General features: G+C 53.1%; 55 protein-coding genes and 2 tRNA genes (2 of these 57 only partly in view). 24 read left to right on the plus strand and 33 right to left on the minus strand.

Annotated features, from left to right (window positions below; all coding sequences use genetic code 11):
* The 3 genes from ompF to pncB all read right to left on the minus strand — a co-directional run.
* A protein-coding gene (gene ompF, locus RIN69_RS08355; protein ID WP_313856778.1) for a porin OmpF crosses the window boundary here: on the minus strand, positions 1-981 show its 5' portion. 123 nt of this gene lie to the left of the window's left edge; 981 of the gene's 1,104 nt are visible here — the first part of the coding sequence; its start codon is at positions 979-981; its stop codon lies beyond the left edge, outside the window.
* Between the two features lie 301 nt (positions 982-1,282).
* On the minus strand, positions 1,283-2,683 hold the full coding sequence (gene asnS / locus RIN69_RS08360; protein ID WP_313856779.1) for an asparagine--tRNA ligase: 1,401 nt from the start codon (positions 2,681-2,683) through the stop codon (positions 1,283-1,285).
* Between the two features lie 171 nt (positions 2,684-2,854).
* The gene (gene pncB / locus RIN69_RS08365; protein ID WP_313856780.1) at positions 2,855-4,060 is read right to left on the minus strand and encodes a nicotinate phosphoribosyltransferase; all 1,206 of its coding nucleotides are present in this window, start codon (positions 4,058-4,060) and stop codon (positions 2,855-2,857) included.
* A 266-nt stretch (positions 4,061-4,326) separates the two neighbouring features.
* Here pncB and pepN point away from each other — a divergent pair, with 266 nt between their 5' ends.
* Positions 4,327-6,942, plus strand: coding sequence for an aminopeptidase N (gene pepN / locus RIN69_RS08370; RefSeq protein WP_313856782.1), 2,616 nt, complete (start codon positions 4,327-4,329; stop codon positions 6,940-6,942).
* 37 nt (positions 6,943-6,979) lie between these two features.
* On the opposite strand, the gene ssuB is transcribed toward pepN, so the two are convergent.
* From ssuB to ssuE, 5 genes are read right to left on the minus strand one after another with little or no spacing between them, the layout of a single operon-like run.
* Positions 6,980-7,774: an aliphatic sulfonates ABC transporter ATP-binding protein gene (ssuB, locus tag RIN69_RS08375; RefSeq protein WP_313856783.1), complete on the minus strand. Its 795-nt coding sequence runs from the start codon at positions 7,772-7,774 to the stop codon at positions 6,980-6,982.
* Positions 7,771-8,562 carry an aliphatic sulfonate ABC transporter permease SsuC gene (ssuC, locus tag RIN69_RS08380; RefSeq protein ID WP_313856785.1) on the minus strand — a complete coding sequence of 264 codons (792 nt, stop codon included), beginning with the start codon at positions 8,560-8,562 and terminating at the stop codon, positions 7,771-7,773. The genes ssuB and ssuC overlap by 4 nt, the downstream gene beginning before the upstream one ends.
* 9 nt (positions 8,563-8,571) lie before the next feature.
* Positions 8,572-9,717 carry an FMNH2-dependent alkanesulfonate monooxygenase gene (gene ssuD, locus RIN69_RS08385; protein WP_313856786.1) on the minus strand — a complete coding sequence of 382 codons (1,146 nt, stop codon included), beginning with the start codon at positions 9,715-9,717 and terminating at the stop codon, positions 8,572-8,574.
* A 10-nt stretch (positions 9,718-9,727) separates the two neighbouring features.
* Positions 9,728-10,690: a sulfonate ABC transporter substrate-binding protein gene (locus RIN69_RS08390; protein ID WP_313856787.1), complete on the minus strand. Its 963-nt coding sequence runs from the start codon at positions 10,688-10,690 to the stop codon at positions 9,728-9,730.
* 12 nt (positions 10,691-10,702) lie between these two features.
* Positions 10,703-11,254 carry an NADPH-dependent FMN reductase gene (gene ssuE, locus RIN69_RS08395; protein WP_313856788.1) on the minus strand — a complete coding sequence of 184 codons (552 nt, stop codon included), beginning with the start codon at positions 11,252-11,254 and terminating at the stop codon, positions 10,703-10,705.
* A 257-nt stretch (positions 11,255-11,511) separates the two neighbouring features.
* Here ssuE and pyrD point away from each other — a divergent pair, with 257 nt between their 5' ends.
* Positions 11,512-12,522, plus strand: coding sequence for a quinone-dependent dihydroorotate dehydrogenase (pyrD, locus tag RIN69_RS08400; RefSeq protein ID WP_313856789.1), 1,011 nt, complete (start codon positions 11,512-11,514; stop codon positions 12,520-12,522).
* Positions 12,523-12,719: 197 nt separating this feature from the next.
* Entirely contained in the window at positions 12,720-13,265 is a 546-nt protein-coding gene (locus tag RIN69_RS08405; RefSeq protein WP_313856790.1) for a cell division protein ZapC, read from the plus strand.
* A 26-nt stretch (positions 13,266-13,291) separates the two neighbouring features.
* On the opposite strand, the gene RIN69_RS08410 is transcribed toward RIN69_RS08405, so the two are convergent.
* Positions 13,292-14,401 (minus strand): YcbX family protein, encoded by a 1,110-nt coding sequence (locus RIN69_RS08410; RefSeq protein ID WP_313856792.1) that lies wholly within the window; start codon positions 14,399-14,401, stop codon positions 13,292-13,294.
* A 146-nt stretch (positions 14,402-14,547) separates the two neighbouring features.
* Between RIN69_RS08410 and rlmKL the strand changes: the two genes are divergently transcribed.
* The 6 genes from rlmKL to rmf all read left to right on the plus strand — a co-directional run bounded on the left by rlmKL (position 14,548) and on the right by rmf (position 22,526).
* Entirely contained in the window at positions 14,548-16,665 is a 2,118-nt protein-coding gene (gene rlmKL / locus RIN69_RS08415) for a bifunctional 23S rRNA (guanine(2069)-N(7))-methyltransferase RlmK/23S rRNA (guanine(2445)-N(2))-methyltransferase RlmL (RefSeq protein ID WP_313856793.1), read from the plus strand.
* A 6-nt stretch (positions 16,666-16,671) separates the two neighbouring features.
* On the plus strand, positions 16,672-18,585 hold the full coding sequence (locus RIN69_RS08420; protein WP_313856794.1) for an ABC transporter ATP-binding protein: 1,914 nt from the start codon (positions 16,672-16,674) through the stop codon (positions 18,583-18,585).
* A gap of 19 nt (positions 18,586-18,604) precedes the next feature.
* Positions 18,605-19,879: a membrane integrity-associated transporter subunit PqiA gene (gene pqiA, locus RIN69_RS08425; protein WP_313856795.1), complete on the plus strand. Its 1,275-nt coding sequence runs from the start codon at positions 18,605-18,607 to the stop codon at positions 19,877-19,879.
* Positions 19,866-21,512: an intermembrane transport protein PqiB gene (pqiB, locus tag RIN69_RS08430; protein WP_313856797.1), complete on the plus strand. Its 1,647-nt coding sequence runs from the start codon at positions 19,866-19,868 to the stop codon at positions 21,510-21,512. The genes pqiA and pqiB overlap by 14 nt, the downstream gene beginning before the upstream one ends.
* Entirely contained in the window at positions 21,509-22,075 is a 567-nt protein-coding gene (gene pqiC / locus RIN69_RS08435) for a membrane integrity-associated transporter subunit PqiC (protein ID WP_313856798.1), read from the plus strand. The genes pqiB and pqiC overlap by 4 nt, the downstream gene beginning before the upstream one ends.
* Positions 22,076-22,358: 283 nt before the next feature.
* Positions 22,359-22,526, plus strand: coding sequence for a ribosome modulation factor (gene rmf / locus RIN69_RS08440; RefSeq protein WP_313857652.1), 168 nt, complete (start codon positions 22,359-22,361; stop codon positions 22,524-22,526).
* A gap of 59 nt (positions 22,527-22,585) precedes the next feature.
* Here rmf and fabA read toward each other — a convergent pair whose 3' ends face one another.
* Together fabA and RIN69_RS08450 are read right to left on the minus strand one after the other, a co-directional pair.
* Positions 22,586-23,104: a bifunctional 3-hydroxydecanoyl-ACP dehydratase/trans-2-decenoyl-ACP isomerase gene (gene fabA, locus RIN69_RS08445; RefSeq protein ID WP_313856800.1), complete on the minus strand. Its 519-nt coding sequence runs from the start codon at positions 23,102-23,104 to the stop codon at positions 22,586-22,588.
* A gap of 68 nt (positions 23,105-23,172) precedes the next feature.
* Positions 23,173-24,924: a Lon protease family protein gene (locus tag RIN69_RS08450; protein ID WP_313856801.1), complete on the minus strand. Its 1,752-nt coding sequence runs from the start codon at positions 24,922-24,924 to the stop codon at positions 23,173-23,175.
* A 185-nt stretch (positions 24,925-25,109) separates the two neighbouring features.
* Between RIN69_RS08450 and matP the strand changes: the two genes are divergently transcribed.
* Positions 25,110-25,568 (plus strand): macrodomain Ter protein MatP, encoded by a 459-nt coding sequence (gene matP / locus RIN69_RS08455; protein ID WP_313857653.1) that lies wholly within the window; start codon positions 25,110-25,112, stop codon positions 25,566-25,568.
* A gap of 72 nt (positions 25,569-25,640) precedes the next feature.
* Here the strand turns inward: matP and ompA are convergent, their stop codons facing one another.
* Both ompA and sulA read right to left on the minus strand, forming a co-directional pair.
* Positions 25,641-26,708, minus strand: coding sequence for a porin OmpA (gene ompA / locus RIN69_RS08460; RefSeq protein ID WP_313856803.1), 1,068 nt, complete (start codon positions 26,706-26,708; stop codon positions 25,641-25,643).
* Between the two features lie 349 nt (positions 26,709-27,057).
* On the minus strand, positions 27,058-27,564 hold the full coding sequence (gene sulA / locus RIN69_RS08465; protein ID WP_313856805.1) for an SOS-induced cell division inhibitor SulA: 507 nt from the start codon (positions 27,562-27,564) through the stop codon (positions 27,058-27,060).
* Positions 27,565-27,778: 214 nt separating this feature from the next.
* Here sulA and RIN69_RS08470 point away from each other — a divergent pair, with 214 nt between their 5' ends.
* Entirely contained in the window at positions 27,779-28,396 is a 618-nt protein-coding gene (locus tag RIN69_RS08470) for a TfoX/Sxy family DNA transformation protein (RefSeq protein WP_313856806.1), read from the plus strand.
* 2 nt (positions 28,397-28,398) lie between these two features.
* Here the strand turns inward: RIN69_RS08470 and yccS are convergent, their stop codons facing one another.
* Positions 28,399-30,537: a YccS family putative transporter gene (gene yccS / locus RIN69_RS08475; RefSeq protein WP_313857656.1), complete on the minus strand. Its 2,139-nt coding sequence runs from the start codon at positions 30,535-30,537 to the stop codon at positions 28,399-28,401.
* A 14-nt stretch (positions 30,538-30,551) separates the two neighbouring features.
* Entirely contained in the window at positions 30,552-30,998 is a 447-nt protein-coding gene (locus RIN69_RS08480; protein WP_313856807.1) for a YccF domain-containing protein, read from the minus strand.
* 138 nt (positions 30,999-31,136) lie between these two features.
* Here RIN69_RS08480 and helD point away from each other — a divergent pair, with 138 nt between their 5' ends.
* Positions 31,137-33,191, plus strand: a complete 2,055-nt coding sequence (helD, locus tag RIN69_RS08485) for a DNA helicase IV (protein WP_313856808.1) — start codon at positions 31,137-31,139, stop codon at positions 33,189-33,191.
* A gap of 28 nt (positions 33,192-33,219) precedes the next feature.
* Here the strand turns inward: helD and mgsA are convergent, their stop codons facing one another.
* Both mgsA and RIN69_RS08495 read right to left on the minus strand, forming a co-directional pair.
* Complete coding sequence (gene mgsA, locus RIN69_RS08490) at positions 33,220-33,678, minus strand: methylglyoxal synthase (protein ID WP_313856809.1); 459 nt, start codon at positions 33,676-33,678, stop codon at positions 33,220-33,222.
* A gap of 93 nt (positions 33,679-33,771) precedes the next feature.
* Positions 33,772-34,416, minus strand: coding sequence for a DUF2057 family protein (locus RIN69_RS08495; protein ID WP_313856810.1), 645 nt, complete (start codon positions 34,414-34,416; stop codon positions 33,772-33,774).
* A gap of 192 nt (positions 34,417-34,608) precedes the next feature.
* Here RIN69_RS08495 and RIN69_RS08500 point away from each other — a divergent pair, with 192 nt between their 5' ends.
* Complete coding sequence (locus tag RIN69_RS08500; protein ID WP_313856812.1) at positions 34,609-35,025, plus strand: CoA-binding protein; 417 nt, start codon at positions 34,609-34,611, stop codon at positions 35,023-35,025.
* A gap of 27 nt (positions 35,026-35,052) precedes the next feature.
* Here RIN69_RS08500 and hspQ read toward each other — a convergent pair whose 3' ends face one another.
* Entirely contained in the window at positions 35,053-35,370 is a 318-nt protein-coding gene (hspQ, locus tag RIN69_RS08505) for a heat shock protein HspQ (RefSeq protein WP_313856814.1), read from the minus strand.
* A gap of 60 nt (positions 35,371-35,430) precedes the next feature.
* Positions 35,431-36,621, minus strand: a complete 1,191-nt coding sequence (gene rlmI / locus RIN69_RS08510; protein WP_313856815.1) for a 23S rRNA (cytosine(1962)-C(5))-methyltransferase RlmI — start codon at positions 36,619-36,621, stop codon at positions 35,431-35,433.
* Between the two features lie 89 nt (positions 36,622-36,710).
* On the opposite strand from rlmI, the gene yccX reads away from it, so the two are divergent.
* On the plus strand, positions 36,711-36,989 hold the full coding sequence (yccX, locus tag RIN69_RS08515; RefSeq protein ID WP_313856816.1) for an acylphosphatase: 279 nt from the start codon (positions 36,711-36,713) through the stop codon (positions 36,987-36,989).
* 1 nt (position 36,990) lies between these two features.
* Here yccX and tusE read toward each other — a convergent pair whose 3' ends face one another.
* Together tusE and yccA are read right to left on the minus strand one after the other, a co-directional pair.
* Entirely contained in the window at positions 36,991-37,317 is a 327-nt protein-coding gene (tusE, locus tag RIN69_RS08520) for a sulfurtransferase TusE (RefSeq protein ID WP_313856817.1), read from the minus strand.
* Between the two features lie 102 nt (positions 37,318-37,419).
* The gene (gene yccA / locus RIN69_RS08525) at positions 37,420-38,076 is read right to left on the minus strand and encodes an FtsH protease modulator YccA (RefSeq protein ID WP_313856819.1); all 657 of its coding nucleotides are present in this window, start codon (positions 38,074-38,076) and stop codon (positions 37,420-37,422) included.
* A 217-nt stretch (positions 38,077-38,293) separates the two neighbouring features.
* On the opposite strand from yccA, the gene RIN69_RS08530 reads away from it, so the two are divergent.
* A tRNA-Ser gene (locus tag RIN69_RS08530) sits at positions 38,294-38,381 on the plus strand.
* A gap of 97 nt (positions 38,382-38,478) precedes the next feature.
* Here the strand turns inward: RIN69_RS08530 and RIN69_RS08535 are convergent.
* A complete protein-coding gene (locus RIN69_RS08535) occupies positions 38,479-38,718 on the minus strand; it encodes a hypothetical protein (protein ID WP_313856821.1) in 240 nt (79 codons plus the stop codon).
* A 78-nt stretch (positions 38,719-38,796) separates the two neighbouring features.
* Here RIN69_RS08535 and RIN69_RS08540 point away from each other — a divergent pair.
* Both RIN69_RS08540 and agp read left to right on the plus strand, forming a co-directional pair.
* Positions 38,797-38,884: transfer RNA gene (locus tag RIN69_RS08540), tRNA-Ser, on the plus strand.
* 440 nt (positions 38,885-39,324) lie between these two features.
* Complete coding sequence (agp, locus tag RIN69_RS08545; protein ID WP_313856822.1) at positions 39,325-40,980, plus strand: bifunctional glucose-1-phosphatase/inositol phosphatase; 1,656 nt, start codon at positions 39,325-39,327, stop codon at positions 40,978-40,980.
* Positions 40,981-41,079: 99 nt separating this feature from the next.
* On the opposite strand, the gene RIN69_RS08550 is transcribed toward agp, so the two are convergent.
* The 3 genes from RIN69_RS08550 to wrbA form a co-directional block, all read right to left on the minus strand.
* Positions 41,080-42,456: an NAD-dependent succinate-semialdehyde dehydrogenase gene (locus tag RIN69_RS08550; RefSeq protein ID WP_313856823.1), complete on the minus strand. Its 1,377-nt coding sequence runs from the start codon at positions 42,454-42,456 to the stop codon at positions 41,080-41,082.
* A 68-nt stretch (positions 42,457-42,524) separates the two neighbouring features.
* On the minus strand, positions 42,525-42,755 hold the full coding sequence (locus RIN69_RS08555; protein WP_313856824.1) for a YccJ family protein: 231 nt from the start codon (positions 42,753-42,755) through the stop codon (positions 42,525-42,527).
* 21 nt (positions 42,756-42,776) lie between these two features.
* Positions 42,777-43,376: an NAD(P)H:quinone oxidoreductase gene (wrbA, locus tag RIN69_RS08560; protein ID WP_313856825.1), complete on the minus strand. Its 600-nt coding sequence runs from the start codon at positions 43,374-43,376 to the stop codon at positions 42,777-42,779.
* A gap of 349 nt (positions 43,377-43,725) precedes the next feature.
* On the opposite strand from wrbA, the gene RIN69_RS08565 reads away from it, so the two are divergent.
* Positions 43,726-43,890, plus strand: a complete 165-nt coding sequence (locus tag RIN69_RS08565; RefSeq protein WP_313856827.1) for a con-10 family general stress protein — start codon at positions 43,726-43,728, stop codon at positions 43,888-43,890.
* A 138-nt stretch (positions 43,891-44,028) separates the two neighbouring features.
* Positions 44,029-44,958 (plus strand): DMT family transporter, encoded by a 930-nt coding sequence (locus RIN69_RS08570; protein WP_313856829.1) that lies wholly within the window; start codon positions 44,029-44,031, stop codon positions 44,956-44,958.
* Here RIN69_RS08570 and rutG read toward each other — a convergent pair.
* From rutG to rutA, 7 genes are read right to left on the minus strand one after another with little or no spacing between them, the layout of a single operon-like run.
* Positions 44,955-46,286: a pyrimidine utilization transport protein G gene (gene rutG, locus RIN69_RS08575; RefSeq protein ID WP_313856830.1), complete on the minus strand. Its 1,332-nt coding sequence runs from the start codon at positions 46,284-46,286 to the stop codon at positions 44,955-44,957. The genes RIN69_RS08570 and rutG overlap by 4 nt on opposite strands.
* A 47-nt stretch (positions 46,287-46,333) precedes the next feature.
* Positions 46,334-46,858, minus strand: a complete 525-nt coding sequence (gene rutF / locus RIN69_RS08580) for an NADH-dependent FMN reductase RutF (protein ID WP_313856832.1) — start codon at positions 46,856-46,858, stop codon at positions 46,334-46,336.
* Positions 46,859-46,868: 10 nt separating this feature from the next.
* Positions 46,869-47,459, minus strand: a complete 591-nt coding sequence (locus RIN69_RS08585) for a malonic semialdehyde reductase (RefSeq protein ID WP_313856833.1) — start codon at positions 47,457-47,459, stop codon at positions 46,869-46,871.
* Positions 47,444-48,271, minus strand: a complete 828-nt coding sequence (rutD, locus tag RIN69_RS08590; RefSeq protein WP_313856834.1) for a pyrimidine utilization protein D — start codon at positions 48,269-48,271, stop codon at positions 47,444-47,446. Before rutD ends, RIN69_RS08585 begins: the two co-directional genes overlap by 16 nt.
* 12 nt (positions 48,272-48,283) lie before the next feature.
* Positions 48,284-48,670: a pyrimidine utilization protein C gene (gene rutC / locus RIN69_RS08595; protein WP_313856835.1), complete on the minus strand. Its 387-nt coding sequence runs from the start codon at positions 48,668-48,670 to the stop codon at positions 48,284-48,286.
* 21 nt (positions 48,671-48,691) lie between these two features.
* On the minus strand, positions 48,692-49,438 hold the full coding sequence (gene rutB / locus RIN69_RS08600; RefSeq protein ID WP_313856836.1) for a pyrimidine utilization protein B: 747 nt from the start codon (positions 49,436-49,438) through the stop codon (positions 48,692-48,694).
* Positions 49,438-50,529, minus strand: a complete 1,092-nt coding sequence (gene rutA / locus RIN69_RS08605) for a pyrimidine utilization protein A (protein WP_313856839.1) — start codon at positions 50,527-50,529, stop codon at positions 49,438-49,440. The genes rutB and rutA overlap by 1 nt, the downstream gene beginning before the upstream one ends.
* Before the next feature lie 283 nt (positions 50,530-50,812).
* Here rutA and rutR point away from each other — a divergent pair, with 283 nt between their 5' ends.
* On the plus strand, positions 50,813-51,469 hold the full coding sequence (gene rutR, locus RIN69_RS08610) for an HTH-type transcriptional regulator RutR (protein WP_313856840.1): 657 nt from the start codon (positions 50,813-50,815) through the stop codon (positions 51,467-51,469).
* 90 nt (positions 51,470-51,559) lie between these two features.
* Complete coding sequence (locus RIN69_RS08615; protein WP_313856841.1) at positions 51,560-52,543, plus strand: metal-dependent hydrolase; 984 nt, start codon at positions 51,560-51,562, stop codon at positions 52,541-52,543.
* Positions 52,544-52,624: 81 nt separating this feature from the next.
* On the opposite strand, the gene cycA is transcribed toward RIN69_RS08615, so the two are convergent.
* Positions 52,625-54,019 (minus strand): D-serine/D-alanine/glycine transporter, encoded by a 1,395-nt coding sequence (gene cycA, locus RIN69_RS08620; protein ID WP_313856842.1) that lies wholly within the window; start codon positions 54,017-54,019, stop codon positions 52,625-52,627.
* A 332-nt stretch (positions 54,020-54,351) separates the two neighbouring features.
* Between cycA and RIN69_RS08625 the strand changes: the two genes are divergently transcribed.
* The 3 genes from RIN69_RS08625 to RIN69_RS08635 all read left to right on the plus strand — a co-directional run.
* Entirely contained in the window at positions 54,352-55,050 is a 699-nt protein-coding gene (locus RIN69_RS08625; protein WP_313856843.1) for an extensin-like domain-containing protein, read from the plus strand.
* 536 nt (positions 55,051-55,586) lie between these two features.
* Positions 55,587-56,309 carry a transcriptional regulator SdiA gene (gene sdiA / locus RIN69_RS08630; RefSeq protein ID WP_313856844.1) on the plus strand — a complete coding sequence of 241 codons (723 nt, stop codon included), beginning with the start codon at positions 55,587-55,589 and terminating at the stop codon, positions 56,307-56,309.
* A gap of 127 nt (positions 56,310-56,436) precedes the next feature.
* A protein-coding gene (locus RIN69_RS08635; protein WP_313856845.1) for an autoinducer synthase crosses the window boundary here: on the plus strand, positions 56,437-56,606 show its start. The gene runs 439 nt beyond the window's last position; 170 of the gene's 609 nt are visible here — the first part of the coding sequence; it begins with the start codon at positions 56,437-56,439; its stop codon lies off the right edge, out of view.

Consider the following 56,606-nt stretch of genomic DNA (forward strand, 5'->3'; position numbering starts at 1 on the left):
GGTGCTGCCCACAGAAACATATTTGGTGGTGTCAACATCGCCAATACCTTCTACGTCTTTAGCTTTGGTCTGAATATAGGCCAAGGATGGACGCAGGCCGAAGTCGAACTGGTACTGAGCAACCAATTCGATGTCCTGAGTTTTGTTAGCAAAACCAGAAACGTCGGTACGGCCAATGCCATTAGCGTTAGCACGTGAACCAGAAATTGGCGTTGCGTTACGGCCCTGAGCGTAGGTTGCTGCCAGGTATACGCTGTTTGCGTCATATTTCAGGCCAGTTGCCCAAACTTCAGCACGGTCGCCACGACCCAGAGTGTTTGCACCGGTGTTCTGACGCGCAGTACGGTCCTGGCTTGCGTATGCAGCTACGATGCCGACACCGATTGGAGAAACGTAAGAAGAGGACAGACCCCAGCCATCGCCATTCGCACGACGGATGTCTTCACGATCGTTTTTACCCTGATACTGTACGGCGAAATCCCAGCCATCAACCAGGCCGAAGAAGTTGTTGTTACGGTAAGTTGCCACGCCGGTAGTACGGCTGGTCATGGTGTCGGAGAAGCCGAAGTCACCACCGAATTCTGGCAGCATATCAGTCCATGCCAGTGCATCATAAGCCACGCCGTAGTTACGACCGTAGTCGAAAGAACCTGCGTCGCCGAATTTCAGACCAGCAAAGCCCAGACGGGTTTTGTTGCCGTCTTGCGCGTCAGAACCTTCAGAGTTATTCGCCTGAACGTTATATTCCCACTGGCCGTAACCGGTCAGTTGGTCAGAGATCTGAGTTTCACCTTTGAAGCCGAAACGCACATAAGATTGGTCGCCGTCACTACCGTCATCTTTAGAGAAGTAATGCAGGCCAACGGCTTTACCGTACAGGTCCAGTTTGTTGCCGTCTTTATTATAGATTTCTGCCGCGTTTGCTGCACCAGCAGCTAACAGAGCTGGAATTACTACTGCAAGAATGTTGCGCTTCATCATTTATTATTACCCTCATTGGAGTTTATTCGGACACCTGCCACTGCCGTCAATAATTCTTTACAGAACCACGATGAGAGTTTGGTGTCTTCCTGTGTCTGCAGGCATCTTTCCATTCAAAGCACGGTTAATCCACCTCGAAAATGCTACTAATATCCTAATCTGGTTGCAAAAGGAAAATATGTGTAACTGGATGTAAAAAATGCGGAACTTTGTGAGACAACTCTAAATTTACAAAAATAAAAAAAGGTCAGCGAGGCTGACCTTTTTATATATATGAATTTCTTATATTTAATGCTGAAAATCAGAAGCTGGCGTTACGTGGCGTACGTGGGAACGGGATAACATCTCTTACATTTTGTACGCCGGTGACATAGGCGATTAATCGTTCGAAACCTAAACCAAAACCTGAGTGAGGCACGGTGCCATAGCGACGCAGATCGCGATACCACCAATAATCTTCTTTATTCAGGCCCATTTCTTCGAGGCGAGCATCCAGCACATCAAGGCGTTCTTCACGCTGTGAACCCCCAATAATTTCACCGATACCCGGAGCCAGAACGTCCATCGCGGCCACGGTTTTACCGTCTTCGTTCAGGCGCATATAGAAAGCTTTGATATCTTTCGGATAGTTTTTCACTACCACAGGCGCTTTAAAGTGCTGCTCGGCGAGATAACGCTCATGCTCAGAGGAGAGATCGATACCCCAGGAAACGTCGTTCTCAAACTTCTTGCCGGATGCCAGCAGGATATTTACCGCGTCGGTGTAATCTACCTGAGCGAAGTCGGTGGTGACAAAACGTTCAAGACGAGCTACCGCATCTTTATCAACACGTTCAGCAAAGAACGCCATATCGTCGGCGCGCTCTTCCAGTACCGCTTTAAACACATATTTCAGCATCGCTTCAGCCAGCGCCGCTGCATCGTCCAGGTCGGCAAAAGCAATTTCCGGCTCCAGCATCCAGAATTCAGCCAGGTGACGGCTGGTATTGGAGTTTTCTGCGCGGAAGGTTGGGCCAAAGGTGTAGATTTTAGACAGTGCGCTGGCGTAGGTCTCACCGTTCAGCTGGCCAGAAACCGTCAGGAAGGCTTCCTTACCAAAGAAGTCTTCATTGAAATCTACTTTACCCTGCGGGTCACGCGGCAGGTTTTCCAGGTCCAGCGTCGACACGCGGAACATCTCACCGGCACCTTCGGTATCGGAGGCGGTAATCAGCGGAGTGGAAACCCAGAAATAGCCGTTCTCGTGGAAAAAGCGATGCAGCGCCTGGGCCAGCGTATGACGAACGCGCGCGACGGCACCGATCAGGTTGGTGCGCGGACGCAGGTGAGCAACTTCACGCAGATACTCAATGCTGTGACGTTTTGCCGCCATTGGATAGGTGTCCGGATCGTCAACCCAACCAACCACTTCTACCGCACTGGCCTGAATTTCAAAGCTCTGGCCTTCACCCGGCGAGGCCACCACTTTGCCGGTGATAATCACCGAACAGCCGGTGGTCAGGCGTAATACTTCTTCCTGATAATTATTCAGAGAATTATTTACGACAGCCTGAACGGGATTAAAGCAGGAACCGTCATAAACGGCGACAAAGGAAATACCGGCTTTCGAATCTCTTCGGGTACGCACCCAACCACGTACGGTGACTTCGCTGTCAACCGCAGCCCGGCCGTGCAGTACATCCGCTACAGGCACTACGCTCATAAATTTCTCTCTTTATTAGTTTCTGATTTGAAAATTAATAACCCCCGGAACTGAGGGTCTTGCTATGTTACTTGCCGTCGGGCAGGACACAAGCAGAATTCGCGGCAGCAGACGAGATTTATTCTGAAAATCGGGGAGTTCGGGGACGAAGCGGCTCGTCCCCGTGAGGTATCAGCTGGCTTTTTTAACCAGCGGCAGGTCAAAAGCTTTGCGTAATGCGCGGACAAATGCCGGATCCTGACAGATGGTTTTACCCGGGCTGTCGGAGAGTTTAGCCACCGGCTTGCCGTTACACTCAACCAGTTTGATCACGATATTCAGCGGTTTTACCTGTGGAATATCGCAGGTAAGCCGCGTACCGATACCGAAATTAAGGTTAACGCGCTGATCAAAGTGGCGATAAAGGTTGACCGCTTTTTCCAGATCGAGATTATCGGAAAACACCAGCGTTTTACTCAGTGGGTCAATGCCCAGCCGCTGATAATGCGCGATGGCTTTTTCACCCCATTCAACCGGATCGCCCGAATCATGGCGCAGACCCTGATAGCGGCTGGCAAAGGCCGGGCCGAAATCACGCAGGAAAGCGTCCATCGTGATGCAGTCGGTTAACGCAATACCCAGCCGGTCATCATACTCGTCCAGCCACGCCTGAAGTGCCGCACGCTGGCTGTTGGCCAGCACCGGGCTGATTTGCTGATGTGCCTGGAACCACTCATGAGCCTGTGTGCCCACCGGTGTGATATCGAGTTTGCGGGCAATTTCATAATTGCTCGAACCCACCAGCCACGGGAACTGCTGCTTCAGGGTGCTGACAATCGCCAGTTGCACCTCGCCAGAGAAGCGGCGACGGCTGCCGAAGTCCATTAGCCTGAAGCGCGACAGATCAATATCCGCCGTCAGGCGGTTAAACGCTGCCAGCTTACTGTGCAGATGTTCCACTGCCATTTCCGTGGTCACCTGCGGTGAGCGGTGGCGATGCACCACTTCACTGATCAGTGCCAGCAGCGGAACCTCCCACATAATCACTTCGCGCCACGGGCCGGTGATGCGGATATCCAGTTTGCCATGATGATTGCGCACCTGTACTTGCGCCGGATCATAACGGAAGTCGCGCAGCCAGTTGAGATAGTCTGCGGTGAAAAACGGCAGTGACGCGAGGTAGTTGTACTCCTCGTCGTTCAGTGCCAGCGCGGACATCATCGCGATCTGTTGAGAAATTTCATCTGCATAAATACCCAGCAGGTCGTCACCACGGCAACGAAACTCTGCGGCAACGACAACGTCGTTATAGCGATGAAACACGGCTTGCTGCATATGAAGCTTGTAGGCATCAGTGTCAAGCAGCGTAGTCAATATCGGGGAAGCGTGTCGTGTCATGGTGCGTTTCAGCATCCTCTCGCGCGCGGAGCGTTTCCTTGGTGTAAGTAAAGTGTCTCAGTCAAGAGCCAGAAGTATAACCGGATTACTTATTTATTGAACCCGATCACAGCATAATTCAGACCGTCAGGTCGAGGGTAAAAAGTGCCATTGTTAATAGAATGTGTGATTTGCTGCTGCTAAGGGTGATTCCACGTGGCAACCTTTGCGCAACAGGAATAGACTTGAAGCGATTAACTTTTTTCTGAAGACGTGAGAAGAATTCTATGACGCAACAGCCTCAAGCTAAGAATCGCCATGATTATCGTGCGCCTGATTACACCATTACCGATATTGATCTGACTTTTAATCTTGATGCCAGCGTGACTCGCGTAACGGCGGTAAGCCGCATCAAACGCTTGGGTGCCAGCAATGCGGCTTTGCGCCTTGATGGCGAAGATTTGACGCTGATCTCGCTGGAAGTTGATGACCAGCCCTGGAGTCATTACCAATTACAGGAAGGTGCGCTGATCGTCGAACAGCTGCCGGAAAACTTTACGCTGAAGATTGTTAACGATATCCACCCGGACCAAAATACCGCGCTGGAAGGCCTGTATAAATCCGGTGAAGCATTATGTACCCAGTGTGAAGCGGAAGGATTCCGTCATATTACCTGGTATCTCGATCGCCCGGACGTGCTGGCGCGCTTTACCACCACGATTATCGCTGACCAGGCGCGTTATCCTTTCCTGCTCTCCAACGGTAACCGCCTTGATAGCGGCAAAATGGAAGACGGTCGCCACTGGATGAAGTGGGAAGATCCGTTCCCGAAACCGTGCTACCTGTTTGCGCTGGTGGCCGGCGATTTTGATGTGCTGCGCGACAGTTTTACCACGCGATCAAACCGCGATGTGGCGTTAGAAATCTATGTCGATCGCGGCAATCTCGATCGTGCTGACTGGGCGATGACCTCGCTGAAAAACAGCATGAAGTGGGATGAAGAGCGCTTCGGCCTTGAATACGATCTTGATATCTTTATGATCGTCGCCGTCGATTTCTTTAATATGGGCGCGATGGAGAATAAAGGCCTCAACGTCTTTAACTCCAAATATGTGCTGGCGAAAGCAGAAACCGCTACCGATAAAGACTACCTCGGTATTGAAGCGGTGATCGGCCATGAATACTTCCATAACTGGACCGGTAACCGTGTAACCTGTCGCGACTGGTTCCAGCTCAGCCTGAAAGAGGGGCTGACGGTTTTCCGCGATCAGGAATTCAGTTCGGATCTCGGCTCCCGTGCGGTAAACCGCATTGATAATGTGCGTGTAATGCGAGGCTCACAGTTTGCCGAAGACGCCAGCCCGATGGCGCATCCGATTCGTCCCGAGCAGGTTATCGAGATGAATAACTTTTATACCCTGACGGTATATGAGAAAGGTTCGGAAGTGATTCGTATGCTGCACACGCTACTGGGCGAAGAGAATTTCCAGAAAGGCATGCAGCTCTATTTTGAACGCCATGATGGCAGCGCAGCGACCTGTGATGATTTTGTGCAGGCAATGGAAGATGCGTCCAATGTCGATCTGTCGCAGTTCCGTCGCTGGTACAGCCAGTCCGGTACGCCGGTGGTGTCGGTGCGTGATGACTACAATCCGGAACTGGAGCAGTACACGCTCCATGTTACCCAGATGACGCCGCCAACTGCCGATCAAAAAGAGAAGTTGCCGCTGCATATTCCGTTGAACATCGAACTGTACGATGAACAAGGAAAAGTGATCCCGCTGCAGCATAACGGCCATCCGGTGCACAACGTGCTGAATGTCACCGAAGAGTTCCAGACTTTTATCTTTGATAACGTTCACTTCCAGCCGGTTCCGTCACTGCTGCGAGAATTCTCCGCGCCGGTAAAACTGGATTACAACTGGAGTGATGCGCAGCTGACTTTCCTGATGCGTCACGCCAGCAATGACTTCTCCCGTTGGGACGCTGCGCAAAGCCTGCTGGCAACTTACATCAAGCTGAATGTCGCGCGTCATCAGCAGGGCCAGCCACTGTCGCTGCCTCAGCATGTTGCGGATGCCTTCCGGGCAGTGCTGCTGGAAGAGAACAGCGATCCGGCACTGACGGCGCTGATTCTGACGCTGCCGGGTGAGAACGAAATCGCTGAACTGTTTGAAACCATCGATCCGGAAGCTATCTCTTCGGTACGTGATGCGCTGATGCGCACGCTGGCGACGGAGCTGGCTGACGAACTGCTGGCGGTTTATTACGCGAACCAGAGCAGTGAATATCGCGTGGAACATGCGGAAATTGGCAAACGCTCATTGAAAAACATCTGCCTGAGCTATCTGGCGCTGGGTGATGAAACGCTGGCCGAGAAGTTGGTTACCGCGCAGTATCAGCACGCCAACAATATGACTGATGCATTAGCGGCGATGTCGGCGGCAGTTGCCGCGCAGCTGCCATGCCGTGAAGCTCTGCTGGCGAGCTTTGACGAGCGCTGGCATCAGGATGGGCTGGTGATGGATAAGTGGTTTATCCTGCAGGCTACCAGCCCGGCGGCAGATGTGTTGTCGCGGGTGCGTGAACTGCTGCATCACCGTTCGTTTAGCCTGAGCAATCCTAACCGCACGCGCTCGCTGATTGGCGCTTTTGCTTCAGCCAATCCATCAGCATTTCATGCTATCGATGGCAGTGGTTATCAGTTCCTGGTGGAGATTCTGTCCGATCTCAACACGCGGAACCCACAGGTTGCTGCGCGTATGATTGAGCCGCTGATTCGTCTGAAACGTTACGATGCGACGCGTCAGGGATTAATGCGTCAGGCGCTGGAACAGCTGAAGGGGCTGGATAAACTCTCTGGCGATCTCTACGAGAAAATTACTAAAGCGTTAAACGCGTAATGGTTTTACGGGCGGCTTTGCGCCGCCCGTCTTAATTTTAACGCTGCGCGTAGCGTTTTTCTGTTGCCGGTTCTGCCGGCGCACGTTTCATCACTCGATCCAGCACTTCTGCCTCCAGCTCAGCCAGCTTCGCCGAGCCGCGACGGCGCGGACGCGGCAAATCAACGATTAAATCCAGCCCGACATTGCCTTCCTCAATTAACAGTACCCGATCGGCCATTGCCACCGCTTCGCTGACGTCATGCGTGACCAGTAACACGGTAAAATGATGCTGTTGCCAGAGTGATTCGATCAGATCCTGCATCTCAATGCGGGTTAACGCGTCCAGCGCACCCAGTGGCTCATCCAGCAGTAACAGGCCCGGACGATGAATCAGTGCTCTCGCCAGCGCCACACGCTGTTTTTGTCCGCCGGAAAGGGCCGCTGGCCATTCACTGGCACGATCGGCCAGCCCGACGGCATCCAGCGCTTCCAGCGCCGCCTTGCGCCACGACTTACCGCGTAATCCCAGCCCGACATTATCAATCACGCTTTTCCAGGGCAGCAGCCGCGCATCCTGAAACATCAGGCGGGTATCATCACGCGACTCGCTTAGCGGCGTACTGCCTGCCAGTAACTCGCCGGAGCTGGTGGTTTCCAGCCCGGCCAGCAAGCGCAACAGGGTACTTTTGCCGCAGCCGCTGCGGCCGACCACCGCGACAAACTGTCCGGAGGGAATATGCAGGTTGATGTCATTCAGGATGGTACGGCCGCCGTACTGTTTGCTGACACCATTGATCACCAGCGGCGTGCCGGCATTGAGACGCGCCGGCGAAGAAGTTAGCTCGCTCATGCGTTTTCCTCTTTCAGTTGATAGGCCGGATGCCAGCGCAGCCAGACGCGTTCAAGTAACAGCGCACTGACGTCTGCCAGTTTGCCGAGCAGGGCATAAAGAATAATCGCCACCACCACGATATCGGTTTGCAGAAACTCGCGGGCGTTCATCGCCAGATAGCCAATACCGGAGTTGGCTGAAATGGTTTCCGCGACAATCAGCGTCAGCCACATCAGGCCGAGCCCAAAGCGTACGCCAACCATAATCGATGGCAGCGCTCCCGGCAGGATCACCTGCACAAACAGGCTCCAGCCGGATAAACCATAGCTGCGTGCCATCTCCACCAGCCCGCGATCGACATTGCGAATACCGTGATAAGTATTCAGGTAGATCGGGAATAGCGTGCCGAGCGCCACCAGAAAGATTTTCGCTGACTCATCAATACCAAACCACAGGATGACCAGCGGGATCAGCGCCAGGTGCGGGACGTTACGCAGCATCTGTACTGAAGTATCCAGCAGGCGTTCACCCCAGCGAGACATACCGGTAATCAGCCCCAGCAACAGGCCAATCGAGCCACCGATGCTGAAACCCACTATCGCACGCCAGCTACTGATTGCCAGATGCTGCCACAGCTCACCGCTGGCAGACAGCCGCCAGAAAGTGATAACAATATTTTCTGGTGACGGCAGAATCCGCGTCGACAGCAGCCCGGTTTGTGAAGCAATCTGCCACACCACAACCAGCAGTATCGGCAGTGCCCAGGGAGCCAGCTGATTGGCCAGTCGATTCCGTAGTTTGCTCATCGTGACCTCTTAACTCTGTGACACTTTCTGCGGAGCAAAATCGTTCGCCACCGCTTCACCATGCGCCGCAATTTTGCGCGGTTGCGGAATTTCCGGCACATTCAGGTCGAGGTGCGGGAACAGCAGTTCGCCAACGCGGTAGGCTTCTTCCAGATGCGGGTAACCGGAAAGAATAAACGTCTCGATACCGAGATCGGCATATTCCTGCATCCGCGCCGCAACGGTTGCACCATCGCCAACCAGCGCGGTTCCGGCACCGCCACGGACCAGACCGACGCCTGCCCACAGATTGGGGCTGATCTCCAGCTTGTCGCGGCGACCACCGTGCAGTGCCGCCATACGCTGTTGGCCGACAGAGTCGGTACGGGCCAGCGCCTGCTGCGCTTTGGCGATGGTGGCATCATCAAGGTGTGAAATCAGTCGGTCCGCCGCCTGCCATGCTTCTTCATTGGTTTCACGCACGATAACGTGCAGGCGAATGCCAAAACGAACCGTACGGCCCTGTGCAGCCGCTTTGGCGCGCACCGTTTCAATTTTCTCTTTGACCTGTGCCGGTGGTTCACCCCAGGTGAGATAAACATCCACCTGCTCGGCGGCCAGATCCTGAGCCACCGCCGATGAGCCGCCAAACCACAACGGTGGACGCGGCTGCTGTACCGGTTTAAACATCAGGCGCGCACCGCGTACGTGCACGTGTTTACCTTCATAATCAACCGTTTCGCCTTCCAGCACTCGTCGCCAGACGCGGGTAAATTCAGCAGACTCTTCATACCGTTCACGATGGTCGAGAAACACACCATCACCGGCCAGTTCTTCCGGATCGCCGCCGGTCACCAGGTTAAACAAGGTGCGACCATTGGAAAGGCGATCGAGGGTTGCGGCCTGACGAGCGGCCTGAGTAGGGGAAATGACTCCCGGACGCAGCGCCACGAGGAAACGCAGGCGCTGAGTAACCGGAATCAGTGAGGCTGCCACCAGCCAGGCATCCTCGCAGGAGCGGCCGGTAGGGATCAGTACGCCGCCAAAGCCAAGGCGGTCCGCCGCCTGCGCGACCTGTTGCAGATAGCCATGATCGACCGGACGAGCGCCTTCTCCGGTACCAAGATAATGGCCGTCACCGTGAGTAGGCAGAAACCAGAAAACGGAAAGACTCATGATGTGCTCCTTATTGATGTGCGGGTGCGTCGTGCCAGATGCGATCGGTAATATCGACTTTCACCGGCATTAAACGATTCTGATAAAACAGGTCTGCGGTGTGTTGCTGCGCTTTGGCCGTTTGCTCACTTACCGGCGTAATCACGGTAGGCGGGCGGTGGCTGAGGTAGGTAGCAACAACCGGTTTGGGTAAGCCAATGGCTTTAGCCAGCAGATCGATACTTTGTTCTTTATCGGTGCGGGTCAGAGCATCGGCCTGGCTGAAGGTATCCAGTACCTGACGAATAAAGCCGCCATTGGCTTCAGCAAAGCTACGGCCAGCCAGATAGAACGAGCCGGTCAGGTTCATGTCGGTGCCATCCTTTAATACCCGGACATCGCCCTGCAATAACGCGGCAGAGTAGTAAGGGTCCCAAATTGCCCAGGCATCGACATCACCCTGTTGAAACGCAGCGCGCGCATCCGCTGGCGTCAGATAAGTGGCTTTGATATCGCTAAAGTTCAGGCCCGCCTGTTGCAATGAACGCAGCAGCAAATTGTGCGAGCTGGAGCCTTTCTGGAAGGCAACTTTGTGCCCTTTAAGATCGGCGACGCTTTTCAGCGGGCTGTCTTTCGGCACCAGAATCACTTCGGCCAGCGGTTTTGCTGGTTCGGAACCGACGTAAAGCAGATCGGCTCCGGCTGCCTGCGCAAACAGTGGTGGAATATCGCCGGTGCCGCCGAGATCGATGCTGCCCACGTTCAGCGCTTCCAGCAGTTGTGGCCCGGCCGGAAATTCAACCCATTTGATGGTGGTGTGAGGAAACTGCTTCTCCAGCAGCTGATGCGATTTTGCCAGCACCATACTCACCGAGCCTTTCTGATAACCAATACGAAACTGCTGCGGGGCCGATGCATCGGCACTGGCGCTGCTGGTAAAGACCAGCAGGGCGCTCAGGGCGCAGCCGGATAACCAATGGCGTAATCGTTTCATTATTTGTTGTCCTTATACCGCAGCGGCGAGGGGGTAATGACGACGCGACAGCGCATGGAAGAAGGTCTCCAGCGCATCATCAATGCGGGAAGCCAGTACCGCACTTAACTCCGGCTGACGGTCGTAGTGGGTGATTTGCGTATCATCGGCAAACACGCCGTGCAGAACTTCCTGCGCTTTTAGCGCGTTAAGCACCGGCTTCAGGGCGTAATCTACCGCCAGCATATGCGCAATGGTGCCGCCGGTTGCCAGCGGCAAAACCACTTTATGTTCGAGGGCGCGTTCAGGTAGCAGATCGAGCAGGGTTTTCAGTGCGCCGGAGAAAGAGGCTTTATACACCGGCGTGGCAACGATTAAGCCATCGGCGCCTTCAAGGTCTTCCTTTAATGCCAGCAGCGCCGGGGAGTCAAAACGCGCATAAAGTAGATCTTCTGGCTGGAAGTTATGCAGATTCCATGGAATCACTTCAACGCCGCGTTTTTCCAGTGCTGCCTGGCAAAGGGTTAACAGCGCCGTGGAGCGTGAAGGATAGCGAGGGCTTCCCGCCAGACTAATAACGCGCATAAACACTCCTTATAACTAAAAGTTATTGATTAAACTTATTTCAGAACAGATGAAGCTATCCTGACAGAGCAGGGAGGGGCGTTTAAATGATTTATCCGGCAAATCTAAGCCAGTTTTCAGATAAGGAGAGCAATCCACGGTAAGAACAGAGAAAACGTTTGCCTTTATTCGGCGAGATTTGTTTTAGATCCTGTTTTTTCTTTTGTTTATCCCGGATAATACCGCCCCGTTTGGCCACCGGGAATCCAGGAGAGTGTATGTACTATCCCATCGTTCGTAAGGCGCTGTTTCAGCTCGATCCAGAGCGGGCGCATGAACTGACTTTTCAGCAGCTGCGCCGACTATCCGGCACCCCCTTTTCCGCCCTAATCCGACAGAAACTACCGAACAAACCGGTGAAGTGTATGGGGCTGACATTTAAGAACCCGCTGGGGCTGGCCGCAGGGCTGGATAAAAACGGCGAATGTATCGATGCTTTTGCCGCGATGGGCTTTGGGTTTGTCGAAATTGGCACCGTCACCCCGCGCCCACAGGCCGGTAACGACAAGCCGCGCATGTTTCGTATTGTCGAAGCTGAAGGGATTATTAACCGCATGGGTTTTAATAACCTCGGGGTGGATCATCTGGTCGAGAACGTTAAAAAAGCTCATTTCGACGGTATTCTCGGCATTAATATCGGCAAGAATAAAGACACGCCGGTAGAGCAGGGCAAAGACGATTATTTAATCTGCATGGAGAAGGTCTATCCCTACGCCGGTTATATTGCCATCAATATATCCTCACCGAACACGCCAGGTTTACGCACCCTGCAATATGGTGAAGCGCTGGACGAATTGCTGGCTGCGATCAAAATTAAGCAGCAGGAACTGGAAAAAATTCACCACAAATATGTTCCTGTGGCGGTGAAGATCGCGCCGGATCTCTCTGAAGAAGAGTTGATCCAAATAGCGGAGAGTTTGCTGCGTCATAATATTGATGGCGTGATCGCCACCAATACCACCCTCGACCGTTCGCTAGTGGCCGGATTAAAACATTGCGACGAAGCGGGTGGACTCAGCGGGCGCCCGGTACAGTTACGCAGCACCGAAGTGATTCGCCGCCTGGCACAGGAGCTGCAGGGGCGCATCCCAATTATCGGCGTGGGCGGCATTGATTCTCTGGTTGCGGCGCGGGAAAAAATCGCTGCCGGAGCCACACTGGTGCAAATATATTCTGGTTTTATCTATAAAGGACCGCCACTGATTAAGGAAATAGTGTCACAACTGTGATGCGGCTCTGATACTGTTCTACGCTAAATTAGCCAGGGGCTTTATTTCTGCCGCTGGCTCGTTTATATTTTATCCCGATTCATCAATATTTAGTCTATATTCATTTTTGCCGCTACGTTTCATCTTCGGCTTATGCAGAGGTTTTGAATACAAAACTCCAGGCAAGAGTAACAATTTATTTCTTTAAAGGGCGTACCATGAGAATTAAACCTGACGACAACTGGCGCTGGTTTTTTGACGCAGAGCATGATCGCATGATGCTCGATCTGGCAGATGGTATGCTGTTCCGTTCCCGTTTCCCGCGCAAAATGTTAACCCCGGATGCTTTCAGCGTCTCTGGCTTTTGCGTCGACGATGCCGCACTGTTCTTCAACTTTGACGAAAAATGCCGACAGGCCGGGCTGAAAGCCGAACAACGCGCTGAGCTGGTGCTGAATGCACTGGTGGCAACCCGCTTTCTCAAGCCGTTAATGCCGAAAAGCTGGCATTTTGAAAGTTATCATCACGTTGAATGGCGTCCGGGTGAGGGCGACATGGTCAAGGTGCAGCTGTGCGAGAATGGCGAGCAGGCACGTCTGCTGGTGGTAGAAACCGGTGAGAGTGCGGCGCTCTGTTTGTTAGCCCAGAGCCAGTTGACATTGGCCGGGCGCAGTATGGTGCTGGGCGATGCGATTAAAATTATGCACGACCGCCTGGTTCCGCACGTGAAGAAAGAGTCGGTGAGTTACGATCAGGCGGTTTAACGCCGGGTCTGTTCGGCGTTCCAGTATTAAGCCAGCTCAATATCGCCCGCAGGAATACAGCTACACGCCAGAATAGTGCCGTCATCACGAATCGCACTCTGTTTCATGGCTTTCACTTCTCCGGAAACCAGCGTCATTTTGCAACTGCCACATATTCCGGCGCGACAGGAGTAAGGAATACGATGGCCCTGCATCTCTAACTGTTCCAGCAGCACTTGCTGATTGTTACCGCTGAACTGCCCGCCCTGATAAGCAATGGTCACCGCCGTTTCTGCCTGTTGTTCGACCGCCAGCGTTTCTACCACCTGACCAGCGCCATAAATACGCGGTGTTTTGGTTTGCAGAATCTCCAGCCGATCGCCAACGCGGATCACGCCGCTGTTGCGGGCAATAAGATTAAGGCCAAAATCGACATCGCCGCTGTCATCGCCCGCGCTGCGGAATTTTTGCAAGCTGGCCAGCGGTTCACCGCTGGGATGTTTGCGTCCGCGATCCGGGCTGATGGTGGTAAATACGCAGCGGCTGCAAGGTTTGGGGACATCAAAGGTAATATCACCAATGCGCACCACTGACCAGCCGTCTTCGGCCCAGGCGCTGGCCCCGCTGACCACCAGGTTAGGGCGGAACTGCTCCAGTTTAACGCTGGCCGGGCAGCGCTGTTGCAGATCGAACAGTGAGGCATCATTGACTAACAGATAGGGAAAGCCGTCGGCAAATCCAAGTGGAGTCTGCGGATGTTTTTTCACCCGGCGAGTCATTTCCGGCCCGACCCAGCGCAGCTGTACCGGACGCGGAAAAAAACCGCTCAGCCAGTGATTGATGGTTTCCGGCGCGATCAGTGCGGTAAAATGGTTGCCCCAAACCTGGGTGGCGGCCGATTCAGCGGCAAAGTCGGCAAAACGAATGCTGGCGCTGCTGCCATCCGGCGCTTGCAGATACAGGCCATCAATCGTCAGCGCCGGGGTGAACAGCACGATTTCCGGAAACTGGCGCGCGGTAATAAAGGTGCCATCCGGCTCGGTAATCATAAAAATGCGGTCAAATGCCAGACCGCTCTCCAGCGCCTGGGCGTGCGACAGCTGCAAGCCGCGCATCGACTTGACCGGGTGAATAAACAGGCGCGACAAGGTAATCATGGGGCTCTCCATGCTTGAGCGGGTAGTCTGAAGCGAAAATCGGCTAAAAGCGGATAAATCGTCGGACGAAAAGAAGCTAACTTTATGACATGCGTCTGTGATTAGCTATAATGCGCAACAATTTTCTCAGGACAGTAAGTGACGATATGAATTCTCTGTTTGCCAGTACGGCGCGTGGGCTCGAAGAGCTATTGAAAAGTGAACTGGAAGCGCTGGGTGCGCAAGACTGCCAGGTCGTCCAGGGCGGCGTACATTTTCAGGGAGACGATCGTTTACTCTATCAAAGCCTGATGTGGAGTCGACTGGCGTCGCGTATTCTGCTGCCATTAACCGAGTGCGGTGTTTACAGCGATCTGGACCTGTATATTGGCGCGCAGGTGATCGACTGGACCGCAATGTTCGACAGCGACAGGACTTTTGCCGTCCACTTCAGCGGCACCAATGAAGTGATCCGCAACAGCCAGTTCGGTGCGCTGAAAGTGAAAGATGCCATCGTTGACAGCTTCACGCGTAAAAATTTGCCGCGTCCGAATGTCGATCGCGAACAGCCCGATATTCGCGTAAACGTCTGGTTGAATAAAGACACTGCCAGCATTGCCCTCGATTTGAGTGGCGATGGCCTGCATCAGCGCGGCTACCGTCAGCAGGCCGGTCAGGCACCGTTAAAAGAGAACCTGGCGGCCTCAATCGTGCTGCGCTCCGGCTGGCAGCCGGGTACGCCGCTGCTCGATCCAATGTGTGGTTCAGGTACGCTGTTGATTGAAGCGGCGATGATCGCCAGCGATCGTGCACCAGGTCTGCATCGTACCCACTGGGGATTCCTCGGCTGGAACAAGCATAATGAAGAATTGTGGCGTGAAGTCACCAGTGAAGCTCAGGTGCGCGCGCGTCGCGGCCTGCAGGAAACCACTTCCCGCTTCTATGGTTACGATAATGATTCACGCGTAATGGAGCGCGCGCGCGCGAATGCCCGTCGTGCCGGTCTGGCCGATGTGATCAGCTTTAACGTGCAGGATGTGTTGCAACTGACCAATCCATTGCCGGAAGGGCCAACCGGCACCGTGCTGAGTAACCCGCCATACGGCGAGCGTCTCGAGAGCGAGCCGGCGTTGATTGCACTGCACTCCCAGCTGGGTCGCATTATGAAAAGCCACTTTGGTGGCTGGAATCTGTCGCTGTTCAGCGCATCACCGGAGCTGTTAAGCTGCCTGCAACTGCGTGCCGATCGCCAGTTCAAAGCGAAAAACGGCCCGCTGGACTGCGTACAGAAAAACTATCAGCTGGCGGTCAACAGCTCGCCAAACGCGGTAGGGCAGATCGCGGAAGATTATGCCAACCGCCTGCGTAAAAATCTGAAGAAACTGGAAAAGTGGGCGAAGCAGGAAGGCATCGAATGCTACCGTATTTACGACGCCGATCTGCCAGACTACAACGTGGCGGTCGACCGCTACGGTGACTGGGTCGTGGTGCAGGAGTATGCGCCGCCGAAAACTATCGATCCAAATAAAGCTCGTCAGCGCCTGTTCGACGTCATTTCTGCCACCCTGAGCGTGCTTAATCTGCCAGCTAACAAGCTGGTGATGAAAACGCGTGAAAAGCAGAAGGGTAAAAGCCAGTATCAGAAACTGGGTGAGAAGGGCGATTTCTTTGAAGTTTCGGAATTTAATGCAAAATTATGGGTCAACCTGACCGACTATCTCGATACCGGCCTGTTCCTTGACCACCGCGTGGCGCGTAAAATGCTTGGCCAGATGAGCAAAGGTAAGGATTTCCTTAACCTGTTTGCTTACACCGGCAGCGCCAGCGTACATGCCGGGCTGGGCGGTGCGCGCAGCACCACTACCGTGGATATGTCACGGACTTATCTGGAGTGGGCAGAGCGCAACCTGCGCCTGAATGGCCTGACCGGCCGTCAGCATCGTCTGATGCAGGCAGATTGCCTCAGCTGGCTGCGCGAAAGTCAGGAGCAGTTCGATCTGATCTTTATCGATCCACCGACTTTCTCCAACTCAAAACGTATGGAAGAGAGTTTTGATGTTCAGCGCGATCATCTGGCGCTGATGACCGACCTGAAGCGTCTGTTACGTAAGGGCGGCACCATCATGTTCTCCAACAATAAACGCGGATTCAAAATGGACCAACAGGGACTGGCGTCACTGGGTCTGAATGCGCAGGAAATTACGGCCAAAACCCAGTCGCAGGATTTTGCCCGCAACCGTCAAATTCATAACTGCTGGCTGATTACTCATGCTGGTAAGGAATAAGTTTTTATGTCACTGATCAGTATTCATGGTGCTTACCTGTCATTCAGCGATGCGCCGCTGTTGGATAACACTGAGCTTCATATCGAAGAGAATGAACGCGTCTGTCTGGTAGGCCGTAATGGCGCCGGTAAATCGACGCTGATGAAAATTATCAACGGCGAACAGCCTCTGGACGATGGCCGTATCATTTACGAACAGGATCTGATTGTTGCCCGCCTGCAGCAGGATCCACCGCGTAACGTCGAGGGTTCGGTGTATGACTTTGTCGCTGAAGGTGTCGCCGAGCAGGCTGAGCATCTGAAGGCCTATCACGCAATTTCCCATGTGGTGATGGAAGATCCGAGCGATAAAAACCTTAACGAGATGGCGCGTCTGCAAACGATTCTCGATCACCAGAATCTGTGGCAGCTCGAGAGCCGCATTAATGATGTGCTTGAGCAGATTGGCCTGCAGGCCGATGTGCCACTCTCTTCACTGTCCGGAGGCTGGCTGCGTAAAGCGGCGCTGGGTCGTGCGCTGGTCAGTAATCCGCGCGTGCTGATGCTCGATGAGCCAACGAACCACCTCGATATTGAAACTATCGACTGGCTGGAAGGATTCCTGAAAACCTTCCAGGGCAGCATCGTATTTATTTCCCACGACCGTTCCTTTATTCGCAATATGGCAACCCGCATTGTCGATCTCGATCGCGGCAAGCTGGTTTCCTGGCCGGGTGATTACGACCAGTATCTGCTGGGTAAAGAAGAAGCGCTGCGCGTGGAAGAGATGCAGAATGCCGAATTCGACCGTAAACTGGCGCAGGAAGAGGTCTGGATTCGTCAGGGCATTAAGGCGCGTCGTACCCGTAATGAAGGCCGCGTGCGCGCATTAAAAGCCTTACGTCGCGAGCGTTCTGAGCGCCGCGAAGTAATGGGCAAAGCCAATATGTCGGTGGGCGAAGCCAGCCGTTCAGGCAAAATCGTCTTTGAGCTGGAAAATGTCGATTACGGCATCTCGGGTAAACAGCTGGTTAAAGATTTCTCGGTACAGGTGCAGCGCGGCGACAAGATTGCACTGGTTGGCCCGAACGGCTGTGGTAAAACCACCTTACTGAAGCTGATGCTCGATCAGCTGAAAGCCGACAGCGGCCGTGTGCATATTGGCACCAAACTGGAAGTGGCTTATTTCGATCAGCACCGTGCTGAACTCGATCCGGACCGCACCGTGATGGATAACCTTGCCGAAGGTAAGCAAGAAGTGCTGGTAAATGGTAAGCCGCGCCACGTACTGGGTTATTTGCAGGACTTCCTGTTCCACCCGAAACGCGCAATGACTCCGGTACGTGCGCTGTCCGGTGGTGAGCGTAACCGTCTGCTGCTGGCGCGCCTGTTCCTGAAACCCAGCAACCTGATGATTCTCGATGAACCGACCAACGACCTCGATGTGGAAACGCTGGAGCTGCTGGAAGAGCTGATTGATGGCTATCAGGGTACCGTGCTGCTGGTCAGCCACGATCGTCAGTTTGTCGACAATACCGTTACCGACTGCTGGATCTTTGAAGGCAATGGTGAGATTGGCAGCTTTGTTGGTGGCTACCACGATGCGCAGTTGCAGCGTGCGGCTTACAAACAAACTCGCGCCGCCAGCAAACCGGCCGCCAACACGCCAAAGCAGGAAAGTGCTAAAAGCGAAACTGTTAAACGGCCGGTAACCAAACTAAGCTATAACCTGCAACGTGAACTGGAACAGCTGCCGCAAAAGCTGGAGCAGCTGGAGAACAAGATTGTCGATCTGCAGGCGCAGATGGCCGATGCCAATTTCTTCAACCAGCCGCACGATAAAACCCAACCGGTGCTGGATGCGCTGGCGCAAACCGAGCAGGAGCTTGAAGTGGCTTTCGAGCGCTGGGAATACCTTGAATCCCTGAAAAACGGTGCCTGATATAACGGGAGTGTAAGGTATGTGTTCGTCGGACCACGCGCATCACTGGATGCTCTGTCCCCAATGTGACCTGATGACACAGCTGCCGGAGATTAAACCCGGCAGCAAAGCGAGTTGTCCACGCTGTCACACCACATTAATTGCCAACTGGGTTGAGCCGCGCAAGCGGCCAACCGGCTACGCGATTGCTGCACTGTTTATGCTGTTGCTCGCCAACCTTTTTCCTTTTGTTAATATGCAGGTCGCCGGTCTGAGCAGCCAGATCACCCTGATGCAGATTCCGCAGGTGATGGTTTCTGAGAATTACAGCAGTCTCGCGACACTGTTTATGCTGTTTGTGCAGGGCGTTCCGGCTTTTTGCATGGTGGCGATTTTGCTGCTGGTGAATAAGGTGCGCATGGCCGAACCGCTGCGGCGCTGGATGGCTCGTATACTGTTTCAGCTGAAAAGCTGGAGTATGGCGGAGATCTTCCTCGCCGGCGTGCTGGTCAGTTTCGTCAAACTGATGGCCTATGGCGATATCGGTATCGGCAGCAGCTTTGTTCCCTGGTGTCTGTTTTGTGTGTTACAGCTGCGCGCGTTTCAGTGTGTCGATCGCCGCTGGCTATGGCAGCAAGTCGATCCGATGCCAGCACTGCCGCATAAACCGATTGCCGGTATTAGCGGCCTGCGCCAGGGCGTGCGCTCCTGTCGTTGCTGTACCGCGATTCTTCCCGTCGATCAGCTGGTCTGTCCGCGTTGCGGAACCACCGGGCATGCCAGACGCAGGCACAGCCTGCAATGGACCATCGCGCTGCTGATCACTTCAATTGTGCTGTATGTTCCGGCCAACCTGATGCCGATCATGGTCACTGAAGCGCTCGGCAACAAAATGGATTCAACCATTATGGCCGGGGTTATTCTGTTGTGGAGCGACGGTTCTTATCCGGTCGCGCTGGTGATTTTTATCGCCAGCATAATGGTGCCGTCGTTGAAGATGATTGCCATTGGCTGGCTCTGCTGGGATGCGCATGGGCGTGGCCGTGGTCGTCACGACAGCGAAAAGATGCATCTTATCTATGAAGTGGTGGAGTTTGTCGGACGTTGGTCGATGATTGACGTTTTTGTTATTGCCGTGCTCTCTGCGCTGGTGCGTATGGGGCGATTAATGAGTATTTATCCTGCTACAGGTGCGCTGTTGTTTGCGGTGGTGGTGATTCTCACCATGTTCGCGGCAATCACTTTTGATCCGCGCCTGACCTGGGATCGAGTACGAGAAAAAAGTTTGAAGGAGCCGAGCGTTGACGGAAAATAATCACGGCGTTGCCAAAGTCGAGCAGATCAAACGCTGGTCGCCGGTCTGGATCATCCCGATCGTAACCATTCTGATCGGTGCGTGGATACTGTTTTATCATTTCAGCCATCAGGGGCCTGAAGTCACCCTGATCACCACCAATGCCGAAGGGATTGAAGGCGGTAAGACCACAATTAAAAGTCGTAGCGTTAACGTCGGTATCGTTGAAAGCGCGGTGCTGAGCGACGATTTGCATCATGTGGAAATCAAAGCGCGCATGAACTCCGGTATGGAGAAGCTACTGAAAAGTGATACCGCGTTTTGGGTAGTAAAACCGCAAATTGGTAAGGAAGGCGTGACCGGGCTCGGAACGCTACTTTCCGGTGCCTATATTGAACTGCAGCCGGGCAGTACTGACGGAGCTAAGCCGGAAAGCTACGAGCTGTTGGATTCGCCACCGCTGGCACCGCCTGATGCGAAAGGGGTGCGTATTACCCTTTACAGCAATAAAGCCGGGCAACTGAATGCCGGCGATCCGGTATTGTTCCGTGGCTATCGCGTTGGCTCAGTCGAGACCAGCCAGTTCGATACCGACAAGCGCTCAATGCGTTATCAGCTGTTTGTTACCGCGCCTTACGATCGTCTGATCACCACCAACGTGCGCTTCTGGAAAGACAGCGGCATCGCCGTGGATATGTCGGCTTCCGGCATGCGCGTGGAAATGGGCTCACTGACGACCCTGTTTAGCGGTGGCGTCAGCTTCGACGTGCCAGAGGGGCGCGACCTCGGCGAGCCAGCGGAAAATAATGCTGAGTATCAGCTGTTTGACGATCAGCGCAGCATCCAGAATTCGCTGTACACCGAGCATAAAGACTTCGTTATGTTCTTTGACGATTCGATTCGTGGTCTGCAGCCGGGCGCACCGGTCGAGTTCCGCGGCATCCGTCTGGGAACCGTAGCGCAGGTACCTTTCCTTGTTCCGGGTACTAATCAGCAGCTGAATAACGATTATCGTATTCCGGTGCTGGTGCGTATTGAGCCGCAACGCTTCGTTAAAATGATGGGCAGCAACTTCGATCTGGAACGTCGCTTGCAGGAAGGCAGAAAGCAGGGGCTGCGCGCCTCACTGAAATCGGCCAATTTACTGACCGGGTCTCTGTATGTTGATCTCGACTTCTATAACTCAGTGAAACCTTACACCGGGCCAAATGAGATTGGCGGTTACGAGATTATTCCAACCACCAGTAGCGGTCTGAGCCAGATTCAGCAGAAACTGATGACGGCGCTGGATAAGGTTAATGCGTTGCCACTGAATCCGATGGTGAACGAGGCAACCAATACTCTGGCAGAAAGCCAGCGTACGCTGCGTGAGTTGCAGAAGACGCTGGATAATATCAACCAGATCACCTCCAGCCAGTCGATGAAAGAGCTGCCGCAGGATATGCAACAAACCCTGCGTGAACTGAATCGCAGTATGAAAGGCTTCCAGCCAGGTTCGCCAGCTTACAGCAAAATGGTTGGCGATATGCAGCGTCTCGACCAGGTACTACGTGAACTGCAGCCAGTATTGAGAACGCTGAATAATAAGAGTAACGCGCTGGTCTTCGAAGCAAAACCAGGCCAGGACCCACAGCCAAAGAGGGCTAAACAATGATGAAATGGATCCCTGTGGCAATGGCGCTGGCACTGAGCGCCTGTAGCAGTACAACGGAAACCACTTACTATCAACTACCGGCTGCGGCCGGCAGTGCCAGCACCATCAACAGCAACGCGCCTGACAAGCCGATTCTGTGGATTGAGCACGTATCAGTGCCTGATTACCTTGCCGGCAGCGGCGTGGTCTATCAGACCAGCGATGTGCAATATGTCATTGCCGCCAACAATCTGTGGGCCAGCCCGTTGGACCAGCAGCTGCAACAGACGCTGGTAAGTAACCTTAGCGCTGTGCTGCCAGGCTGGATTGTCTCGGCGACGCCGCTGGGTGATAAGCACGATACGCTTAACGTCAATGTGACTGGTTTCCATGGCCGCTATGACGGTAAAGTGATTATTAGCGGTCAATGGATTCTGCAACACGACAGCCAGCTGATTAAGCGACCGTTCCTGATGGCATTACCGCAGGATGAGGATGGATACGATGCGTTGGTCAGAACGCTGGCGAAGGGTTGGCAGCAGGAAGCTCAGCGAATGGCTAATGAGCTTTCGCGCTTAAATTAGACAAATTTTTACTAAACCGCTAAGTCCTTGATTGTCTGAGAGCGTGTTGCTCTCAGCTTCAGGGACTTTTTATTTGATATTTCAGAAAGATAATCCACTTTTATCGGGTCTGCTGCCGCCAGCAGGCTGCATATCATATCCAACGTTTATGACATTGGCGTGAATTTTGCGCATTGATCTTTCCAATATTAGGCTGTAGAACTTAATTGTGGCTGCACATTCTGTGACCACTGTTTTCTTTACACCACATTCCAGCAGACCTAAATGAGGGAACCGAGGCATGATGAAGAGACAGAAACGTGATCGTCTGGAACGGGCGCATTCACGGGGTTATCAAGCGGGAATTACCGGACGCTCTAAAGAGATGTGTCCCTATCAGGTGATTGATGCAAGGTCTCACTGGTTGGGAGGTTGGCGACAAGCCATGGAGGACAGGGCAGTTAACGCATAACTGACTGTTAATTTAGGGAAGATAACCTCCGCTCAGCGCGGAGGTTTTCACATCAGTGCTTAGAAAGCCGTGGTGTCTTTAAACAAGCCCACTTTCAGGTCAGTCGCGTTATAAATAACATGACCGTCGACCAGCACTTCGCCATCCGCCACACCCATCACCAGTTTACGGTTAATGACGCGCTTAAAGTGAATGCGATAGGTCACTTTCTTCGCGGTTGGCAGAACCTGGCCGGTGAATTTAACTTCGCCCACGCCCAGTGCGCGGCCTTTGCCTTCCGCACCCAGCCAGCCGAGATAAAATCCAACCAGCTGCCACATGGCATCCAGACCGAGGCAGCCGGGCATTACCGGGTCACCAATAAAGTGACAGTCGAAGAACCACAGCTCCGGATTGATATCCAGCTCGGCTTCAACGTAACCTTTACCGTAGTTACCGCCGTCTTCGGTCATTTTAACCACGCGGTCCATCATCAACATATTACCTGATGGCAACGGTGGGCCTCCCGCGCCAAACAGTTCGCCGCGTCCAGAAGCAATCAGGTCTTCTTTCGTATAGGATTCGCGTTTATCTACCATGTTCTTAATAAGCCTTATTTTAGTGAATCACGAAGGTTAGCTAACAGGTGTAAGCTGAACAAGTCCGATCAGCTGTGGTTAAACCAGTTAAGCCAACGCAGCGGCCAGGGACGCTGGCGAGCATCCTGCTGGTTAATTTGTGCAATACGCTCCTGAATTGAGCGTAGCAGACAAGGGGCATTTTCTTTATCCCATTCTACGCCGGTCAGCAGAGATAATGCTTCATCAGCACTGTTGACCGCCCATATATGGAACTGGCCATCACGTACCGCATCAACCACATCCTGCTGCAAACTCAGATGACGTATGTTACTGACGGGAATAATCACGCCCTGTTTACCGTTAAGATTACGCTGACGACAGACCTCAAAGAAGCCTTCGATCTTTTCATTCAGCCCGCCTACCGGCTGCACATTGCCGAACTGATCAACGGAACCGGTGACGGCAATCTGCTGATTTATTGGCTGGACAGCCAGAGCACTGACCAAAGCACACAGTTCAGCCAGCGATGCGCTGTCGCCATCGACTTCCGAGTAAGACTGCTCAAACACCAGTGATGCTGAGAACGGCAGTGGCTGATCGAGCTGCATTTCGGCAATCAGATAGGCTTGCATTATCATCATGCCTTTCGCATGAATATTACCGCCTAATTCAGCTTTACGCTCAACATCAGTGAATTCGCCGTCGCCTGGATGTACGACACAGCTGATACGGGAAGGTTCACCAAAGGGACGCGGATGGCCGGGAAACTCGATGACTGACAGTCCGTTAATCTGACCGATGGCTTCGCCTTCGGTTTCAATCAGAATCTGATCCAGTAAGATTTCATCACGCACGCGCTCAGAGAGATAATTTTCGCGCCATTCACGGGCGCTGAGGGCGGCGATCAGGCTTTCACCGGTCAGCAGCGGTTGCTCGCTGTATAATGCCGCTTCACGCAGCTGGCGGCCAAGCCATGCCGGACAAAGCGGTACGTTTTCCTGGTCGCCAGTGTAACGTGCCGCTTCGCGCAGTAAAACCGGCCAGAAATCAGCATTGATAGCGGGAAGCGCTAACTGTCTGGCCAGCTGGCTGGTCCACTGGCACCACAGGCTGAGATCGCCTTCATCAGCAATCTGCAAGTTTTCTTCAAACTCACTGTAGATGCACAGCGACGCCAGTTCTGGCTCCATTTCCTGAAAGTCAGCCAGCGCGTCGCGCTCGCCACTCAGTACCAGCCTGAACTGCATTGGCATGGAAGGAATGGAGACCGGCAGTGGACGAGTGTCATCAGGTGATAACCAGTCAAAGCGCTGACGCGTAATAATTTGCTTCAGCCGTAGCCACATTAGCGGTTGAGCCAGCAGGCTGCGCAGCGACAGCACCAGCGTGCCGCCGTTAACGCGGTGTAGCAGTCCTGGCTCTAACGTAATGCTGTTATGATGAATGCGTACGCAACCGAAGAGCTGTTCTGGCTCAATCCAGTCGGCATAGCTGATTTCGCCACAGGTGGCAAAGCGGTCGTCCGCAATGCGGGCGGCCTGCCAGCTGATCTTTTGTTCATTGACCTGATACACGCCACCGAAAACCTGCTGCTCGTCATCCGTCAGGCTTTGCAATGCCGAGGTCAGTAACGGTAAGTAGTCTGGATTTTCCGCACATTTCACCAGCATCAACGGGAAGGCTGCCGAAGACTGCTGCAGTAAACCTAACGCATTGATTAGACGAGGCTGTACCGCAGACAGGCTGTCAGTATCGTCATCAAATGCCTGGGAAAAAAGAGGCTGGTAGCTGTCTGTATCGGGCTGTAGGGCGCGCCATTCTAGTCGGTTACTGGTCAAAGTTATCGATTTTATCTGAATTGAGGAAAAGCGCGATTATACAAGATTTCAGCCGGTTAAGCACAGAAGAGATGCATTTTGCCCCTGCGAGAAACCTCACCCTGTTCAATCGTATGGTTTTCTCTGCCGCAATGCGGAAAAAAGCTGTTATTCTTAACTTGTTACGTGGTCACGATGAGATCCCGATGAAATATCAGCAACTCGAAAACCTTGAAAGCGGATGGAAATGGACTTACCTGGTAAAGAAACACCGGGAGGGGGAGTTGATCACGCGTTATATCGAAATTAGCGCGGCGCAAGAAGCGGTGGACGCGTTACTGGCGATGGAAAACCGGCCGGTGGAAGTACTGAAGTGGATTGAGTTACATATCAATCCGGCGCTGGATAATCGTATGAAGCAGACGATCCGTGCGCGACGCAAACGCCACTTTAATGCCGAGCATCAACATACCCGTAAAAAGTCGATCGATCTGGAATATCTGGTCTGGCAGCGGTTGGCGGGACTGGCACAGCGGCGTCACTGCACGCTGTCAGAAACCATTGTTCAGCTGATCGAAGATGCCGAGCGTAAAGAGAAATACGCCGATCAGATGACCTCATTGAAGCAGGGACTGAAAGATATGCTGGGTAAACCGGAAGAGTAAGCCTCATTTTTTTCAGCTTCGACAGAAAATAAAAAACCCCGCCTTGGCGGGGTTTTTAATCACGAAGATAACTTAAGCCTGTGGCTGAGTTACAACGTCTTTGATGCCTTTAACTTCGATTTCTACACGACGGTCTGGCGCCAGGCAGTCGATCAGGGCATTACGGCCTTTCACGCTGTCACAGGTGTTGCCAGTAACTGGGTTAGATTTACCCTCGCCACGTGCAGAGATTTTGTCAGCCGGGATACCTTTAGAGACCAGGTAATCAACCACGGACTGAGCACGTTTCTCAGACAGCTTCTGGTTGTACTGCTCAGAACCGATGCGGTCGGTGTAACCCAGAACCAGTACGGAACCGTCTTTAGGATCCATAGAGCTCAGCTGGGTGTACAGCTGATCCAGAGCCTGCTGACCTTCTGGCTTCAGAGTAGATTTGTTGAAGGTGAACAGAACGTCAGACTTCAGGGTGAAACGCTTGGTTTCTACAACCGGAGCTGGTGCTGGAGCTGGTGCTGGTGCTGGTGCAGCAACATCGTCCTGACCGAAACGGTAAGAAACACCCACGCTCAGCATGGAGTTGTCTGGACGCGCGCCAACGGTGCTTGCGTCACCGATGTTGTTAACCCACTGGTAGTCCAGACGGGTAGCCCAGTTTTTGGTCAGCGCATACTCAACACCAACAGCTGCCAGCGGGGAAACGCCGGTGTCGTGATCGCTGATGCGAACGCCGTTGTTGTTCTGAGTAGAATCAGCACGCCAAACCATACCACCCAGACGGGTGTAGATGTCCAGATCGTCAGCAATTGGGTAGCTTAACTTAGCTGCCAGCTGAACGCCCTGAGCCTTGAAAGCGCCGTTTACTTTGTCGCCTTTGTTAGGCATGCGGCCCAGCCAGTCATAGCCCAGCTCGAAGCCCAGATATGGATTAGCCTGATAACCCACGAATGCACCAGCGCCAAGCTGGTTTTCATGAGATGGACCATCGTTATCTACATAACCGTTACCGTAGTAACCTTTGTCGTGGTACTGAGACCAGCCCAGTTTAGCACCGGTGTACCAGGTGTCATCTTTCGGAGCGGCCTGCGCTACGGTAGCGAAGCCAGCCAGTGCCACTGCAATTGCGATAGCTGTCTTTTTCATTTTTGCGCCTCGTTATCATCCAAATAGGCAATGAGCTTTAAATTAAGCCCTTGGTTTAATCCTTCGCCGGGTTATCAAGCTCGATTATTACTCTACCGAAAAACGGAGGTTATTGAGCACCCTGGCGAGATAAAGTCTACAACGTACCAGCAAACTTACAAGTAGGATGTGATGGCGCGCAGTAAAAAAACAGTGTTTCATACATAAAATTTAACATTTTAAGGGCTATTTTATGCATTAAATCTGGGAACTTTTTGCGGCTAAACCTTTGCGCAGCCGCGCCAGAGCAGAATCAGTGTGTTATGAAGAAGTAATTGTAAAAAAATCCTGGGATAAATCTTATTTTTACTTAATGATACAAAGTAGAGTGAATTTTTAGCCCACTTTCTGGTCTGGCGGAGGACGAAACGCAAAACTGAGGTCGCATAATCAGACCCAAAGCCTGGCCAATTGCTGCTGCTTCATCCAGCCGACGACGATCGTCGCTGTCGATATCTTCCGGTAACCACCCCAACACAACGCTGTAATTTCCCGTCTGCAACGCTTTAATCATCGCGTCTACGGTGCTGATTTGTCCGGCCTGTGGAATCTGCATCACTTTATCCAGTGGTAAACCCGACTGCAGCAACCAGCGACGGCTTAATTTTTGTGGCGGCGTCAGCCACAACTGCCAGCGAGATTGCGTTCCCAGCTGCTGAAGCAGCGGTAATAACAGCATTTGCGTCATGCCTGGTTGATCTTCACTGTAAGTCAGTTCACTGATACATCCACCTGAAACCGACGGCACAGAGGGCGTGTGACGGGAAGGATGAATCACAGCATTAGCAGATTGAGTTTTCAGCAGATGAGTACGCATATTTTGTTCGCTCGCAGTGTTACTGTATGGATATACAGTAACTAGCTTGTGGATAAAGATCAACCTCAATTTCTGAAAACATCTCGCAGATTAAAATGAAAACGAGATGCAAATGGATTTAATGATTGAACCTGTTACGCGAATTGAATATTTTCTAATTTCATGTAAAAGAACGTTTTTTTGCATTCTCACCCGCATGCTAAAGGAGATTTGCATGAATAACTCTAAACAAAGGATTGAGCAGTCCAAACGTTATCTTTCCTCACTGGGCAAAATTGATACGCGTACGCAATTCGGCGGATACAGCCTCGCGGTAGAGAAAATTGTCTTCGCCGTGGTGGCGGAAGGGGAGCTGTATCTGCGCGCTTGTGAGCAGATACAGCCCTATATCGGAGCAGGCCGTATGCCGCCGCTGGTGTTTCAGAAGCGTGGAATGCCAGTGGCACTGAACTATTTTCGCGTCGATGATGCGATGTGGGAACAACCCGAAACGCTGTTGGCACTTTCACGATGGTCTCTGAGGCGGGCACAGCAACAATGTCTCGATAAGATGGCTAATCCACGGGTAAAAGATCTGCCGAATATGGGGCTACGGCTGGAGATGATGCTGCGTGAAGTGGGCATTTGCTCGGTGCAAAGCCTGCGGGCAGAGGGATCGAAGCAGTGCTGGTTAAAACTGAAAGCGGCGCATAAAAATATCGGTTTAAGTATTTTGTTCGCGCTGGAGGGGGCAATATCAGGACGGCATCAGGCAGCGCTGTCTGATGCCGTCACGCAAGAGCTTCGTGACTGGTTCGATTGCCTGAGTCTTTGTTCTCAGGCTGAAAAGTAAGGCTAGAGCGAGTGAGAGATCTGCTTTTTCAATGCAGCGATCTCCGGTAAAAGAGCCACCAGTAAACCCAGTTGTTGTAGAACCAGTGGCTCTTTGGTTTCAGGCGCAGGCTTAATTTCTGCCATTCTTTTGCTCAGATTCTCCAGCATCTCTCTGGCCTGCTGCTCGTCAACCGTATCGACCTGCATTACGCCTTCTGCATAGCAGACGGCATCATCCAGCAGCTGCAGCATAGCGGAACGGGTAATTTTTTCCCGATGCGCGCCCAGTGCAGAAATATAGCTGAGAAACGAGTGATTGAGATAGAGCAGGCGAAATGCCGCCTCCAGCAGTGCCGGATTGCGGTTCGACTCCGTTGACATATTGGAGACCACGGAGGCCAGTTCAGCATCACTGTTATGTGCGTCACGGCGTGCAATACGGTAATCAAGGCGATTATCTTTGCCCTGATGATACTGCACTAAAATCGCGTCGAGATAGCGGCAGTTGGCATTCAGAGTGCGATCGGTTACCGCGGGTAAACGACGAAATTTCCAGTCAGGCCACATATAGCTCACCGCCAGCCAGGCAATACCACAACCGAGTAAGGTATCGACAATGCGGGGTACCGCCACTTCAAAGCCTTCACCGAGCAGGTTAAAGCACAGCAGCACCAGCAGGGTGATAAACAGTGTGGCATGGGCATAACGGATATTACGAAAGGCAAAAAACAGCACGCCGGTCAGCACTATCAGCATCAGCTGTCCGTCTGTTGAAGGAACCAGCCACAGCATTGGCAGGCCGACGGCAATCCCGGCCAGCGTACCAAATATACGTAATGCCAGGCGTCGTCGGGTGGCGTTGTAGTTAGGCTGGCAGACAAACAGACTGGTTAACAGTATCCAGTAACCATGCTGCAGCCCGGTTATCTGGATAAAGGCATAGCCAACACAAAGCACCAGCGACATTCTGACCGCATGCCGAAACAACGCCGATTCAGGCGTCAGATGGCGGCTGATACGCAGGCGAATATCGCTCCAGCCGGTTAGTCCTTCACTCGACAGATTATTATCATGCGTGGCGTGAGCCAGCTCCAGTGCCTGCTCTGACTCAATCGTCGCCAGCTGTGCATCGATGGCCTTTAAGTTATGCAGCAGATAGTGCATCGCTTTAGTGGTGCCGGATTCCGGTTGAGCGGCGCGCAGCCGATCCAGCGCGGCTTGCAGATGAACAAAAGCGGATTCGAAACGGCTATTATGCTGATAGGATTCACGCATCAGAATAGAATGCGCCAGTTGCTGGCATGCCTTTGCCTGCATGTTCAGCAGCCGCTGAAAACGAAACAGGATCTCGCTGTAGCGATACTCTTTACGTAACTGATGATATTGCACGTGTGAAGAGCTGGCGCGCTCGTGAATATCCTGCGCAACAAAATAGTAATGCAGCGTGCGGCGGGTGCTGCGCTGGCCTCGATCGCCACGCAAACGCGTCTGAATCGAACTTTTGGTCTGATTAAGCACCGCCACCAGCTGACTGTTGGCCATCGCCACTTCAATCAGCGGCGCATCGTCGTTCTCTTCAATATCAGGATCAAACAGGTTTGCCTTGGCTTCAAGATAATGTGCCAGCTGGCTGAAGCTGCGCGCCAGGTTTTCCTGCAGCGGCCGGATGGGAAACAGCAGATGTCCGGTCAGCGTTAGCAGATTGTACCAGACCGCCCCAACCAACAGCAGCATCGGCTGCTGATACCACTGAGGGAACAGGCCAATTCCCAGCATGGTATAGATAGCGATCAGCAGCGCACCGAAGGCGATGGTCGCATAGCGTTGACCCAGCGCCCCCAGCAGGATAAAGCCGCAGGCCGACAGCGCCAGCCCGATAATAAACAGCCAGGGGTGAGGAAACAGCAGTTCGACCGATACCGAGGCAATGCAGAAGCAGACCAGCGTTATCAACAGATTTCGTAAGCGCCCGCTCAAACGGTCGTCGAGATCGGCCAAAGCCGCAGCCACCACGCCAAGCGTCAGTGGAATCGTCCAGATGATTTGATCTAACCACCATGGCACCGCGGCTGCACCGGTCAGCGCCAGCAAAATACGAAGGTTATACAGCCATGCACTGCTCAGGGCGTAGCGGCGCAGGCGTGGCTTAAGGGCTGGAATCACACGCTACCTGCTTAGTTAAAACGACGACGGGCATTGGCTTCCCGCGCTGCCTGCGCCACTTCAACCGGCACGACACGGCGACCCACCGGCCACAAAGCGATAGCCGCAATTTTGAAGTTTGCGATGCCCACCGGAATGCCGATAAGGGTAATACACTGGATAATCCCCACCGAGATATGGCACAGGCACAGCCACCAGCCGAAAAAGATAAACCACAGGATATTTAACAGCGTGCCGCCTGAATTCATCAGCGCGTTTTTTTTATCGGGATTCAGCGTATCCACATGTACCGCTTCATTGCCATAAGGCAACAGCGACAGTTTAGTGATTTCCCAGCAGGAGCGGGTTAGCGGCAGGGTGAAAATAAAAATGATGCTCACCACTGTCGCGGTCAGCCAGGACAACGTGGTAAAAAAACCACCTAAAACAAAGTTGAGTATATTGAGTACGGTACGCATAAATAGTCAGCCCTTAAACAGTGCGCGGGTTCACAATCAGATAATTGGCTGATTGTAACGTGTTTTAACGGTGGAGCGGTAAACTCCTGCCAGTTAAACTGCGTAACAGACACGAAAACCGCGACATGGTCAATCTGAATGGAACTTAAATCTACGTCGCTGGGTAAACACCTGGCGCAACATCCTTACAATCGGGTGCGGCTGCTGGCAGCAGGCGTCGAAGTCAGCGGTGAAAAGCATGAATATCTGATCCCTTTTAATCAGTTGCTTGCGATACAGTGCAAGCGCGGTCTGGTGTGGGGAGAGCTGGAATTTAGCCTGCCGGAAAATCAGGTGGTGCGCCTGCACGGCACTGAATGGCAGGAAACGCAGCGCTTTTATCACTATCTGAATAAAGCCTGGCAGAGCTGGAGCGCTGAAATGAGCGAGGTCAGCGCGCAGGTGTTGCAGGAAGTGGTTGATTCGCTGCAACGTTTTGAACAGCAGGATAAGTGGCTTAAACGCAATGAGCTTGGCGAACGGCGTCAGAGCATTGAGAAAGCTTTTGCTGCGCTGCCATTGCCGGTTGAACGGCTGAACGAATTTATTAACTGCCGCGAGCTTTATCAGTATTGTCTGCAGTGGTTGCAGCATGGCGAACAACAGCTGGCAAAACGCAACGCTGACTGGACCCGCCGCATGCTGAAACAGTATGCCGGTTTCTTTGACAGCGTTGAGAGCTCGCCGCTGAATGATTCCCAGGCGCGCGCGGTGGTTAACGGTGAGGATGCTCTGCTGGTGCTGGCCGGTGCCGGCAGTGGCAAAACCTCGGTGCTGGTAGCGCGTGCCGGATGGTTGCTAATGCGTAAGCAGGCGACACCGCAGCAAATCCTGCTGCTGGCCTTTGGTCGTCAGGCCGCGGATGAGATGAACCAACGTATTCAGTCGCGGCTGGAGGTTGACGATATTCAGGCGCGCACTTTCCACGCGCTGGCGCTGCATATTATCCAGCAGGGCAGCAATAAATCACCGGCAATCAGTAAACTGGAGTCGGACAGCAATTACCGACGCAAATTACTGATTGATACCTGGCGTCAGCAGTGCAGCGAGAAAAAAGCCTATGCAAATGGCTGGCGGCAATGGCTCTGTGATGAGCTGGAGTGGGATATTGAAAAAGAGGCGTTCTGGAAAAATGAACGGCTCGCACAGCGGCTGGCCAGTCGACTGGAGCGCTGGCTGGGATTAATGCGGATGCACGGCGGCGCGCAGGCAGCAATGATAGCGTCGGCACCAGAAGAGGTGCGTGAGCTGTTCGGCAAGCGCGTTAAGTTAATGGCACCGCTGCTAAAAGCGTGGAAGAGTGCGCTGAAAGAAGAGGGCGCGGTGGACTTCTCCGGCCTGATTCATCAGGCGGTGAATATTCTGGAGAAAGGGCGTTTTATCAGCCCGTGGAAGCACATTCTGGTTGATGAATTCCAGGATATCTCTCCGCAGCGAGCCGCGCTGCTGGTGGCGTTGCGCAAGCAGAATAAGCAAACCTCGCTGTTTGCCGTCGGCGACGACTGGCAGGCCATTTATCGATTTAGCGGCGCGGAAATGACGCTGACCACCGCCTTCCATCACCATTTTGGTGAGGGCGATCGCTGCGTGCTGGACACGACCTACCGCTTTAACGACCGAATTGGTGAAATTGCCAATCGGTTTGTGCAGGAAAATCCGCATCAGCTGCAAAAGCCTTTAAACAGTCTCAGCAAGGGGAATAAAAAATCGATCTCTTTGTTGCCGGACGATCAGCTGGAAGCGTTACTGAATAAGATCAGCGGTTACGCTAAACCAGAGGAGCGGGTGCTGCTGTTGGCGCGTTATCACCATTTGCGACCTGAGATGCTGGAAAAGGCGAAAACCCGCTGGCCGAAGCTAAAACTGGACTTTATGACCATTCATGCCAGTAAGGGACAACAGGCTGATTTTGTTATTATTCTTGGGCTACAGCAGGGTAAAGATGGTTTTCCGGCGGCGGCGCGTGAATCGGTGATGGAGCAGGGGTTATTACCACAGCCGGAGGATTTTCCGGACGCAGAAGAGCGGCGGCTGGCCTATGTGGCGATTACCCGGGCAAAGCAGCAGGTATGGATGCTATACGACCGTCAGCAACCCTCTGATTTTGTCGAGCAGTTTAAGCGGCTGGGCGTTCCACTCTTACGCAAGCCCTGAACGGCCAGCGAATACTGGCCGCTGAGAATTACTGTAAGCGCTGTTGCAGATAGCGTTGATAATCCGGGATCAGGATCTCCACCGGCTGTGAAAACAGCGGTGAATGGATAATAAAATCAGCGGTCGAGCGGTTGGTCGCAACCGGAATGTTCCAGACGGTGGCAAGGCGCAGTAGCGCCTTCACATCGGGATCGTGTGGTACGGCATTCAGCGGGTCCCAGAAGAAAATCAGCAAATCAATTTTCCCTTCCGAAATTAATGCGCCAACCTGCTGATCGCCGCCCATCGGGCCACTCAGCATGGCGTTAACATCCAGGCCAGTCTCGCGCTGAATAAGATTGCCGGTGGTACCAGTGGCGTAAAGCGTGTGGTTACCTAATACCGCTTTATGGGTGCTGACCCACTGCAGTAGCGACGATTTACAATGGTCGTGTGCAACTAAAGCGATATGTTTAAATTCGGGAAGAGTACGACTGGTTTGCTCCATTAATACATCCTGGTTTGGCGTCGAGTGATGAAAATGAGGGCGTAGAGTTTTCTTGTCAGCGTCAGGAAGTTTAACGCTGCTGCAGGTAAAACATCAACTTGCCCGTAATGCATTCATCCACAGAACCAGACGTTGTCGGGTGGCAGAGTCAACCTGATGAAACCACAGATTAAGCAGGCGCTGCGTCGCGGTGTCGTTAACCGCCAGATCGGCAGGCATAAACTGTGTAATGCTGGTGGTTGCTTGCGGCTGGGCAAAACGCGGAACCGAAGCCACCTGGCCATTGCGATTATAGGTAATCATCGCCTGTTCAAGATCGCTGTTACCGGTGGTAAGCAGGCGATCGCGCCGGCTGGCAATCTCATGGCCCTGTTCATCGACCAGTTGGAAGTCAGCGTTTTTATCGAAACGCCGCCTGTCGTGCAGCGTTTGCAGTGCAGGCAGCCGAATAGTCACGGATTTTGCCTGCGCGTTAAAGCTGACGATCAGCGGAACTGAAACGTACTCTCTGGCGCTATGATGACGATCTTTATCCAGCGTTTTTTGCACGCGGAACAGGAACTGGTGTTCGCCACGTTCCAGTTCTAACCCTTCAGCACCTTTAAGCAGTGAACCGGAGATTTTACGTCCATCCAATACCAGCAGGTCAATTTCGGGTGCCAGCTTCAGCGTGGTTGCATTGCAGGATGCAACAACCAGCAGGGCTATTAAACCTGACAGCACCAGACGCAGTTTCATCTTTACTCCAGAGCACAAGAGGGCCGCAAAAAACGCGATGAATGTATCAAATTCTTACATTATGGCAGCATATTAACATTTAAACATATTTATTCGTGCTATTAATCCTAAAACCGCATCCTGCCATGTGGATCTCTTCTTCCGACCACAAATAACCTAAAATGTTTGCATTCATCGCATAAGGAGTAGGGTATGAACGATCAAACTATTGCTGAAATACTGACCACCACGAAAAGCATTGCGCTGGTGGGCGCCAGCGACAATCCGGCTCGTCCGAGCTATGAAGTGATGGCCTACTTGTTATCTCAGGGCTATCAGGTGATTCCTGTCAGCCCGAAACTGGCGGGCCAGACGTTACTTGGCCAGCAGGTGTACGGTTCTCTGGGGGATATTCCTCATCCGATCGATATGGTCGATGTGTTCCGTAATGCAGAAGCAGCGTGGGGCGTTGCGCAGGAAGCGATTGCCATTGGTGCCAAAACTCTGTGGTTACAAATTGGCGTCATTAACGAGCAGGCGGCGGTGCTGGCGGGTGAAGCGGGGCTGCGGGTGGTGATGGATCGTTGCCCGAGAATTGAAATACCACGATTGGGCCTGGAGAGGGCATAATAAAAACCCCGCGTGAGCGGGGCTATATTAATGGCGCAGATGAGGAGTCTTCAGCCTTAAGCGGAGAGACGCCGCCAGTTCATCCAGCGAGGGATGTTCCGGATGTTCGCCTTGCATTTCCCAACATAAATGCGACTCTGCAAGATAGGTATGTACCGTTTCGCCGTCATCATCTTCCATCACCACATGATACCAGGGTGCTGCACGCAGCTGTTCATTTTCAGCTGCTGCTTCGACATCCGGTTCATCTAATGAGTATTCTGCATCGACATCCACTATCACACCCAGAAAGCCCAGCATCGTATGCCGGACCTGCTGACCGATACCAAATTTACTGGCAATCATCGTGACCTCCTCAGAAACATGCCCTGACTCTGATATGGGGTCAGGGACGTTGTTTTCAAGTCACAGCACGCGGCAGGCAAATCCTTTCAGGTACATTCCTTCCGGATAGCTGGCAATCACGGGATGGTCAGCCGCCTGACGGAACTGCTCAATAAATTGTACATCACGATGTGCATCAAGCGCGGCATCAGCGATAATTTTCTGAAATAAATCAGTCGCCATCAACCCGGAACAGGAGAAGGTCAGCAGCATGCCATTCGGATTTAACAGCTGCATTGCCAGCATATTAATATCTTTATAACCGCGGCAGGCACCCGCCAGCTGATTTTTATTTTCGACGAATTTTGGTGGATCCATAACGATCAGATCGAATTTCTCACCGCTGTCGCGATAGCTGCGCAGCAGCTTGAAGACGTCATCACGCAGGAATTGTGCTTTGGAAACGTCAAGGCCATTCAGTTCGACATTCTGTTTCGCCACATCAAGCGCCGCCTGAGAAGTATCCACGCTGATCACTTCGGTGCAGCCGCCCATCAAGGCGGAAACCGCGAAGCCGCCGGTGTAAGAGAAGCAGTTAAGCACCCGGCGATCTTTGGCATAGCGACGCGTTGCCAGTCGGCTGTCGCGTTGATCAAGATAATAGCCGGTTTTATGGCCAGTCTGAATATCAACCAGCAGCTTCATTCCGTGCTCGGTAATCGGCAGCAGTGGCGGTGGCAGATCGCCGCAGACCACGCCTTGCGTCAGCTCCAGCCCCTCTTTTTTACGCACTGAAACGTCGGAGCGATCGTAGATGGCACACTCCGGATAACACTGCGTCAGGGCTGAAATCAGCGCCGCACGCTGATACTCGGCGCCTGCCGATAACAACTGCAGCACGAGAAAGTTACCGAAACGGTCAATGGTGACACCCGGCATACCGTCAGATTCACCGGCAATCAGGCGGTAGCTGTCGAGATCATCACGCTCTGCCAGCCAGTCACGCAGCGACTGAGCCGCCTGCAAACGACGAACAAAGAAGTCGATATCAATCGACTCATCCTGCTGCCAGCTCCAGACGCGCGCGCGAATCTGTGACTGCGGTGAGTAGGCTGCACGTGCCAGCCATTTGCCCTGGCTGTCACAGACATCAATGGTTTCACCACTGCTGGCTTTGCCTTCCATACGCGCCACGGCGCCGGAAAACACCCATGGATGACGACGTAACAGGGACTTTTCGCGGCCCTTGGCGAGAATCAAACGAACGCTCATATTTTGCTATGCTTATTTACGGAAAAATTTGCGCCATTGTCGGGTGCTGACCGGCAAATTGCAATTATCCTGATTCACAGGGGGAGATAATGGCAGAAGTATGCAGCAAAATTTGGGTGCATGGCAGGGTTCAGGGCGTGGGATTTCGTTACAACACGCAAAGTGAGGCGAAAAAGCTCGGCCTGAATGGCTATGCGCGTAATCTCGATGATGGCAGCGTAGAAGTACTGGCCTGCGGTGAGGCGCAGCAGGTGGAGGCGCTGCTGGCATGGCTGAGAGCCGGCGGGCCTCGAAGTGCGCGGGTGGATAAAGTGCTGGTGGAACCGCATCAGCCTTCAGTGCTGCCAAACGGTTTTACCACCGGCTAACTCAGAGACATTTCACCGGTTTAGGCAGGCCAGCGATTTTGGTTGCCTGCTTTGCCGGTCCATCCGGAAACAGACGGAACAGATAACGGCTGTTGCCTTTCTCTTCCCCGAACTTTTGCGCGACGGCTTTTACCAGCATCCGCACGGCTGGAGAGGTATTAAACTCGAGATAAAACTCGCGGACGAACCGCACCACTTCCCAGTGGGCTTCACTCATCTCAATCGACTCTTCTGTAGCAATATGCAGCGCCAGCGCTTCATTCCAGTCGCTAATCTTTTTCAGATATCCCTGCGCGTCGCGTTCAATCTCTTTGCCTTCAAATAACACGTTTCTGCCTCGTTCTTCGGTTACGGCGCGCAGTTTAGCAAACTTTCCTTCAGCAAAAAATAAAGCCCCGCAAGCGGGGCTTTAAATGTTCATCTGTGAAGCTTAGTTACTGCGGGCGAAGCCGAGAATGCTCAACAGGCTGATAAAGATATTATACAGCGAGACATACAGGGTGACGGTTGCGCGAATGTAATTGGTTTCGCCACCGTGGATGATATTGCTGGTTTCATACAGGATGGCACCTGCAGAGAACAGAATAAACATCGCGCTAATCGCCAGATGCAGCGCCGGAATCTGCAGGAACAGGTTAGCGACTACTGCAACCAGCAGCACCACAAAGCCTGCCATCATCATGCCGCCAAGGAATGACATATCCTTGCGCGTGGTCAGCACGTAAGCTGAGCAGCAGAAGAATACCAATGCCGTACCGCCGAGTGCCAGCGCGATAACGTCGCCCATTCCGGCACTGAGGAAACTGTTAAGAATCGGGCCGAGGCAGTAACCAAGGAAACCGGTAAAAGCAAAGGCGGCCAGTATACCCGCCGGGCTGTTTGCCAGTTTGTGGGTCAAAAACATCAGGCCGTAGAAGCCGACCAGCATCAGGATTAAACCTGGCGAAGGCAGGGCAAACACGGTGCTGGCCGTAGCGGTAATGGCTGAGAAGGTCAGCGTCAGGCCCAGCAGGAAATAGGTATTGCGCAGCACTTTATTGGTGCTGATAAGCGAGCTTTCGCGTGTGGAACTAACGATGCGATCCATAAAGCGCCTCTCCTGAGATCATTATATAGCGACGACAATAAGCAAGCAGGATAAATAAAGGAAGGCGTTTTACCCTTCTTTACGCGTTAAACTGCTGATAATCCGCGCGTGATGGCGATAAATACAACAAAAAAACCAGAGTTGATGATTTTTCAGGCGAACGAATCAAAACGCGCTTTACAAGCATCAGGCAGATGTTTATAGTGCGCCTCATTGCGGAGGGGTGGCCGAGTGGCTGAAGGCACCGGTCTTGAAAACCGGCGACGGGAAACCGTTCGAGAGTTCGAATCTCTCCTCCTCCGCCATCAAATTTAACGGGTCAGCGAAAGCTGGCCCGTTTTGCTTTGTGCCTCAGAATACCTCTACGATTGCTTCTGCCAGCTGCACTGCTGTCTCTCACTATTACAGCGTGAGCCCTTCTGTTTTATTCTTTGTTATTTCATCTTGGCGTGTGTGGCTCACTGCAGATTTGCGCCAACCAATTTCCTGCATGGCGGCGCGATAAAACGCCGGGTCTGCGAACAAACTGCGGGTCAAAAAGGCTTTTTTTTCAGCATAACGACTTAAAAGACAAGCAATTAGCACATATTTTAGGCGGTCAGTAGCGTTAGTGCTAATTGCCTGTTGCTCTCGAACAATCAACCCATTACACTGCTACGCATCCTGAAGAGCTAAGCAGTATTTAACAGCGTTTCAGGTGGCTTTAGAAATAGAGTCTGCGGAGGGGTGGCCGAGTGGCTGAAGGCACCGGTCTTGAAAACCGGCGACGGGAAACCGTTCGAGAGTTCGAATCTCTCCTCCTCCGCCATCTTTATTTCCACTCGGTTTTATCTTCGAACATTCCTGTTCAACTTCCTCCTCAATATTTTACTTTTCACTCCAGCTGTACCGATGTTCTTTTCCGTTCTCTCAGTTATCAATCCTTTGAACAACGTTCTGTTATCAGACCGGTAATCATGCGTTCACCTTCGGCATTAAACATAAGACACTGGCTGGCATGACTCACGGACTGCAACGTTTCAGCGTCTGCTCATCTCTTCTGAAAACATTCTGTTGCTTTTCAGTCTGCTGGTGGCACTAAACCGCAGGTGACAGAGTCTGCTATATTGCTAACACTGTACGCGACTTAAACGTCCGGGGCTTTTCGTCACAGGGCAGGTTATGATGTGTCGATATTTTGCTGTCTGAGTATTGGCAGCGTGTTGGATAGCCAGGATGTTTACCATCTGAATCAATGGAATAAGCACAATGATCAAAAAATACACTCTCTGCGCGTTATCTGTTCTGGCCGCACTTCCGTTAGGATTTTCTGCTCAGGCAGCGGAAGGTGATCTGCAGTTACAACAAGTATTAATGATGAGTCGCCATAACCTGCGCGCCCCGCTGGCGGATAATGGCAGCGTGTTAGAGCAATCGACCAAAAAATCCTGGCCGCAGTGGGATGTGCCTGGCGGTCAGCTCACCACTAAAGGTGGCGTGCTTGAAGTTTATATGGGTCACTATACCCGTGAATGGCTGGCACAGCAGGGGCTGGTAAAAACCGGCGAGTGTCCTTCTTCTGACGATGTATTTGCTTACGCCAACAGTTTACAGCGCACCGTGGCTACCGCGCAGTTCTTTATCAATGGCGCATTCCCGGGTTGTGATATTGCCATCACTCACCAGGATGAGATGGGCAGCATGGATCCGATCTTTAATCCGGTGATCACTGACGGCAGCGAAGAGTTTAATAAGCAAGCGCTGACCGCGATGAACGCGGCGGCTGAAAAACTGAGCCTGAAGCCGGCGTTTCAGCGGCTGGAAAAAATTATCGATTACAAAAATGCTCCGGCTTGTGACGATAAAAAACAGTGCTCGCTGAGCAGTGAAAATCAAAATAAATTCAAAGCCAACAGCGGTGAAGAGCCTGGCGTTTCGGGTCCGCTGAAAGTGGGCAATTCGCTGGTTGATGCGTTTACACTGCAATATTACGAAGGCTTGCCAATGGAGCAGGTGGCCTGGGGCCAGATTAAAACCGCAGAACAGTGGAAAGAGCTGTCAGCGATTAAAAATGGCTATCAGGATGCGCTGTTTACCTCCCCGGAAGTGGCGCGTAATGTCGCTGCGCCGCTGGTGGATTATATCCGTAGCCAGCTAATCGATCAGGATAAAGCCACTGCGCCAAAAGTTACGCTGATGGTGGGCCATGATTCCAATATCGCTTCGCTGCTGACCGCACTGGACTTCAAACCTTACGAATTACCGGGCCAGAATGAGCGCACGCCAATCGGTGGCCAGATTGTCTTTGAGCGCTGGCACGACAGCAAGAACGATAAAGATCTGGTAAAAGTTGAGTACGTTTATCAGAGTTCCGAGCAGTTACGCGACGCTGAACCCCTCACGCTGAAAAATCCGCCGAAGCGCGTCACACTTCAGATGCAGGGTTGTGAAACCGATGCTAACGGTTTCTGCTCATGGGATCAGTTTACTCAGGTGCTGAATACCGCAGTGCAGGGCACGGCATTGCAACAGGCAGCGCCAGCGGCAAAACCGGCTGAACAGCCAGCGGCTGATACTGCTCAAGCGGATGCGGATAAAGCAGCAGCTGAAAAGGCAGCAGCAGAAAAAGCTGCAGCAGAAAAAGCAGCAGCTGAGAAGGTAGCAGCAGCTGAGAAGGCGGCGGCAGAGAAAGCAAAAGCAGAGAAAGCAGCAGCTGAAAAGGCGGCGACAGAGAAAGCCGCTGCCGACAAAGCAGCTGCAGAGAAGATAGCGGCAGAGAAAGCGGCAAAGGCGAAAGCCGCGGCAGAGAAAGAAGCTGCCGACAAAGCCTCTGCTGCACAGGCTGCCACAGATAAGTCTGCGCAGCCAAAGCAGGCTGAACAGCAGGATGATAAAGCGGCTGGCGAAACGCCAAAAGCGCAGTAATGTTGAAAAAACAGGGGAGCCGCTTGCGGCTCCCCTGATGTTAACTGCCGACAGAAGCAGCGAGAACGCCGCTCTTAAGCAATATCGGCTTGAGGTGTATTACGATTTCGCCACCACAACCAGCTTCTGGTTAACAAACTCTTTAATACCCAGATCGGACAGTTCGCGGCCATAACCGGAACGTTTAACCCCACCGAATGGCAGTTCTGCGGCAGTATCCGTCAGAGAATTGATGTAAACCATGCCGGTTTCAATACGCGAAGCCAGCTTTTTACCGCGTTCGATATCAGTGGTAAACACCGATCCGCCCAGCCCATAGTGCGAATCGTTGGCCAGTTCCACCACTTCATCGTCATCCTTCACCACGTAAACCTGCGCCACCGGGCCAAAGAACTCTTCAAAGTAGGCCGGGTTGCTGCGCGCGATATCAGTAAGAATAGTGGGCTGATAGAAGCAGCCATCACCCTCCACCGCGTTACCGCCATAATGCAGTTTGGCACCGTTTTCCACTGCCGCTTTCACCTGCTTGACCAGGCTGTCGCGCGCACCTTCGGAAGAGAGGGGACCAAGGGTAGTGCTCTCATCCAGTGGATCGCCAATTTTCACCGCTTTAAACGCTGCGGTAAATTTCTCCAGGAAGCGATCGGCCACTTTCTGCTGCACAATAAAACGTTTCGCCGCAGTACAGACCTGACCGGCATTGTTCAGTCGCGCTTGTGCACCTTGCTTCACTGCTTCATCAAGATCGCAGTCATCCAGCACCACGAATACGTCGTTACCGCCCAGTTCAAGCGTGGACTTTTTCAGATATTTCGCCGCCTGCGAAGCGACAATGCTACCGGCTTTTTCTGAACCGGTCAGCGCTGCACCCTGAATACGATCATCGGCGATCAGATCGGCAACCTGGTCGTTAGAGATAAACATATTGGTCCACGCGCCTTCTGGTGCACCCGCTTCGCGTACCAACTGTTCAAAAATGCTGGCACAGTGCGGCACGATACTGGCATGCTTCGCCAGCACCGGATTACCGGCCGCCAGATTGGGTGCCAGCACGCGCATCAGCTGGTAGTAAGGGAAGTTCCAGGGTTCGACCGCCATCAGTACGCCAATTGGATGGTTCTCCACCCAGGCTTCACCCAGTTCGGTTGGGTAGCGGGTAGGCTGCAGAAATCGCTCGGCGTTTTCTGCGTAGTAGCGGGCGATTTGCGCGCACAGCTGTACTTCGCCGCGACTCTGGCCAATCAGTTTACCCATTTCAACGCTGGCAATTTTTGCCAGTTCATCGACGCGGCTGTCAATAATTTCGGCAAGTTTTTTCAGCACTTGCAGACGTGGCTGAATATCGCCTTTACACCAGTCGGACTTATACAGTTTCGCTGCGGTATCCAGCGCCTGCTCGACCTGTTGAGGGTTATGTCCCGGCCATGATTTGATCAGTTTATTATTTGCCGGGTTAATGGTCTGATATGAGGACATTATTCTCTCCATGAGTAAGCTGGTGAATGTTGATTCAAAGAGTGGTTTCCCACATAAATAGCTGACTTCTAGACGTTTTTACGCTCGACAACTTTGTTATCCCACGTCAGCTCATTCTGATCGGTTTTTTCAAAGGCGCGCAGTAGCACTTCGTCGCTGCCTTGTTGTTCCCAAATTTGCTCAGCGAGTTTCTCGTCATATTCGGCCAGTTCGAAAATCGCTTCGGCGATCTCCGGAGAAGTACGACGCAAGTTTGCCCACTCACCTACACGGTGTGCTTTAGATTGTTGCGTAGCCATGATTGCCTCCTGAAGCAGATGTTATCCATTAAGTTTAGTTGCCAGCCCGGCAACGTATTCGCCCTGATAGCGGGCGATAGCCAGTTCTTCTTCGCTTGGCTGGCGCGAGCCGTCGCCACCGGCAAGGGTGGTGGCGCCATACGGCGTACCACCGCGTACCTGGCTGATATCAAACAGTTCTTTGGTTCCGTAACCAATAGGCACGATGACCATGCCGTGATGCGCCAGCGTGGTCCAGGTCGAGGTGATGGTGTGTTCCTGGCCGCCGCCAGTGCCGGTAGAGGCAAATACGCTCGCCAGCTTGCCGTAGAGCGCGCCCGAAGCCCAGAGTCCACCGGTGCGGTCAAGAAAGGTACGCATTTGACCGGCCATGTTGCCGAAGCGGGTCGGCGTACCAAAGATAATCGCATCATAGTGTGACAGTTCTTCGGGCGTAGCTTCCGGTGCAGCCTGCTGGGTTTTACCGCCAACCTGGGCGAAGCGTTCCGCCTCCATGGTTTCAGGCACGCGCTTGACCGTTACCTCGGCACCCGTGACGCTGCTGGCCCCTTCGGCTACCGCATTCGCCATGGTTTCGATATGTCCATACATGGAATAATAAAGCACTAAGATCTTCGCCATTCATTAGCTCCGTGGTGGAAAAGTTACGTTGATACATATCGGGCAATCACCCCAGTATAGAAGAGAATAGGCAGCTTGCCGTGACAGGCGTACAGCAAGTAACCCGTAAAGAAATGACATCATTTTATCGGGAAAAATTTCATCATTGCGCAGAGGGGCTTAAGTGGAGCCTGCGGGCTAATTGCACTTTTTTAGAATATTGTTTGTTTCCAAATATAAACACTTGCGGTGCGGCAGGGCTGTTTGTCTAAAATTCAGGGTACGGCGGTAGTTCGCTGCCGTACCCTCTTGTTGCATCAGACAGCAGGGTGTAAGCAAGATGATGTCTTAACTAAATCGGAGGTAAGAAATGGCAGAACACCGTGGTGGCTCTGGTAATTTTGCTGAAGACCGTGAAAGAGCATCAGAGGCTGGCCGTAAAGGAGGCAAATGCAGCGGAGGTAATTTCAAAAATGATCCGCAGCGCGCTTCCAAAGCCGGTGAAAAAGGGGGGCGCAGTAGCGGTAAAAAGTAGTTATTCGCTAACTGCACGGTATGTTTTCCCCTTAGCCGCCGGGTGTTGCCCGGCGGTTTAGCTTTCCCCCGCACTTTCCATTGACCTCTCTGCCGGCGCAACGCAAACTAGCGGCCCATTTTTCATCCGGACCCGGCTATGTCGTCGTTTCTCTCGCGCTACAAATTCAATATAAAAATCCAGGAAGCGGTGCTGATGCTGATCACCATGCTGTGGGGTGGCACCTTCCTGGTGGTACATCACGCGATGAACGTCAGCGGGCCATTTTTCTTTGTCGGGCTGCGTTTTGCTACTGCGGCATTGCTGCTGGCACTGTTTTCCTGGAAAACCCTGCGCGGATTGAGCTGGCATGAGTTCAAAGCCGGCGCCTGGATTGGTCTTGCCATCGCTTGCGGCTATGGCCTGCAAACCTGGGGAATGCAGACCATCTCCAGCAGTAAATCGGCCTTTATCACCGCAATGTATGTACCGCTGGTCCCGCTGCTGCAATGGTTGTTTCTCGGCAGAATGCCGGGCCTGATGTCATGGATTGGTGTGGTGCTGGCTTTTACTGGACTGTTATTACTGGCAGGACCAGAAGGGGATAGCCTGGCGTTCAGCGCCGGTGAAATCGCTACTCTGCTGAGTACGCTGGCGATTGCGGCGGAGATTATTCTGATTAGCGCCTGTGCCGGTAAGGTAGACGTCAGGCGCGTGACGATTGTTCAGCTGGCTGTCGCTTCCGCCTGTGCTTTTATCTTTATGCTGCCGAATGGCGAGTCGGTTCCGGCTTTTTCGCCGTTTCTGCTCTATAGCGCGGTCGGACTGGGGATCGCCAGCGCAGTGATTCAGGTTACCATGAACTGGGCCCAGCGCAGCGTATCGCCAACCCGCGCGACGGTGATTTACGCCGGTGAGCCGGTATGGGCGGGCATTGTCGGACGTATTGCTGGTGAACGATTGCCGGGTATTGCGCTGTTGGGCGGCGCATTAATTGTATTGGGTGTCTTAATCAGTGAGCTAAAGCTGAAGCGTAAGAAAAAGGCGAAGCCGTCAGCTTCGCCTGAACCCGCTGGCGAAAACCGTTAATTTTTTTGCGCGGCAATCTCTGCATCGGTTAATGCCGCCGCGCGCCGGTGGCTGAGAAGGGCATTCAGGATTATGGCGCCAAACGTGGCGGTGCCGATGCCGCCCAGCGTAAAACCGGCGATATTCAGCGCAAAATCTCCGGCACCCAGTACCAGCGTCACGGCGACCATAATCAGGTTGCGGTTCTGACTGAGATCGACATTGTTCTGCACCCAGATACGCGCGCCGGCTACCGCAATCAGTCCAAATACCACAATCGAAGCACCGCCAATCACCGCCGCTGGGATGGTGTGGATCAGCGCACCAAATTTTGGCGAGAAGCCCAACAGCATGGCAATGATCGCCGCCGCGACAAACACCAGCGTTGAGTAAACTTTGGTGACTGCCATCACGCCAATATTTTCTGCGTAGGTAGTTACGCCGCTGCCGCCAACCGAACCGGACAGCATGGTGGCCAGGCCATCACCGACAAAGGCGCGTCCCATATAAGGATCGAGATTGCGCCCGGTCATCCCGGCCACCGCTTTGAGATGACCGAGGTTTTCAGCTACCAGAATCACCGCCACTGGCGCAATCATCACCATTGCCTGCATGCTGAAGCTGGGCGCGGTAGTTTGCGGCAGGCCAAACCACGGCGCATTCGCCAGCAGGCTCAAGTCCACCGGCTTGCCGAAGCCCATGACATTGGTTAACAGTGCATAGATCGCCCATGCCAGAATCAGGCCCACCAGAATCAGTAAGCGCTGCACCATGCCACGGGTGAATACTGCCACCACGCCAATGCACAGCACCGTCATCACTGCCATCCAGCTGTCGAACATCGAAGCCGAGACGCCACGCACCGCAATCGGTGCCAGATTAAGGCCAATCGCCATCACCACCGCACCGGTCACCACTGGCGGCATCAGGCGTTCAATCCAGCGGGTTCCCGCTTTTATCACAACCAGCCCAATCAGCGTATACAGCAAACCACAGGCGATGATGCCGCCGAGCGCGGTGCTCAACGCCGGATTCAGCCCCTGACCGCTGTAGCCGGTGACTGCAATCACCACACCAACGAAAGCGGCACTTGAGCCAAGATAGCTGGGCACCCGGCCACCGGTAATCAGGAAGAACAGTAGCGTGCCAACGCCGGACATCAAAATGGACAGGTTAGGGTCCAGCCCCATCAGCAGCGGCATCAGCACCGTTGCACCGAACATCGCCACCGCATGTTGCAGGCCCATCACGATAGTCTGCCCGGCGGGCAAGGTTTCATCCGGAGCCACCAGCTCATTATTTGCGCTCGCCGTTTTTTTACGCCATTGAGGAAACCAGGAACTTCGCATTGTATTCTCCTAAGAAGAACTACCGCAGTGACCATCGGATGACGGCATTAACTGGCTTCCTGCCGCATCAGGTGATGATAGCCACGATCGAAATAGATCAGACCGTGGGTATGGTCGTTGCACACCAGCGCCTGCGCTTCGCAGAACAGAATGTCATGAGTTCCGACGCTGACCACTTGCGTAACTTTGCAGTCAAAAGAGGCGACGGCACCGGCCAGAATGGGCGAGCCGGTCACCAGCGTTGACCATTCCGCCGCGATAAAGCGCTGTTCCATCGGCGTTTTGCCACCGAACAGGCTGGAAAGCGTCTCATGACCCGCCGCCAGCGTGTTAACGCACAGCGTCTGGTTTTGCATAAACACCGGATAAACCGAAGCGGAACGGTTAAGGCAAACCAGCAGCGTCGGTGGAGTATCGGTCACGCTGCACACCGCGGACGCGGTAAATCCGGCGCGACCACCTGGGCCGTCGGTGGTAATGATGTTAACCGCCGCACCAAGGCGCGACATGGCATGACGAAACTCCTGTTTTTCCACGCTGGCGGCCGCCAGCGGCAGGGTATGTAGCGACATAATTAGCTCCTTATCCGAGCAGGCAGGCATCATTGAATTCCAGGCGCGGCAGGCGAGCATAAACTTTGCTGCTATCGCCATAGCCGATATTAATCAGCATGTTACTTTTCCAGCCGCTCTCTGCGAAGAAGGCGCTGTCCACTTTGGCGCGATCAAAACCTGACATCGGCCCGGTATCCAGCCCCAGTGCGCGGCAGGCGGCGATCAGATAAGCAGCCTGCAGCGAGCTGTTACGAAAGGCGGTTTCTTCTGCCAGTTCCGCACTGGAGGTAAACCACGAGCGCGCATCGCCATGCGGGAACAGCGTTGGCAGCGCATCGTAAAACTGCGGGTCCCAGGCGACGATAGCGGTCACCGGCGCGCTGAGGGTTTTCTCCAGATTGCCGCTGGAGAGCGAAGGCTTCAGCTTCTCTTTACCTTCCGCGCTGCGCACAAAAAAGAAGCGCGCCGGGCTACAGTTGGCCGAAGTTGGCCCCATCCGTAACAGCTGATAGATCTGCTGTAATTGCGCATCGGTCACCGGCTGGTCCTGCCAGCCATTGTGAGTGCGCGCGGCGGTAAACAGGGTGGCGAGTGCTTCGCTATTTAAAGGTTCTGCCATGATGGCTCCATTACCGGTGATTTCACATTGGCCGGACGGGTGTGGTTTAACCAGTCCAGCAGTAAAGTGTTAAAGGCGCTGCTGTCAGTGACGCTCATTGCGTGTCCGCCCCAGCGCATTTTCTTCAGCGTGGCGGCCGGCAGGGCCTGATACAGCGTTTCTGAGCAGGTCCAGGGCACCAGCAGATCGTCCTGGCTGCAAACCAGCAGCACCGGCTGGGTTATTTCACCGGCACGCTGACTAAAATCGGTGCTCATCAGCGCGTGCAGCCGCCGCAGCAAGTTCTCAGTGCCCTGGAAATGCGCGACCTGCAATGAATCTTCCGCTTCAATCCGCGCCTGATTTTCTGACAGCCAGTCCGCGGGATAAAGAAACAGCGGCTGCGCGCGGACAAACGCCTCGACGCCGACATTCAGCAGCAGATCCTGGCGTACCTGAAAACAACGCCGGGTGTGGGCATCCAGACTCAGCCAGCCATTCACCACGACGAGCCGTGACACCCGTTCAGGGTAATCCAGCGCCAGTTGCAGACCGATCATGCCGCCCAGCGCATGACCAATCACATCAAACTGCCGGATGTGGTGCTGTGCCAGCGCATCAGCCAGCTCGGTCGCCATCTGTTGCATGCTGTAGCCTTCTGGCAGTGAATCTGCGCTGCGACCGGTGCCACGCTGATCGTAAACCACGACGCGATAGTGCTCGCGCAGCGCACTCAGCTGTGGCAGCCAGAAACTGCCGAGGCCGCCAAGACCTGCCGACAGCACTAAAACAGGAGCCTGCGGATGTTGCAGACCTGATAGCTCGAGATGCATAAACGGGCTCCGTTATTGAGTAAGATGCGCAACGCTGGCGATTTCAATCAGGGCATCCGGTTTTACCAGCCCGCACTGAATGCAGAAGCGAGCCGGTTTATCGCCGGGGAAGTATTCGGCATACACCTGATTTACCGCCGCGTAATTACTCCAGTCGGTGATAAAAATCGAATTGAAGGTCACGTCATCCAGCGAACCGCCGGCGGTCTCAATCACGCTTTTGATCAGCTCCAGCACGTGCCGGGTTTGCGCCGCCGCATCGCCAACGTGCACAACATTATTCTGTTTATCAAACGGCAGCGTGCCGGAGACATAAACAATACCGTCAGCCTGGGTGCCGGGTGAGAACGGTGCCAGTGGAGTCCCGCTGCCCGGCGGGGTAATAACTGTTTTTGGCATGGCAACTGCTCCTTTTCGCGATTAAGCCGAACGCATCAACGGCGTAGCGGCGGATTGCAGCGTGTTACAGAAGCTTTCTACATCGGAAACCCAGCCGAAAAAGGTTTCGATATTGAAAATTGCTGCCTGCTGGGCGAAGGCCGGTCCGGCCTGATAGGTAGCGTCTTCCAGCACCACGCCGAAATATTCGAGAAAGAAACCGTCGCGCAGCGTTGATTCCACACAGACGTTAGTGGCGATACCGGTAAACACCAGGTGGCGGATGCCGCGGCTGCGCAACATGCTGTCGAGTGGCGTATTGAAAAAGCCGCTGTAACGCGGTTTCGGCAGCACGATATCGCCCGGCTGCGGTTGCAGTTGATCGACCAAATCGTAGTCCCAGCCGCCTTTGGCCAGCAGTTTTCCCTGCAGCTCAGGGCGCTGGCGCATGGTTTTCAGCGCGTTGGATTTGTGAAAATTAGGAGACCCCGCGCCTCCGGCTTCGACATAGTTATCGTCCCAGCCATTCTGGAACCAGATAATCTGAATGCCCGCTGCGCGTGCGGCGGTAACCGCAAGGTGAATATTTTCAATCACCGGTTGGGTAGCTGAAACATCAAAACCAGCCAGGTCAAGGTAGCCTCCCTCAGTGGCGTAGGCATTCTGCATATCCACCACGATAAGTGCCGTCTGCTGCGGGGGAAAAGCGATAGCTTCCGGCCGCGCAGGCAGCGTCAGAGTATGTTCAGTGGCGGCGGTGGAGCAGACAACAGTGTTCCGAGGGTTCATCAGGCCACCTCTCTTGCAGCGTCAATCAGGTCGAGACGGCTTTGCATCAGCGGCTGAATGCGCTCGCCAAAAGCGTCGATACCCTGCAGGAAATCATCAAAAGTCAGCAGCACGCCCTGGGTGCCGTCAACAGTGGCGACCTCATCCAGCATCTTCGCCACATTACTGTAAGAGCCAACCAGCGTGCCCATATTGATATTGACCGCAGAGGTGGGATCGGCCATCTGGCGCACATTGGTATCGCTGCCTGATCGCTTATCCTGCTGGCTTTGAGTGGTCAGCCAGGCAAGCGCCTCTTCGTCTGCGCCGGCTTTGTAATGTTCCCATTTGGCGCGCGCCGCTTCGTCGGTCTCATCGGCGATAATCATAAACAGCACATAGGAGCCGACGTCACGGCCGCTGGTTTCCGCTGCCGCTTTCATACGTGATGCGGTTGGCGCAAAAGCGGTGGGGGTGTTAACGCCTTTACCGAAACAGAAGTTGTAATCGGCGTATTTCGCCGAGAATTCCATACCGGCGTCACTTTGCCCGGCACAAATAACTTTAATCGGTTGCTGTGGCTGCGGGCTGAGGCGACAATCATTCATCGTGAAAAAATCACCTTTTAAATCGGATTTGCCAGTGCCCCACAGATCGCGCAGTACCTGCACATATTCAGTCAGGTAGTCATAACGGCGTGAAAAATAGTCATCGCCAGGCCAGATTCCCATCTGCTCGTACTCCGGCTTTTGCCAGCCGGTCACCAGATTGACGCCAAAGCGGCCGTTGGAAATCGAATCGATCGTCGACGCCATGCGTGCGACAATGGCGGGCGGTAAGGTCAGCGTCGCGGCGGTGGCGTAGATTTGAATGCGTGAGGTGACGGCGGCAAGACCGGCCATCAGGGTAAAAGATTCAAGGTTGTGATCCCAGAATTCGGTTTTACCGCCAAAGCCGCGAAGTTTGATCATCGAGAGCGCAAAATCGAAATGATAGTGTTCGGCTTTTTGTACAATGGCTTTGTTCAGCTCAAAGGTTGGCATGTACTGCGGAGCATGGGTCGAGATCAGCCAGCCGTTGTTACCGATAGGAATAAAGACACCAATTTTCATGTGAAACCCTCTGCTTAACGATGGATGTGGTTCACGCGCTGCGGTGCATCCTGCAGTTTTCCTCGAGGCGGCGCTCGTAAAGTAATCTGCAAAGCCTGTGCCAGAAAATAAAAGATGTTTACAAACATATGGTTATATAAAATAGCTAAGCGCAATGTTGAGCGGATGGTCTGAAACAGACCATTTGGTAAAAAATGGCTGCACAAAAAGCAGGCAGAGATGTGCTATCAAGGTGCATCACCCAAACGAGGTAGGCGCGGGTGCCTGACTGAGCCGTGCCGAAATGACTGGAGAAGGAATAGCCGTGAAGTCTGTAGAAAAAGCCCCGACGCGCCGCGCGCGCGCGGTTGCCGCGAAACGTGAGGCGATTCTTGCCGCCGCACTGGAGTTCTTTTCACAATTCGGTATTCATGGCACCAGTCTGGATAAGGTGGCGGAGCGGGCTGATGTGTCAAAAACCAATCTGCTTTACTACTTCCCGTCAAAGGAAGAGCTGTATATCGCGGTGCTGAAGCATATTCTCGATGTCTGGTTGGCTCCGCTGCGTGCATTGCGCGATGATTTACAGCCGCTGGAGGCGATCGGTGAATATATCCGCATGAAGCTTGAAGTCTCCCGCGATCATCCGCAGGCGTCACGACTGTTCTGCCTTGAGATGTTGCAGGGCGCGCCGCTGCTGAAAGGCGAACTGGACGGCATGCTGAAAGCGCTGGTGGAAGAGAAATCGGCGGTAATTGAAGGCTGGATCGAGCAGGGGCGTTTAGCGCCGGTCGAGCCGCATCATCTGATCTTTATGCTGTGGGCCACCACTCAGCATTACGCCGATTTTGCGACTCAGGTGCAGGCAATTACCGGACAAACACTCAGCGATGAAAGTTTCTTTCAGCAGACGGTGGAGAATGTACAGCGCATGGTAATTGAAGGTATTCGCGTGCGCTGACCGCTTTATTTGATCGCTCTGTAAAATCTTTACACTGATTAAGGCAGCATAAGCCAGGCTTAAAAGAGTTTAATAATCAGGGAAAAGAGTATGGATTCGGTCTCACAATTGGTTCTGGGTGCTGCGGTAAGCGTGGCGGTAATGGGGCGTAAGGCGCCTTTGTGGCAGGCTGCGCTGGTCGGCGCGGTTTGTGGCACGCTGCCGGATATGGATGTGTTCGTCGATCACGGCGATGCTATACGTAATATGACGTTACACCGTACGGAAAGCCATGCGCTGATCTGGCTGACGCTGGCATCACCGCTGCTGGCGTGGCTGATTGCCGGTATTGTGCGGCAAAAACAGCTGTGGGTGCGCTGGTGGGTGGCGGTCTGGCTGGCATTGATTACGCATCCGCTGCTCGATCTGATGACGGTATACGGTACCCAGCTTGGACTACCGCTGACCGACTTCCCTTACGCAATCAGCAGTATCTACATTATTGACCCGCTGTATACCTTACCGCTACTGATTTGCCTGGTGGTGGCGCTCTGCCTGCGTGGTAAGCGTGGCCTGTGGTGGAACAGTCTGGGGCTGACGCTTAGTACGCTCTATCTTGGCTGGAGTATGGTGGCACAAAGCTATGCTACTCATCAGGTTAAAGCCGAAATTGCGCGTCAGCAAATTCCGGCGCAGCAGCTACTGGTGACGCCAACCGCTTTTAATACGCTGGTGTGGCGCGTGCTGGTGATGACGCCGCAGGGCTATGCCGAGAGCTATTATTCCTTGCTGTCACAACAGCGCCCGCTGAAATTCAGCCATCACGACAGTGGTGCGGCGCTATATCAGCGTTATAAAGGTGACTGGTACGTCGATCGCGTAGCCTGGTTCAGTCACGGCTTCTTTGCCATGCGCGAGCAGCAGGGCAAGCTGATGATCACTGATTTGCGCATGGGAGAAGAACCGGATTACACCTTTACTTTTAACCTTGGCAATCAAGGAGAAGGGCAACAAGCGGATTTTCGACCGACGCGCGAGCCATTACCACGGCCATCGGTGTCCGGTTCGTTTCGTGAGTTGTGGGAAAGGTTATAGCGGGACGGCTACAGGCACTGGCGACGGTGATGACTGGAGTTGTGCAGAGGAGCCGTTTTCGGCTCCTCTGCACGATGAAAATTAAGCCTGCTTTCTTTTACGCATAAACCAGCCAATCGCCAGAATCAGGAACCAGACTGGCGTCACCATCAGTGCCTGACGGGTATCTTCCTGCAGCGTCAGCAGTACAATCACAAACGCGAAGAACGCCATACATGCCCAGCACATAAATTTGCCCAGCGGCATTTTATACACCGACTCGGCGTGCAGCTGTGGACGCTTCTTACGGTACGCCAGATACGAGCAGAGAATTATGGTCCAGACGAACATAAACAGAATTGCCGAAACGGTGGTGACCATAGTAAACACCGTCATCACGTTGGGAATCAGGTAGATCAACGCCACGCCGCCCAGCAGGCACAGGCACGAGAAGAACAGGCCGTTGGTGGGCACCGCGCGACGTGAAAGACGACCAAAGGCACGGTGCGCCACACCCTGCTCAGCCAGACCGTACAGCATACGGCTGGTGGAGAAAATACCACTGTTTGCTGAGGACGCGGCTGAGGTCAGTACCACAAAGTTAACGATGCTGGCCGCCGCGGGCAGGCCAATCAGCACAAACATTTCGACAAACGGGCTGCGATCCGCCACTACCTGGTTCCACGGCGTTACCGCCATAATCACCATTAGCGCCAGCACATAGAAGAAGATAATACGAATTGGAATCGCATTAATCGCGCGTGGCAGCACGGTTTTCGGATTATGCGTTTCTGCCGCAGCGGTACCCACCAGTTCGATACCGACAAAGGCGAACACCGCAATCTGGAAGCCGGCAAAGAAGCCGCTCAAGCCTTTCGGGAACATACCGCCGTGATCCCAGATATTGGATAACGCCGCATGGCTGCCGTTGGCAGAAGGGTAGTGAATGGCAACCAGCACAATGCCGGTGACAATCAGCGCGATGATGGCGACAATCTTAATAATCGCGAACCAGAACTCCATCTCACCGAACATTTTAACCGTGGCAATATTCAACGCGAGGAACACGGCCACGCAAAGCAGTGCGCTCATCCAGACCGAGAAGCCGGGGAACCACAGCTGGAAATAGGAACTGATGGCCACCACATCGGCAATACCGGTGACAACCCAGCAGAACCAGTAGGTCCAGCCGGTAAAATAGCCCGCCCACGGACCGAGCAGGTCGGCGGCGAAATCGCTGAAAGACTTATATTCCAGATTGGAGAGCAGCAGCTCACCCATTGCGCGCATCACGAAAAACAGCATAAAACCGATGATCATATACACGAAGATGATTGACGGTCCGGCCAGGCTGATGGTTTTACCTGAGCCCATAAATAAGCCGGTACCGATGGCACCACCGATGGCGATAAGTTGGATATGACGATTGTGGAGGTTACGCTGGAGCTTGTCCGGCGTATCAGTAGCCGGCGCGGCCTGTTTAGATTGATCAACCATAACGGTTCTGTTCCTGTCAGTGATGTTGTGTCAGCTCTGTTGGCTGTTATTTAATCTGAGGTGTCCCCAGGTAAGTTGGCATAAGATAGTGTAATTAAGGCGTTAGCGGGTAATTGTTTTTTAACATACGTGAGGGATATCCTGGTAATCACTGCCACAAGGGGATTCCGAGGTTAATCGCATCGCAGAAATGCGCTTTTAACCGACAGCGGGCAGGTAAAGTTCAGTATAAACAGCCCACCGACCTCCCGGGCCAGTCCGACAGAGTCTATTGTTAGCTATATGCTTAACACGAAACTGACCACCGTTGTCGCGTAAGGAAAGAGTCATCCGTGAAATTTCTGTTAACGATCATCGTTATTATTCTGGCGGGATGGCTGGCAATGCCATGGATAAAACAGCATCTGCCTGCGGAATATAATCCCTTCACGCCACTGTCGGTCACCGATCCTGCCAGTTTTATCACGCGCTACAAACTTCGTCAGCTGGACTCGGACCCACAAGCTTGCCTGGCGGTGATGGAGCGCGCACGCGAAGCCGGATTGGTCGCCTGGAGTCGACCTGGTAAAATGGCGGGGAATTGTCCGCTGGATAATCCGTTGCGCCTGCAAAGTTTTGGCGCTGTCTCGCTGAGCAGTAGCTTTCTGGCCAGCTGTCCGATGGCGGTAAGTAGCGTGATGTTTGTGCACCGCGTCAGTAGCGGCAATGGAGTACCGGGTATGGCCTCGCCGCTGGCGCGAATTGATCATCTGGGGAGCTATGCCTGTCGTAATATTTATCATCGAGCCCAGGGGCGTTTGAGTGAGCATGCCACCGCCGATGCCTGGGATATCGCCGGATTCCAGCTGAAAAACGGCGAGAAAATAAGCGTATTACGTCACTGGCAGCAGCCGGAAGAGAAAGCGGCCTGGTTGCATCAGGCTTTCCAGCAAAGCTGCGACTATTTTGGCAATTCGCTGGGGCCGGATTACAACGCGGCTCACGCTAACCATTTTCATCTTGGAATGCGCGGGTTTGGCCTGTGCAGATAGCGTTTACCAGGTCAGGAAAGAATTTTCTAATAATAAAAAAGAATAACGCACGGGCAACCAGCCAGTGTGAGCAGCATCACTCATTAACCGTCACTGCTATTGGTTATAATTGACGTCATCGAATTTAACTGTATGTTATACATGGCTTTTATTGAAATTTTTCTCATCGGATTTAACTTGAGTAACCAAATGTAAAATTATGTTCCAATAATAAGATCAAAAATATTGAATATTCTTCAGAAAAATCCTATTCTAAAAAGATGCAGATTAAAGACAACAATTCGGCCAAAACCTTTATGACGAAATTGTGACGTCAGCGAGCCACTAACATGCACCGCTTTTAATGATGTCCGACCAGATGCTCTAATTAGTGACAGAAAATTTATTAATCACTGTTTTTCACCAATGGATTAGTATCAGCGCGCTGCAGATGGAATAAGTTAAATTGACGGAATATATTTATTTTTTTGTAATTGTATTTGCAATTAACAATTATAACCGCGGCGCGAATTAACATCACGACTGGTGAGGGTTTCATGATATCCGAAAACTATTTCAGCTGGCGCAAAGAGCTGTTTGCTCTTTTCCAGTCCGCTACTGAAACAGGCCAGTTAATCAAAATTGCTCAGCAGCAGGCTGAGAGTTTAGGCTATGACTATTTCACTTTTCTGATTCAGCATCCGGTGCCTTTTACCCGGCCCAAAACCTGGTTCTTCACCACTTATCCGGAATTCTGGTTAGAGCATTATCAAAAAGAAAACTTTCTACAAATCGATCCGATCGTTGCCATGCGCCAGTTGCCCGGGCATACCGTTCAATGGCGTGACGAGCTGTTTATCGGCTGCGAAAAGCTGTGGGGTGATGCGCAGGATGCCGGTCTGATATCGGGATATTCCTGCTCGGTGATGGGAGCGAACAGGATTACCGGCATACTGTCGTTATCCTCCCGCAGTGGAATACCTCATCGTGACACCAGCCTGGTGTTTGAAATGAAACTGCAATATCTGGCTGAAGTGTATCTGGCGACGCTGGAACGACTCAACGACCCGACGGTATCCGTTATCGATATTGGCTTTAGCCGGCGCGAGCTGGAAATAGTGAAATGGACTGCTGAAGGAAAGACAGCCTCTGAGATATCGCTGATTTTATCTATCTCTGAACACACGGTTAATTTTCATCAGAAAAATATGCAAAAACGATTTAATACCGCGAATAAAACGCAAATTGCCTGCTATGCCGCGGCAATTGGTTTGCTGTGAAGTTATTGCAACTACCAGAACTGGTAGTTCCATATCATTAATCGGTTGTCTACCCTGCGCGCAGGGTAACAAACCTGCCAGACCGCGATGGCGCGGCAATAATCATGGAATGCGACAGGTGACAATAATGAAGATTATTCAGACCCAACTTAAAGATATGCCATCCTCGTTATTAGCGGAATTGGGAAGTTACCGTTACAACGTTTTTGCGCGCGGTGAGGGCTGGTCGATCCCCTCGCGGCTGAGCACGCCGGGCCAGGAGTATGATCGTTTTGACCGTTCAGATGTTACCTGGCT

It is taken from the genome of Winslowiella toletana, assembly GCF_032164335.1.
GTDB classification, from domain to species: domain Bacteria; phylum Pseudomonadota; class Gammaproteobacteria; order Enterobacterales; family Enterobacteriaceae; genus Erwinia; species Erwinia toletana_A.

What these genes read in the sequence shown, in the direction of transcription:
- ompA (WP_313856803.1), bottom strand. Translation starts at nt 26,708, where the DNA reads ATGAAAAAGACAGCTATCGCAATTGCAGTGGCACTGGCTGGCTTCGCT.
- yccA (WP_313856819.1), bottom strand. Translation starts at nt 38,076, where the DNA reads ATGGATCGCATCGTTAGTTCCACACGCGAAAGCTCGCTTATCAGCACC.
- fabA (WP_313856800.1), bottom strand. Translation starts at nt 23,104, where the DNA reads ATGGTAGATAAACGCGAATCCTATACGAAAGAAGACCTGATTGCTTCT.
- asnS (WP_313856779.1), bottom strand. Translation starts at nt 2,683, where the DNA reads ATGAGCGTAGTGCCTGTAGCGGATGTACTGCACGGCCGGGCTGCGGTT.
- rlmI (WP_313856815.1), bottom strand. Translation starts at nt 36,621, where the DNA reads ATGAGCGTTCGTTTGATTCTCGCCAAGGGCCGCGAAAAGTCCCTGTTA.
- rutF (WP_313856832.1), bottom strand. Translation starts at nt 46,858, where the DNA reads ATGTCGCTACATACCCTGCCGCTGGCGGCCGCCAGCGTGGAAAAACAG.
- RIN69_RS08615 (WP_313856841.1), top strand. Translation starts at nt 51,560, where the DNA reads ATGGATTCGGTCTCACAATTGGTTCTGGGTGCTGCGGTAAGCGTGGCG.
- pyrD (WP_313856789.1), top strand. Translation starts at nt 11,512, where the DNA reads ATGTACTATCCCATCGTTCGTAAGGCGCTGTTTCAGCTCGATCCAGAG.
- ssuE (WP_313856788.1), bottom strand. Translation starts at nt 11,254, where the DNA reads ATGCGCGTTATTAGTCTGGCGGGAAGCCCTCGCTATCCTTCACGCTCC.
- RIN69_RS08565 (WP_313856827.1), top strand. Translation starts at nt 43,726, where the DNA reads ATGGCAGAACACCGTGGTGGCTCTGGTAATTTTGCTGAAGACCGTGAA.
- RIN69_RS08405 (WP_313856790.1), top strand. Translation starts at nt 12,720, where the DNA reads ATGAGAATTAAACCTGACGACAACTGGCGCTGGTTTTTTGACGCAGAG.
- rutB (WP_313856836.1), bottom strand. Translation starts at nt 49,438, where the DNA reads ATGAACCCTCGGAACACTGTTGTCTGCTCCACCGCCGCCACTGAACAT.
- RIN69_RS08480 (WP_313856807.1), bottom strand. Translation starts at nt 30,998, where the DNA reads ATGCGTACCGTACTCAATATACTCAACTTTGTTTTAGGTGGTTTTTTT.
- ssuB (WP_313856783.1), bottom strand. Translation starts at nt 7,774, where the DNA reads ATGAGCGAGCTAACTTCTTCGCCGGCGCGTCTCAATGCCGGCACGCCG.
- wrbA (WP_313856825.1), bottom strand. Translation starts at nt 43,376, where the DNA reads ATGGCGAAGATCTTAGTGCTTTATTATTCCATGTATGGACATATCGAA.
- RIN69_RS08410 (WP_313856792.1), bottom strand. Translation starts at nt 14,401, where the DNA reads ATGATTACCTTGTCGCGCCTGTTTATTCACCCGGTCAAGTCGATGCGC.
- helD (WP_313856808.1), top strand. Translation starts at nt 31,137, where the DNA reads ATGGAACTTAAATCTACGTCGCTGGGTAAACACCTGGCGCAACATCCT.
- pepN (WP_313856782.1), top strand. Translation starts at nt 4,327, where the DNA reads ATGACGCAACAGCCTCAAGCTAAGAATCGCCATGATTATCGTGCGCCT.
- RIN69_RS08555 (WP_313856824.1), bottom strand. Translation starts at nt 42,755, where the DNA reads ATGGCTACGCAACAATCTAAAGCACACCGTGTAGGTGAGTGGGCAAAC.
- RIN69_RS08585 (WP_313856833.1), bottom strand. Translation starts at nt 47,459, where the DNA reads ATGGCAGAACCTTTAAATAGCGAAGCACTCGCCACCCTGTTTACCGCC.
- hspQ (WP_313856814.1), bottom strand. Translation starts at nt 35,370, where the DNA reads ATGATTGCCAGTAAATTTGGTATCGGTCAGCAGGTCCGGCATACGATG.
- pqiC (WP_313856798.1), top strand. Translation starts at nt 21,509, where the DNA reads ATGATGAAATGGATCCCTGTGGCAATGGCGCTGGCACTGAGCGCCTGT.
- cycA (WP_313856842.1), bottom strand. Translation starts at nt 54,019, where the DNA reads ATGGTTGATCAATCTAAACAGGCCGCGCCGGCTACTGATACGCCGGAC.
- yccX (WP_313856816.1), top strand. Translation starts at nt 36,711, where the DNA reads ATGGCAGAAGTATGCAGCAAAATTTGGGTGCATGGCAGGGTTCAGGGC.
- mgsA (WP_313856809.1), bottom strand. Translation starts at nt 33,678, where the DNA reads ATGGAGCAAACCAGTCGTACTCTTCCCGAATTTAAACATATCGCTTTA.
- RIN69_RS08570 (WP_313856829.1), top strand. Translation starts at nt 44,029, where the DNA reads ATGTCGTCGTTTCTCTCGCGCTACAAATTCAATATAAAAATCCAGGAA.
- pqiA (WP_313856795.1), top strand. Translation starts at nt 18,605, where the DNA reads ATGTGTTCGTCGGACCACGCGCATCACTGGATGCTCTGTCCCCAATGT.
- sdiA (WP_313856844.1), top strand. Translation starts at nt 55,587, where the DNA reads ATGATATCCGAAAACTATTTCAGCTGGCGCAAAGAGCTGTTTGCTCTT.
- pncB (WP_313856780.1), bottom strand. Translation starts at nt 4,060, where the DNA reads ATGACACGACACGCTTCCCCGATATTGACTACGCTGCTTGACACTGAT.
- RIN69_RS08470 (WP_313856806.1), top strand. Translation starts at nt 27,779, where the DNA reads ATGAATAACTCTAAACAAAGGATTGAGCAGTCCAAACGTTATCTTTCC.
- matP (WP_313857653.1), top strand. Translation starts at nt 25,110, where the DNA reads ATGAAATATCAGCAACTCGAAAACCTTGAAAGCGGATGGAAATGGACT.
- ssuC (WP_313856785.1), bottom strand. Translation starts at nt 8,562, where the DNA reads ATGAGCAAACTACGGAATCGACTGGCCAATCAGCTGGCTCCCTGGGCA.
- sulA (WP_313856805.1), bottom strand. Translation starts at nt 27,564, where the DNA reads ATGCGTACTCATCTGCTGAAAACTCAATCTGCTAATGCTGTGATTCAT.
- RIN69_RS08500 (WP_313856812.1), top strand. Translation starts at nt 34,609, where the DNA reads ATGAACGATCAAACTATTGCTGAAATACTGACCACCACGAAAAGCATT.
- RIN69_RS08550 (WP_313856823.1), bottom strand. Translation starts at nt 42,456, where the DNA reads ATGTCCTCATATCAGACCATTAACCCGGCAAATAATAAACTGATCAAA.
- ssuD (WP_313856786.1), bottom strand. Translation starts at nt 9,717, where the DNA reads ATGAGTCTTTCCGTTTTCTGGTTTCTGCCTACTCACGGTGACGGCCAT.
- rutA (WP_313856839.1), bottom strand. Translation starts at nt 50,529, where the DNA reads ATGAAAATTGGTGTCTTTATTCCTATCGGTAACAACGGCTGGCTGATC.
- RIN69_RS08420 (WP_313856794.1), top strand. Translation starts at nt 16,672, where the DNA reads ATGTCACTGATCAGTATTCATGGTGCTTACCTGTCATTCAGCGATGCG.
- RIN69_RS08495 (WP_313856810.1), bottom strand. Translation starts at nt 34,416, where the DNA reads ATGAAACTGCGTCTGGTGCTGTCAGGTTTAATAGCCCTGCTGGTTGTT.
- RIN69_RS08390 (WP_313856787.1), bottom strand. Translation starts at nt 10,690, where the DNA reads ATGAAACGATTACGCCATTGGTTATCCGGCTGCGCCCTGAGCGCCCTG.
- rutC (WP_313856835.1), bottom strand. Translation starts at nt 48,670, where the DNA reads ATGCCAAAAACAGTTATTACCCCGCCGGGCAGCGGGACTCCACTGGCA.
- rutD (WP_313856834.1), bottom strand. Translation starts at nt 48,271, where the DNA reads ATGCATCTCGAGCTATCAGGTCTGCAACATCCGCAGGCTCCTGTTTTA.
- rutG (WP_313856830.1), bottom strand. Translation starts at nt 46,286, where the DNA reads ATGCGAAGTTCCTGGTTTCCTCAATGGCGTAAAAAAACGGCGAGCGCA.
- rmf (WP_313857652.1), top strand. Translation starts at nt 22,359, where the DNA reads ATGAAGAGACAGAAACGTGATCGTCTGGAACGGGCGCATTCACGGGGT.
- agp (WP_313856822.1), top strand. Translation starts at nt 39,325, where the DNA reads ATGATCAAAAAATACACTCTCTGCGCGTTATCTGTTCTGGCCGCACTT.
- rutR (WP_313856840.1), top strand. Translation starts at nt 50,813, where the DNA reads ATGACTGGAGAAGGAATAGCCGTGAAGTCTGTAGAAAAAGCCCCGACG.
- rlmKL (WP_313856793.1), top strand. Translation starts at nt 14,548, where the DNA reads ATGAATTCTCTGTTTGCCAGTACGGCGCGTGGGCTCGAAGAGCTATTG.